The 57,671-nt window shown below is 70.9% G+C and carries 47 protein-coding genes and 2 pseudogenes (1 of these 49 cut by a window edge); 22 read left to right on the forward strand and 27 right to left on the reverse strand.

Annotated features, from left to right (window positions below):
- Positions 1-210: 210 nt before the first annotated feature.
- Entirely contained in the window at positions 211-1,068 is an 858-nt protein-coding gene (map, locus tag ABD224_RS04370; protein ID WP_344046939.1) for a type I methionyl aminopeptidase, read from the reverse strand.
- A gap of 57 nt (positions 1,069-1,125) precedes the next feature.
- Between map and ABD224_RS04375 the strand changes: the two genes are divergently transcribed.
- The gene (locus tag ABD224_RS04375; RefSeq protein WP_344046941.1) at positions 1,126-1,365 is read left to right on the forward strand and encodes a hypothetical protein; all 240 of its coding nucleotides are present in this window, start codon (positions 1,126-1,128) and stop codon (positions 1,363-1,365) included.
- 104 nt (positions 1,366-1,469) lie between these two features.
- Here the strand turns inward: ABD224_RS04375 and ABD224_RS04380 are convergent, their stop codons facing one another.
- On the reverse strand, positions 1,470-2,069 hold the full coding sequence (locus ABD224_RS04380) for a hypothetical protein (RefSeq protein WP_344046943.1): 600 nt from the start codon (positions 2,067-2,069) through the stop codon (positions 1,470-1,472).
- Between the two features lie 84 nt (positions 2,070-2,153).
- Between ABD224_RS04380 and npdG the strand changes: the two genes are divergently transcribed.
- A complete protein-coding gene (gene npdG / locus ABD224_RS04385) occupies positions 2,154-2,858 on the forward strand; it encodes an NADPH-dependent F420 reductase (protein WP_344046945.1) in 705 nt (234 codons plus the stop codon).
- A 98-nt stretch (positions 2,859-2,956) separates the two neighbouring features.
- Positions 2,957-3,142 (forward strand): hypothetical protein, encoded by a 186-nt coding sequence (locus ABD224_RS04390; RefSeq protein ID WP_344046947.1) that lies wholly within the window; start codon positions 2,957-2,959, stop codon positions 3,140-3,142.
- Here the strand turns inward: ABD224_RS04390 and ABD224_RS04395 are convergent.
- Positions 3,132-3,932, reverse strand: a complete 801-nt coding sequence (locus ABD224_RS04395; protein WP_344046949.1) for a site-2 protease family protein — start codon at positions 3,930-3,932, stop codon at positions 3,132-3,134. The genes ABD224_RS04390 and ABD224_RS04395 overlap by 11 nt on opposite strands.
- A gap of 131 nt (positions 3,933-4,063) precedes the next feature.
- Here ABD224_RS04395 and ABD224_RS04400 point away from each other — a divergent pair, with 131 nt between their 5' ends.
- Together ABD224_RS04400 and ABD224_RS04405 are read left to right on the forward strand one after the other, a co-directional pair.
- Positions 4,064-4,573 carry a DUF6578 domain-containing protein gene (locus ABD224_RS04400; RefSeq protein ID WP_344046951.1) on the forward strand — a complete coding sequence of 170 codons (510 nt, stop codon included), beginning with the start codon at positions 4,064-4,066 and terminating at the stop codon, positions 4,571-4,573.
- Positions 4,574-4,587: 14 nt separating this feature from the next.
- Entirely contained in the window at positions 4,588-8,094 is a 3,507-nt protein-coding gene (locus tag ABD224_RS04405) for an AfsR/SARP family transcriptional regulator (protein WP_344046953.1), read from the forward strand.
- Between the two features lie 22 nt (positions 8,095-8,116).
- On the opposite strand, the gene ABD224_RS04410 is transcribed toward ABD224_RS04405, so the two are convergent.
- The 3 genes from ABD224_RS04410 to panB all read right to left on the reverse strand — a co-directional run bounded on the left by ABD224_RS04410 (position 8,117) and on the right by panB (position 11,090).
- A complete protein-coding gene (locus ABD224_RS04410; RefSeq protein ID WP_344046955.1) occupies positions 8,117-8,992 on the reverse strand; it encodes an ABC transporter permease in 876 nt (291 codons plus the stop codon).
- On the reverse strand, positions 8,989-10,002 hold the full coding sequence (locus tag ABD224_RS04415; RefSeq protein WP_344046957.1) for an ATP-binding cassette domain-containing protein: 1,014 nt from the start codon (positions 10,000-10,002) through the stop codon (positions 8,989-8,991). The genes ABD224_RS04410 and ABD224_RS04415 overlap by 4 nt, the downstream gene beginning before the upstream one ends.
- Before the next feature lie 224 nt (positions 10,003-10,226).
- Positions 10,227-11,090, reverse strand: a complete 864-nt coding sequence (panB, locus tag ABD224_RS04420) for a 3-methyl-2-oxobutanoate hydroxymethyltransferase (protein ID WP_344046959.1) — start codon at positions 11,088-11,090, stop codon at positions 10,227-10,229.
- A 230-nt stretch (positions 11,091-11,320) separates the two neighbouring features.
- On the opposite strand from panB, the gene ABD224_RS04425 reads away from it, so the two are divergent.
- The 3 genes from ABD224_RS04425 to ABD224_RS04435 all read left to right on the forward strand — a co-directional run bounded on the left by ABD224_RS04425 (position 11,321) and on the right by ABD224_RS04435 (position 14,929).
- Complete coding sequence (locus tag ABD224_RS04425; RefSeq protein ID WP_344046961.1) at positions 11,321-12,916, forward strand: MFS transporter; 1,596 nt, start codon at positions 11,321-11,323, stop codon at positions 12,914-12,916.
- 103 nt (positions 12,917-13,019) lie between these two features.
- Complete coding sequence (locus ABD224_RS04430) at positions 13,020-13,643, forward strand: TetR/AcrR family transcriptional regulator (protein ID WP_344046963.1); 624 nt, start codon at positions 13,020-13,022, stop codon at positions 13,641-13,643.
- A 224-nt stretch (positions 13,644-13,867) separates the two neighbouring features.
- A complete protein-coding gene (locus tag ABD224_RS04435) occupies positions 13,868-14,929 on the forward strand; it encodes an endonuclease/exonuclease/phosphatase family protein (protein ID WP_344046965.1) in 1,062 nt (353 codons plus the stop codon).
- 39 nt (positions 14,930-14,968) lie between these two features.
- On the opposite strand, the gene ABD224_RS04440 is transcribed toward ABD224_RS04435, so the two are convergent.
- On the reverse strand, positions 14,969-16,723 hold the full coding sequence (locus tag ABD224_RS04440) for an NAD+ synthase (protein ID WP_344046967.1): 1,755 nt from the start codon (positions 16,721-16,723) through the stop codon (positions 14,969-14,971).
- Positions 16,724-17,206: 483 nt separating this feature from the next.
- Here ABD224_RS04440 and ABD224_RS04445 point away from each other — a divergent pair, with 483 nt between their 5' ends.
- Positions 17,207-17,701: an RrF2 family transcriptional regulator gene (locus ABD224_RS04445; protein WP_344046969.1), complete on the forward strand. Its 495-nt coding sequence runs from the start codon at positions 17,207-17,209 to the stop codon at positions 17,699-17,701.
- Between the two features lie 63 nt (positions 17,702-17,764).
- Here the strand turns inward: ABD224_RS04445 and ABD224_RS04450 are convergent, their stop codons facing one another.
- Positions 17,765-18,955: a globin domain-containing protein gene (locus ABD224_RS04450; protein WP_344046971.1), complete on the reverse strand. Its 1,191-nt coding sequence runs from the start codon at positions 18,953-18,955 to the stop codon at positions 17,765-17,767.
- 332 nt (positions 18,956-19,287) lie between these two features.
- Here ABD224_RS04450 and ABD224_RS04455 point away from each other — a divergent pair, with 332 nt between their 5' ends.
- From ABD224_RS04455 to ABD224_RS04470, 4 genes are all read left to right on the forward strand, one after another.
- Positions 19,288-20,649 carry a glutamine synthetase family protein gene (locus tag ABD224_RS04455; RefSeq protein WP_067391988.1) on the forward strand — a complete coding sequence of 454 codons (1,362 nt, stop codon included), beginning with the start codon at positions 19,288-19,290 and terminating at the stop codon, positions 20,647-20,649.
- Between the two features lie 108 nt (positions 20,650-20,757).
- A complete protein-coding gene (locus ABD224_RS04460) occupies positions 20,758-21,030 on the forward strand; it encodes a ribbon-helix-helix domain-containing protein (protein WP_344046977.1) in 273 nt (90 codons plus the stop codon).
- Positions 21,027-21,464: a type II toxin-antitoxin system VapC family toxin gene (locus ABD224_RS04465; RefSeq protein WP_344046979.1), complete on the forward strand. Its 438-nt coding sequence runs from the start codon at positions 21,027-21,029 to the stop codon at positions 21,462-21,464. Before ABD224_RS04460 ends, ABD224_RS04465 begins: the two co-directional genes overlap by 4 nt.
- Before the next feature lie 225 nt (positions 21,465-21,689).
- Positions 21,690-24,689: a bifunctional [glutamine synthetase] adenylyltransferase/[glutamine synthetase]-adenylyl-L-tyrosine phosphorylase gene (locus ABD224_RS04470; protein WP_344047132.1), complete on the forward strand. Its 3,000-nt coding sequence runs from the start codon at positions 21,690-21,692 to the stop codon at positions 24,687-24,689.
- Positions 24,690-24,858: 169 nt separating this feature from the next.
- Here the strand turns inward: ABD224_RS04470 and ABD224_RS04475 are convergent, their stop codons facing one another.
- Together ABD224_RS04475 and ABD224_RS04480 are read right to left on the reverse strand one after the other, a co-directional pair.
- A complete protein-coding gene (locus tag ABD224_RS04475; RefSeq protein ID WP_344046981.1) occupies positions 24,859-25,698 on the reverse strand; it encodes a phosphatase PAP2 family protein in 840 nt (279 codons plus the stop codon).
- Positions 25,699-25,773: 75 nt separating this feature from the next.
- Positions 25,774-26,808: a LacI family DNA-binding transcriptional regulator gene (locus tag ABD224_RS04480; RefSeq protein WP_344046983.1), complete on the reverse strand. Its 1,035-nt coding sequence runs from the start codon at positions 26,806-26,808 to the stop codon at positions 25,774-25,776.
- A gap of 434 nt (positions 26,809-27,242) precedes the next feature.
- Here ABD224_RS04480 and ABD224_RS04485 point away from each other — a divergent pair, with 434 nt between their 5' ends.
- The 6 genes from ABD224_RS04485 to pulA all read left to right on the forward strand — a co-directional run bounded on the left by ABD224_RS04485 (position 27,243) and on the right by pulA (position 39,554).
- On the forward strand, positions 27,243-28,517 hold the full coding sequence (locus ABD224_RS04485) for an extracellular solute-binding protein (RefSeq protein ID WP_344046986.1): 1,275 nt from the start codon (positions 27,243-27,245) through the stop codon (positions 28,515-28,517).
- Positions 28,518-28,608: 91 nt separating this feature from the next.
- Entirely contained in the window at positions 28,609-29,613 is a 1,005-nt protein-coding gene (locus tag ABD224_RS04490; RefSeq protein ID WP_344046989.1) for a carbohydrate ABC transporter permease, read from the forward strand.
- A gap of 15 nt (positions 29,614-29,628) precedes the next feature.
- Positions 29,629-30,540 (forward strand): sugar ABC transporter permease, encoded by a 912-nt coding sequence (locus ABD224_RS04495; RefSeq protein ID WP_344046991.1) that lies wholly within the window; start codon positions 29,629-29,631, stop codon positions 30,538-30,540.
- Between the two features lie 155 nt (positions 30,541-30,695).
- A complete protein-coding gene (locus ABD224_RS04500) occupies positions 30,696-32,384 on the forward strand; it encodes a glycoside hydrolase family 13 protein (RefSeq protein ID WP_344046993.1) in 1,689 nt (562 codons plus the stop codon).
- A 193-nt stretch (positions 32,385-32,577) separates the two neighbouring features.
- Entirely contained in the window at positions 32,578-33,954 is a 1,377-nt protein-coding gene (locus ABD224_RS04505) for an alpha-amylase (protein WP_344046995.1), read from the forward strand.
- 191 nt (positions 33,955-34,145) lie between these two features.
- The gene (gene pulA / locus ABD224_RS04510; RefSeq protein WP_344046997.1) at positions 34,146-39,554 is read left to right on the forward strand and encodes a pullulanase-type alpha-1,6-glucosidase; all 5,409 of its coding nucleotides are present in this window, start codon (positions 34,146-34,148) and stop codon (positions 39,552-39,554) included.
- A gap of 144 nt (positions 39,555-39,698) precedes the next feature.
- On the opposite strand, the gene ABD224_RS04515 is transcribed toward pulA, so the two are convergent.
- The gene (locus ABD224_RS04515) at positions 39,699-40,391 is read right to left on the reverse strand and encodes a TetR/AcrR family transcriptional regulator (RefSeq protein WP_344046999.1); all 693 of its coding nucleotides are present in this window, start codon (positions 40,389-40,391) and stop codon (positions 39,699-39,701) included.
- A gap of 55 nt (positions 40,392-40,446) precedes the next feature.
- Positions 40,447-42,372, reverse strand: a complete 1,926-nt coding sequence (locus ABD224_RS04520; protein WP_344047001.1) for a hypothetical protein — start codon at positions 42,370-42,372, stop codon at positions 40,447-40,449.
- Positions 42,373-42,586: 214 nt separating this feature from the next.
- Between ABD224_RS04520 and ABD224_RS04525 the strand changes: the two genes are divergently transcribed.
- A complete protein-coding gene (locus ABD224_RS04525) occupies positions 42,587-43,069 on the forward strand; it encodes a hypothetical protein (RefSeq protein WP_344047003.1) in 483 nt (160 codons plus the stop codon).
- Positions 43,070-43,249: 180 nt separating this feature from the next.
- On the opposite strand, the gene ABD224_RS04530 is transcribed toward ABD224_RS04525, so the two are convergent.
- The 6 genes and pseudogenes from ABD224_RS04530 to ABD224_RS04555 all read right to left on the reverse strand — a co-directional run bounded on the left by ABD224_RS04530 (position 43,250) and on the right by ABD224_RS04555 (position 48,003).
- The gene (locus tag ABD224_RS04530; protein ID WP_344047005.1) at positions 43,250-44,773 is read right to left on the reverse strand and encodes a DUF1996 domain-containing protein; all 1,524 of its coding nucleotides are present in this window, start codon (positions 44,771-44,773) and stop codon (positions 43,250-43,252) included.
- A 307-nt stretch (positions 44,774-45,080) separates the two neighbouring features.
- Positions 45,081-45,215, reverse strand: a pseudogene (locus tag ABD224_RS04535) (reductase); the annotation flags it as partial.
- Between the two features lie 86 nt (positions 45,216-45,301).
- The gene (locus ABD224_RS04540) at positions 45,302-45,889 is read right to left on the reverse strand and encodes a winged helix-turn-helix domain-containing protein (RefSeq protein WP_344047007.1); all 588 of its coding nucleotides are present in this window, start codon (positions 45,887-45,889) and stop codon (positions 45,302-45,304) included.
- A 328-nt stretch (positions 45,890-46,217) separates the two neighbouring features.
- Positions 46,218-46,532 (reverse strand): DUF6891 domain-containing protein, encoded by a 315-nt coding sequence (locus ABD224_RS04545; protein ID WP_344047009.1) that lies wholly within the window; start codon positions 46,530-46,532, stop codon positions 46,218-46,220.
- 251 nt (positions 46,533-46,783) lie between these two features.
- Positions 46,784-47,518: a hypothetical protein gene (locus ABD224_RS04550; protein WP_344047011.1), complete on the reverse strand. Its 735-nt coding sequence runs from the start codon at positions 47,516-47,518 to the stop codon at positions 46,784-46,786.
- Positions 47,519-47,640: 122 nt separating this feature from the next.
- On the reverse strand, positions 47,641-48,003 hold the full coding sequence (locus ABD224_RS04555; protein ID WP_344047013.1) for an arsenate reductase family protein: 363 nt from the start codon (positions 48,001-48,003) through the stop codon (positions 47,641-47,643).
- 255 nt (positions 48,004-48,258) lie between these two features.
- Between ABD224_RS04555 and ABD224_RS04560 the strand changes: the two genes are divergently transcribed.
- Positions 48,259-48,567 (forward strand): hypothetical protein, encoded by a 309-nt coding sequence (locus ABD224_RS04560; RefSeq protein ID WP_086794359.1) that lies wholly within the window; start codon positions 48,259-48,261, stop codon positions 48,565-48,567.
- A 51-nt stretch (positions 48,568-48,618) separates the two neighbouring features.
- Here the strand turns inward: ABD224_RS04560 and ABD224_RS04565 are convergent, their stop codons facing one another.
- From ABD224_RS04565 to ABD224_RS04570, 3 genes and pseudogenes are all read right to left on the reverse strand, one after another.
- Positions 48,619-49,803 carry a winged helix DNA-binding domain-containing protein gene (locus tag ABD224_RS04565; protein ID WP_344047017.1) on the reverse strand — a complete coding sequence of 395 codons (1,185 nt, stop codon included), beginning with the start codon at positions 49,801-49,803 and terminating at the stop codon, positions 48,619-48,621.
- 116 nt (positions 49,804-49,919) lie between these two features.
- Positions 49,920-50,072 (reverse strand): annotated as a pseudogene (gene pspAB, locus ABD224_RS29420) (PspA-associated protein PspAB); the annotation flags it as partial.
- 219 nt (positions 50,073-50,291) lie between these two features.
- Positions 50,292-50,771, reverse strand: coding sequence for a thiopeptide-type bacteriocin biosynthesis protein (locus ABD224_RS04570; RefSeq protein ID WP_344047134.1), 480 nt, complete (start codon positions 50,769-50,771; stop codon positions 50,292-50,294).
- Positions 50,772-50,880: 109 nt separating this feature from the next.
- Between ABD224_RS04570 and ABD224_RS04575 the strand changes: the two genes are divergently transcribed.
- Entirely contained in the window at positions 50,881-51,024 is a 144-nt protein-coding gene (locus ABD224_RS04575) for a hypothetical protein (protein WP_344047138.1), read from the forward strand.
- A 111-nt stretch (positions 51,025-51,135) separates the two neighbouring features.
- Here ABD224_RS04575 and ABD224_RS04580 read toward each other — a convergent pair whose 3' ends face one another.
- The 6 genes from ABD224_RS04580 to ABD224_RS04605 all read right to left on the reverse strand — a co-directional run.
- A complete protein-coding gene (locus tag ABD224_RS04580; protein WP_344047019.1) occupies positions 51,136-52,446 on the reverse strand; it encodes a hypothetical protein in 1,311 nt (436 codons plus the stop codon).
- 95 nt (positions 52,447-52,541) lie between these two features.
- Positions 52,542-53,057: a nucleoside 2-deoxyribosyltransferase gene (locus ABD224_RS04585; RefSeq protein ID WP_344047021.1), complete on the reverse strand. Its 516-nt coding sequence runs from the start codon at positions 53,055-53,057 to the stop codon at positions 52,542-52,544.
- A 49-nt stretch (positions 53,058-53,106) separates the two neighbouring features.
- Positions 53,107-53,766, reverse strand: a complete 660-nt coding sequence (locus tag ABD224_RS04590; protein WP_344047024.1) for a class I SAM-dependent methyltransferase — start codon at positions 53,764-53,766, stop codon at positions 53,107-53,109.
- A complete protein-coding gene (locus ABD224_RS04595; RefSeq protein ID WP_344047026.1) occupies positions 53,763-55,622 on the reverse strand; it encodes a hypothetical protein in 1,860 nt (619 codons plus the stop codon). Before ABD224_RS04595 ends, ABD224_RS04590 begins: the two co-directional genes overlap by 4 nt.
- A 124-nt stretch (positions 55,623-55,746) precedes the next feature.
- Positions 55,747-56,973: an MFS transporter gene (locus ABD224_RS04600; protein ID WP_344047028.1), complete on the reverse strand. Its 1,227-nt coding sequence runs from the start codon at positions 56,971-56,973 to the stop codon at positions 55,747-55,749.
- A 91-nt stretch (positions 56,974-57,064) separates the two neighbouring features.
- A protein-coding gene (locus ABD224_RS04605) for an ATP-grasp domain-containing protein (RefSeq protein WP_344047030.1) crosses the window boundary here: on the reverse strand, positions 57,065-57,671 show its 3' portion. Its footprint extends 599 nt past the window's final position; only the last 607 of its 1,206 coding nucleotides appear in the window; its start codon lies off the right edge, out of view; it ends in the stop codon at positions 57,065-57,067.

Raw genomic sequence — 57,671 nt, forward strand, 5'->3', positions numbered from 1 at the left:
CGGTCAGGTGAGGCCGGCGGTGGCGTTGTCCTCCTATAGCCGTCGACCCATAGCCGTCGGCGCGCTGGAAGCAGCCGTTCACAGAGCGGGAGTGCCGGGCCTGTCCGCCCTGGTCGGCGAGCGCCACGGCGTCCTTGCCCCGCTTGCTGACGGTGGTGGCCAGACCGGTACGGCCGGTACGGAGGGAGTGGCCGGCCCGGGCGCGCAGCGCTACGGCAGGGTCAGGATCTCCGCGCCCGTGTTCGTCACCACCAGGGTGTGCTCGAACTGGGCGGTGCGCTTGCGGTCCTTGGTGACGACCGTCCAGCCGTCGTCCCAGATGTCGTACTCGTGGGTGCCCAGCGTCAGCATCGGCTCGATCGTGAAGGTCATCCCCGGCTGCATGACTGTCGTCGCGTGCGGGTTGTCGTAGTGCGGGATGATCAGCCCGGAGTGGAACGACGTGTTGATGCCGTGGCCGGTGAAGTCGCGGACCACGCCGTAGCCGAAGCGCTTCGCGTACGACTCGATGACCCGGCCGATGACGTTGATCTGCCGGCCCGGGCGGACCGCCTTGATCGCGCGGTTCAGCGCCTCGCGGGTGCGTTCCACCAGCAGGCGGCTCTCCTCGTCCACGTCGCCGACCAGATAGGTCGCGTTGGTGTCGCCGTGGACCCCGCCGATGTACGCCGTCACGTCCAGGTTGACGATGTCGCCGTCCCGCAGCACCGTCGAGTCCGGGATGCCGTGGCAGATCACCTCGTTGATCGAGGTGCACAGCGACTTGGGAAAGCCCCGGTAGCCCAGCGTCGAGGGGTAGGCGCCGTGGTCGCACAGGAACTCGTGCGCCACCCGGTCCAGCTCGTCCGTGGTCACGCCCGGCGCGATGTGCTTGGCCGTCTCCTCCATCGCCTGCGCGGCGATCCGCCCGGCGATCCGCATCGCCTCGATCGTCTCCGGCGTCTGCACCTCCGACCCGGTGTACGGCTTCGGCGCGGGCTTGCCGACGTACTCCGGACGGCGGATGTGCCCGGGGACGGAACGGGGCGGGGACAGCTTCCCGGGGACAAGCAGCGACTGGCCAGACATGTTCGCGAGTCTAACGGGGGCGATGGGGGAACATGTCCCTGGCGAGAGGAGCTGGTCATGGCCCTGTTCAAGAAGCGGACCGCGGGAAAGCCGGGCGAGTGGTTCTACTGCCTGGAGCACAAGAAGGTCGAGGAGGGGCCCGAGTGCCCCGCCAAGGACCGGTTCGGCCCGTACGCCTCCCGGGAGGAGGCCGGCAACGCGATGGAGACCGCCCGCCGGCGCAACCTCCAGTGGGAGAACGACCCCCGCTGGCACGACGCCCCCGGGGGCGGCACGGACGGCGACGAGGAGGGCTGACCGGGCCGGAGACCCGGAGACCGGGGAGGGCGGACGCCGCCCGTACCGGGCGGGCGGTTCTCCACGCGGCGCCGGACACCGGCCGGCGGCGCCGGGCACCGGCCCTACCAGTGCGGGGGCGGCGGTGCCGTCAAGCGGTCCGTCAGCCGTGACAGGCGGTCCCGGAAGCGGCCGCGTCTCCGTGGGGCCGGCATCGAGTTCTCCCCGGCCGCCGCGCTCACCAGGTGCTGGACGGTGTCCAGGTCCAGCTCGGAGCCCTCCGGCACCGCCAGCGTCTCGTGCGCCATCGACTCCAGCTCGCCCCCGCCGGCCCCGAGGGCCAGCACCGTCGCCCCGGCCCGCCGTGCATCGTGCACCCGCTCCAGGAGCGTCACGGGCTCCTCGGGAGCCACGACGAGCAGCGTCTCACCCCGCCGGGCCGCCTCCAGCCGGCCGAGCCCGACGGAGAGGTGGGCCGGGCCGGAGGGACGGACGGTGTGCCGTACGAGCGTCGGGGCCAGCTCCGGGGTGCCCGACCAGGCGGCCTCGTCCACCAGGTGGGCCGCCAGGTGCCAGGGCTCGTACTGCGGTGTGCCCACGAGCAGCAGCCCGCCCCCGTACGACACCACCGACCCCCGCAGCACCCCCGCGAACCGCCGTGTGGCCCCCAGCCACTCGGTCCCGGCGAGCACTTCGCGCAGCAACGCGACCCGTACGGCGTCCATGGGCGCGCATCCTGCCCCCAAGCGGGAACCGGCGACCGGGACTTCGGCCGAATTCACCCGCACCGGGGACGTAGAGTCGACAGCATGACCTCCAGCAACAGCGCACACAAGGCGCCCGCCAAGGATCCCTGGGACCTTCCCGACGTCTCCGGCCTGGTCGTCGGCGTGCTCGGCGGGACCGGGCCGCAGGGCAGGGGACTCGCCTGCCGGTTCGCCCGGGCCGGACAGAAAGTGATCATCGGCTCCCGGGCCGCCGAGCGGGCGCGGGCGGCGGCCGAGGAGATCGGGCACGGGGTCGAGGGCGCCGACAACGCCGAGACCGCCCGCCGCAGCGACGTCGTGATCGTCGCCGTGCCCTGGGAGGGCCACGCCCAGACCCTCCGGTCCCTGCGCGGGGAACTGGCCGGCAAGCTCGTCGTGGACTGCGTCAACCCGCTCGGCTTCGACAAGAAGGGCGCCTACGCCCTCAAGCCCGAGGAGGGCAGCGCCGCCGAGCAGGCCGCCGCCCTGCTGCCCGACTCACGGGTGACCGCCGCCTTCCACCACCTGTCCGCGGTGCTGCTGCAGGACCCGGAGATCGAGCGGATCGACACCGACGTCATGGTCCTCGGCGAGGAGCGCGCCGACGTGGAGACGGTCCAGGCGCTGGCCGGCCGCATCCCCGGCATGCGCGGCATCTACGCGGGACGGCTGCGCAACGCCCACCAGGTGGAGGCGCTGGTCGCGAATCTGATCTCGGTCAACCGGCGCTACAAGGCGCACGCGGGACTCCGGGTCACGGACGTATGAGCCGGTGGGGGACACTGGTACCGGAAGCACCGGACCTCGGTACCGGAAGCACCGGGCCGTTCCGTGTCCCCCGCAGTACCCGACAGGAGTCGACCGTCATGCCCCGCATCGCCCTCTTCACCCTGATCGTCTGCCTGCTGGCCGTGGCCGCGGCCGTCGTCTCCTTCGTCAAGGGCAGCTGGCTGGGGATCGTGTGGGTGCTGCTGGCGGGTCTGTCGTCCAACATGACCTGGTACTACGCCCGCCGCGAGCGGATGCGGCAGAGCCGGTCCGTCAGCGGCTGACCGAGCACAGCTCATGGGTGTCCTGCCAGAACCGGTACAGGTCGTAACCGCAGTACTGGTCGAGGGCGCTGATGCCGAGATGGCGCAGAATGAAGTCGATCATGCCGAAGAACGCGCCGTTGAGCGCCGGCACCCACAGCAGCGCGAAGACGAACAGCAGGCCGAACGGGGCGAACGGCTCCACCTGGCGCTTGATCCCGGGTGACAGCCAGGGCTCGAGCACGCCGTAGCCGTCCAGGCCCGGCACCGGCAGGAAGTTCAGGATCGCGGCCGTCACCTGGAGCAGCGCGAGGAAGGCCAGCGCGAACCGGAAGTCGGCGGGCACGCCGTCCAGCGCGTGCAGCCAGAACGGGGCCGTGCACACGAGCGCGAACAGGACGTTCGTCAGCGGCCCCGCCGCCGAGATCAGGCTGTGCCGCCAGCGGCCCTGGATCCGGCCGCGCTCGATGAACACAGCACCGCCCGGCAGACCGATCCCGCCCATGATCACGAACAGGACCGGGAGCACGATGCTCAGCAGGGCGTGCGTGTACTTCAGGGGGTTCAGCGTCAGGTAGCCCTTGGCGCCGACCGTGAGGTCACCGCTGTGCAGCGCGGTGCGCGCGTGCGCGTACTCGTGCAGGCACAGCGAGACGACCCAGGCCGAGGTCACGAACAGGAACACCGCCACGCCCGGCTGCTGGGCGTATCCGGTCCAGGTGGCCCAGCCCGTGACCGCGGCGACGGCCAGGATCCCGAGGAAGACGGGACTGATCCGTCGGTCGCTGTGACGGGTGGTGGCGGTGGTCATGGCAGAAGGCTCCTGAAACATGTCGGGTGGGCGGGCTCGACCGTACCGGGCGCACGGAGAACGCACCACGGAGAACGCACCACGGAGAAAACGTCTCGCGCCCGGGCGCCGGTTCCATGGAGGGTGGGGGCATGGCAGTGCGCTGGGTGTTCTACGAGAACTGGCAGATGGAGTGCTGCGGCACGCCGTTCTCGGTGGGGGAGAAGGTGAGCCGGCCGGTGCGGCCCGTGGACCCGGAGGACGTGCTGGGCGAGGGCTGCGACAAGGACAGCAAGAGGAACGACAGCAAGAGGAACGACAGCAAGAAGAACGACAGCAAGAAGAACGAAGAGAGCAAGGAGAAGTACGACGGGATGCTGCTGGTCGAGCAGCACGGCGACGCGGAGTCCGAGATCACGGGCCGGGTCCGTGCGATCCGGCTGGTGCACCGGATGTACGAGGAGACCGAGCCGGGCTCGCGCACCTTCGCTCCCACACCCGACGAGGCGTCCCTGGAGGCCGTCGACAGCTGCCCGGAGTGGTTCAGCCGCGAGGAGCTGCCGACGGGGCCGGGGAGCCGCCGGCACCGCAGCACGACCGGAGTCCTCGTCGCCCTGGACGTGCCGGACGCCGCGCCGGTCGCGTTCCCCGGCCGGCTGTGAGACCGACGGAGACAATGGACCTCGTGCGTTACCGCATCCTCGGCACCACCCAGGCGCTCCGCCCCGACGGCACCCCCGTTCCGGTCGGCGGGGCGCGGCTGCGTGCCCTGCTGACCGTGCTCGCCCTGCGGCCCGGCCGGACCGTGCCGGTGAGCGTCCTGGTCGACGAAGTGTGGAACGGCGACCCGCCCACCGACGCCACGGGCGCGCTCCAGGCACTGGTGGGACGGCTGCGCCGGACGCTGGGCGCCGACGCGGTGGCCTCCGCGGCGGGCGGCTACCGGCTCACCGCCGCCGCGGACGACATCGACCTGCACCGCTTCGAACGGCTGGCGGGCGAGGGCCTGCGCGCGCTGGCCGACGGCGACCCCGCCAAGGCCGCCGCCGTCCTCGACGACGCCCTCGCCCTGTGGCGCGGCCCCGTCCTCGCCGACCTGCCCGACCGCACCGCCGAGGCGGCCCGCTGGAACACCCGCCACCTGGACGTACGCCGGGCCCGGCTCACCGCCGCCCTCGCCCTCGGCCACGCCGAGCAGGCCCTGCCCGAGCTGACCGCCCTGTGCGACACCCACCCCCTGGACGAATCCCTCCAGGCCCTCCGCCTGCGTGCCCTGCGCGACACGGGCCGCACCGCTCAGGCCCTGGCCGCCTACGAGGACGTACGGCGCCTGCTGGCCGACCGGCTGGGCTCGGACCCCGGTCCCGAACTGCGCGCGCTGCACGAGGAGCTGCTGCGGCCGGACGGACCGGACGGAGGAGACGCCCACAAAGGCTCCGGCGCCACCGCGCATCACCCCGACGGGACACACGGCTTCAACGGCACACCCGGGACACCTGCCGTCGGCGGCCCCAGAGCCCCGGCGGCCCTCTCCGGCCTTCCCGCGGCTCCTGCCGTGGCCCCTTCCGCGCAGGCACCCGCGGCCGGTCCTTCCGCACCGGCCCGCACCGCCGCCGGGGGCGAGCGGGAGCACTCCGCCGCGCCCACCGGGGCCCTCGCCTCCCGGTCCCCCGGCAACCTCCGCGCCCGGCTCACCTCCTTCGTCGGCCGTGAGAACGACATCGAGGCGATCCACGCCGCCCTCAGGGCCGCGCGGCTGGTGACGCTGCTGGGGCCCGGCGGGTCCGGGAAGACCCGGCTGTCGCAGGAGGCCGCGGAGACCCTGCGGCCGGCGATGCCGGACGGGGTGTGGCTGGCCGAGCTCGCTCCCGTCGACGACGGGAACGCCGTCCCGGAGGCCGTGCTCACCGCCGTGGGGGCCCGCGAGACCGTGCTGTACGGCGCCGGGGCCGAGGAGATGCGGGCCGCGGTCGCCGACCGGCACGACGACCCGGTCGAGCGGCTGGTCGAGCACTGCGCACGGCGCCGCATGCTGCTTCTGCTCGACAACTGCGAGCACGTCGTCGACGCGGCGGCCCGGCTGGCCGAGGAACTGCTCGCACGCTGCCCGCACCTCACCGTGCTGGCCACCAGCCGGGAACCGCTCGGCATACCGGGCGAGGTGCTGCGGCCGGTCGAGCCGCTGCCCGAGCCGGCCGCGCTGCAGCTGCTCGCCGACCGGGGGGCCGCCGTACGGCCCGGTTTCCGCGTCGACGCCGACGAGGACACCGCCGCCGCCTGTGCCGAGATCTGCCGGCGCCTGGACGGTCTGCCGCTGGCCATCGAACTCGCCGCCGCCCGGCTGCGGATGCTCACCCCGCGCCAGATCGCCGACCGGCTCGACGACCGCTTCCGCCTGCTCACCTCCGGCAGCCGTACCGTCCTGCCCCGCCAGCAGACCCTGCGGGCCGTCGTCGACTGGTCCTGGGAGCTGCTGGACGAGGACGAGCGGGACGTGCTGAGCCGGCTGTCCGTCTTCGCCGGCGGCTGCGACCTCGCCGCCGCCGAGGCCGTGTGCGGGCCCGCCGCCTTCGACGCCCTCGCCTCCCTCGTCGACAAGTCCCTCGTGGTGGCCGCCCCCACCGCCGACGGCGAGATGCGCTACCGGCTGCTGGAGACCGTCGCCGAGTACGCCGCCGAACGGCTCGACGAGGCCGGAGTCCGTACGGAGACCGAGCGCGCCCATCTGACGTACTACCGCGAACTCGCCCGCACCACCGAGCCGTTGCTGCGCGGCCCCCGTCAGCGCGCCGCCGTCGAGACGTTCGAGCGGGAGTACGAGAACCTGCGCACCGCTCTGCGCCACGCCGTCGGCGCGCACGACGAGCAGGAGGGGCTGTGCCTGATCCTGTCGCTCGCCACGTACTGGTACATGCGCGATGTGCGCATCGAGGCCCGCACCTGGTGCGAGGAGGTCATGGCGCTCGGCCCCGACCCCTTCGCCGAGCCGGTCCGGCGTGCCGCCCCGGTCTGGCTGCGATGCACGGACTCCCCGCCGCCGATGACCGGTGAGGTCCTCGCCGAGGCCCGCCGAGGCCTGCACCTCATCCACCTCGCCTGCATGGACACCGAGCTGGAGGCCTGGCAGTCACCGGAGGCGCAGCGCAAACTGCGCATCATCGCCGAGGTCTACGAGCCCGGTATGCCGCAGACCTGCCGCAGCCCGGGGATGCTCTGGCTCTTCGCGGTGATGATGACCGGTGACATGCGGCGCCTGCACGAGATCGGTGACGCCGCCGTACGCACCTGCCGCAGCACCCCGGGATTCGAGTGGGAGCTCGCCCACTGCCTGCGGTGGCGCGCCGACCTGCTGGCCAACCGCGCCGACAGGGCCGAGGACGCGCGCCGGGACGCCGACGAGTCCCTGGAGATCTTCCGCCGCCTCGGGGACGCCTGGGGCACCGCCGAGGCGCTCTCCGCGCGCGCGGAGGCCCACGAGCGCACCGGTGCCCACCGGGAGGCCGCCGCCGACTACCGGGAGGCCGTCGAGTACGCCGAACGCCTCGGCGCCCACGCCCAGATCACCCTCCTCAACGTCCGCCTCGGCGGCGCCCTGCTGGAGGCGGGCGAGGCCGAACAGGGCGAGCGGCTGCTGCGCGAGGTCATCGAGCAGAGCGAGGGCGGCCACAACGAGGCCATGCCCGCCGCCCGTGTCGTCCTCGCCTGCTGGCTCGGCATGACCGGCCGCATCCCCGAAGGACGCGAGCAACTGCGGCTGCTGCGCGAGGAGTTCAACATCGCGCACTTCGTCTTCTTCGAGGCCTTCATCCTCGGTGCGGAGGCCTGGCTGGAGGTGGCCGACGGCCGCTGCGAGGACGCCCTGGACAAGGCCCGCCGGGCACTGGAGCGGTCCCAGAACCCGCTTGCCCAGGCCATCACGCCTCATATGTGCTCGGTGTACCTGACCCTCGGCGCCCTGGCCGTCGTCGGCATGGACGGCGGGCGCCGGGCCCGGGACGCCGCCCGCTGCCTCGGCGCCGCCGACGCCCTGCTGCCGCCCGGGCACGTCCGCAACGCCCTGGAACGCCACATTCACGAGCGGGCGGTCGCCCGCGTCCGGTCCGCGCTCGGCGAGGAGGCGTACGAGGCCGCGTACGCGGAGGGCGGCGGCCTCACCCCGCAGGAGGCCGCCGCCCTGCTCTGACCCCGCGGCCGGAGACGTGCGGTCAGGCCGTCTTGGTGCGGAACGTGCGGATCGCGACCGGTGCCATCACCGCGGTGATCCCCACCGACCAGGCCAGCGTCACCCACAGGTCGTGCGCGACCGGGCCGTGCGTCATCAGCCCGCGAGCGGCGTCCGCGAGGGCGGACAGCGGGTTGTACTCGGTGAAGGTCCGCAGCCAGTCCGGCATCGTCCCGGGCGGCGCGAAGATGGACGAGCCGAACTGCAGCGGCATCAGCACCAAAAAGCCCATCGCCTGCACGGACTGCGCGTTCTTCATCACCACACCGAGCGTGAGGAACACCCACATCAGCGCCGAGCCGAACACCGCGGACAGCCCCACGGCGGCGAACAGACCGGGCCAGTTCTCGATGTCGAAACCGACGAGGACACCGACGACCAGGAGAATCGCCGTCGCGAGCAGCATCCGCAGCAGCTCCACGGAGATCTTGGCGAACAGCACCGAGCCGCGCCCGATCGGCAGGGACCGGAAACGGTCCATCACACCGGAGTTGAAGTCCTGGTTGAAGCCGGTGCCCACGCCCTGCGCCAGGTTCATCCCCATCATGGCCAGCAGACCCGGCACGATGTACTGCACGTACTGCTGCTGCCCTCCGCCCAGCGACTGTCCGATCGAGCCGCCGAAGACGTACACGAACAGCAGCGTGAAGATCACCGGGAACAGGATCGCGTCGGCCATCGACTCGGGGTCCTGGCGGATCCACAGCAGATTGCGGCGGACCAGCGCGCCGGTGTGCCGCAGATGGGCGCGCAGCGGGATCCGGGCGTCGGCCTTTGATCCGGCGGCGGTCGCGGCGACCCCGGAAGGGACGGTGCGCGGCGCCTTGTTCAGAGGGGCGGGCGACGTGCGGGTGCTCATACGGCGACCTCCTCGCGGGAGTCGGCGGGCCGGGCGTCCTGCGGGGCACTGGCGCGGTGGCCGGTGAGGGACAGGAACACCTCGTCCAGGCTGGGCAGTTCGGTGGTGAGGGAGGAGAGCGTGACGCCGTGCGCGGTGACCGCGCCGACCACGGCGGTCAGCTGCTCGTCGCTGAGGACCGGCACCAGCAGGGAGCCGGTCTCGGTGTCCACGGTCACCGGGGCGAGCCCGGTGATGCCCAGCTCGTCGAGCTTCCCGGCCAGCGGGCGCAGCTGCAGCGGATCGGCCGGCCGCACCCGCAGGGTGCGTCCGCCGACCTTCGCCTTGAGCTCCTCGATGGCACCGCCGGCGACCACCTTGCCGCGGTCGATGACGGTCAGCTCGGAGGCCAGCTGCTCGGCCTCCTCCATGTACTGGGTGGTCAGCAGGACGGTGACCCCGTCCCCGACCATCGCCTTGACCTCGTCCCACACCTCGTTGCGGGTCCGGGGGTCGAGTCCCGTGGTCGGCTCGTCCAGGTAGAGGACGGCGGGGCGCCCGACCATCGAGGCGGCCAGGTCCAGCCGCCGCCGCATACCGCCGGAGTACGTCCGGGCCGGCCGCCGCGCGGCCTCGGTGAGCGAGAACCGCTCCAGCAGCTCGTCGGCGCGGGCGCGGGCCTGCTTGCGGGACAGGTCGAGCAGACGGCCGATCAGATACAGGTTCTCCCAGCCGGACAGCTTCTCGTCGACGGAGGCGTACTGCCCGGTGAGTCCGATCATCCGGCGCAGCTGCCGGGGCTGCCGTACGACGTCGCAGCCGGCGACGACGGCCTGGCCGGCGTCGGGGGGCAGCAGGGTGGACAGGATGCGGACGAGAGTGGTCTTGCCGGCCCCGTTCGGCCCGAGCACACCCATCACGGTGCCCTCGCGCACGTCCAGGTCCACACCGTCCAGCGCCCTGGTCTCGCCGAAGTGCTTGACCAGCCCCCGTACGGTCACGGCACTGGGTTTTGTGTCGTTCAGTGTCATGCCCGAAACGGTGTCAGGCGCCACCGACAGCCCACCGACAAACCACCGACAGCCCACCGGCGGCACCGACAGCTCCCCGACGGGCACCGCGACCGCCGGCCGGGCGGTCACGACGGCAGGGAAAACAGCGGAGAGAAACGGCAGGGAGAAACAGCAGAAAAAAGGGGGGGCGGCCCCGCCGGCGGGGGAGGACCGGCGGGGCCGCCCTCTGGTACCACGGTGGCTCAGTGGACCGAGTGCTCCTCCTGAGGGAACGTTCCTCCGATCACGTCCTCCGCGAACGCCCTGGCCGCGTCGCTCATGACCGTCCGCAGGTCGGCGTACTTCTTGACGAACCTCGGCACGCGCCCGGCCGTCAGCCCGAGCATGTCGGTCCACACCAGCACCTGCGCGTCCGTGTGCGGTCCGGCCCCGATGCCGACCGTCGGGATGTGCAGCACACGCGTCACCTCGGCGGCCAGCTCCGCCGGCACCAGCTCCAGCACGACCGCGAACGCTCCCGCGTCCTGCACGGCCTTCGCGTCCCGCAGCAGCTGGGCCGCCGCCTCCTCGCCACGCCCCTGGACGCGGTAGCCCATGGCGTTGACGGACTGCGGGGTCAGACCGATGTGGGCCATGACCGGGATGCCGGCCTCCGTCAGAAGCCGGATCTGCGCGTGCGACCGCTCGCCGCCCTCCAGCTTCACGGCGCCGACGCCCGCCTCCTTGATCAGCCGGGTCGCCGAGCGCAGCGCCTGCGCCGGGCCCTCCTGGTAGGAACCGAAGGGGAGGTCGCCGATGATCAGGGCGCGGCGCGTGCCCCGTACGACGGCGGCGGACAGCATGGTCATCTCGTCGAGGGTGACGGGTACGGTCGTGTCGTACCCGAGGTGGCAGTTGCCCGCGGAGTCGCCCACCAGGATCACCGGGATGCCGGCCTCGTCGAAGACGGAGGCGGTCATGGCGTCGTAGGCGGTGAGCATGGGCCACTTCTCGCCACGTTCCTTGGCGGAAGCGATGTCGCGGACGGTGATGCGGCGGGTGCCCTTGCCTCCGTACAGCGTCCTGCCGTCGGAGGGCTTCGTCTGGGCAGCCGAAAGCTGCGTCATGGCAACGGCTCCTTCGTCATCTCGAGGCGCCCTGACGGCGTCCCCGGACTCCCTCCCATGGTGGCATCTCGTGCCAGTTCGAGCCATAGGGCGCTCGTGTGCGCAACGTCTCGGCGGGGGACGGGGGAAGACGGAGGAATCGGGCAAGGGAAGGGCGGGAACCGGTAAGAACTGGGCAAAGAATTTCGATACGAGACGGTCTCGTATCGGAAGTGTCCTAGGCTCGCGATATGACTGTTTCTGCCGACAACGCCGCGGTCGGCTCCCGGATTCCGGAGGCGGTGCACCGCCGCCGCTGGGCGATCCTCGGCGTGCTGATACTGAGCCTGCTGATCGTGGTGCTCGACAACTCGATCCTGAACGTCGCCATCAAGACGATCTCCACCCCGGCCCCGACCGGACTGGGCGCCACGCAGAGCGAGCTGGAGTGGGCGATCAACTCCTACACCCTCGTCTTCGCGGGCCTGCTGTTCACCGCCGGGCTCATCGGCGACCGCATCGGCCGCAAGAAGGTCCTCCTCGGCGGCCTTGTGGTGTTCGGCCTCGGCTCCGCGCTGGCCGCCGAGTCCGGCTCGCCGGGTGAACTGATCGCCTACCGCGCCGTGATGGCCCTCGGCGCCGCCTTCGTCATGCCGGCCACCCTCGCCGTCCTCATGAACGTCTTCGAGCGCGAGGAACAGCCCAAGGCCATCGGGATCTGGGCCGGCGGCGTGGGCCTGGCCATCGCCATCGGCCCGATCACCGGCGGCCTGCTGCTCGAGCACTTCTGGTGGGGATCGGTGTTCCTCGTCAACGTGCCCATCGTGATCGTCGCGGTGGCGCTGATGGTGTGGCTGGTGCCCGACTCCCGCGACCCGCGGCCCGGCCGCATCGACCCGGTCGGTGTGGTGCTGTCCGTGGTCGGCCTGGTCCTGCTCGTCTACGGCATCATCAAGGGCGGCGAGCTCGCCGACTTCACCGATCCCACCGTGCTGTCGACGATCGTGGCGGGCCTGGCCGTCCTCGCGGTCTTCGTGTGGTTCGAGAAGCGCAGCGACCACCCGTCCCTGGATGTCACCTACTTCAGGAACAAGGTCTTCTCGGCCGCCATGGCCGCCATCGCGCTGGTGTTCTTCGCGCTGATGGGCGTGACGTTCTTCTCAGTGTTCTATCTGCAGAGCGTGCGCGGCTACACGCCGCTTCAGTCCGGCCTGCTCCTGCTGCCGCTGGCCGTCGCGCAGATGATCTTCGCGCCGCGGGCCCGGCTGGCCGTCGACCGCTTCGGCAACAAGGCCACCACCACGGCCGGTCTGCTGCTGCTCGCCGCCATGCTGGCCGCCTTCGCCGGCTTCGACGCCGGCACGCCGATCTGGGTGCTGGAGGCCGTCTTCTTCCTCATGGGCACCGCCATGGCGCACATCATGACGCCGACCAGCGTCGTCATCATGCAGGCCCTGCCCCGCGAGAAGGCCGGCTCGGCCTCCGCGCTGAGCAACACCTTCCGCCAGGTCGGCGGCGCGCTCGGCATCGCCGTGCTCGGCTCGGTGCTCTCCACGGCGTACCGCGGCGGCATCGAGGACAAGCTCGCCCCGCTCCCGGCCGGACTGCGCGAGAAGGCCGGCGAGTCCATCGAGGCCACCCTCGGCATCGCCGCGAGGCTCGGCCCGCGCGGTGACGCCCTGGTGGGCCCGGCCCACGACGCGTTCCTGCACGCCATGCATGTCACCGCGGTGTGCGGCAGTATGGTCGCGGTCATCGGCGCGGTCGTGGTGGCCGTGTTCCTGCCGGGCCGGCCGTCCGCACCCCGACAGGGAGAGAAGGAACAGGAGTTGGTGGCAGCGGAGTAACCGGAAGCCGGCCCGGGCGGGGGGCGGTCCGACGGGGGCGGTCCGAACAAAGAGACGGGGGAACGGGGGACAATCGTCCGGTCACGACGAAAGGACGGCCCACGTGAGCCTTGCCGACAGCCGCACCGCCTCCGACGCCCCCGTCCGGGGCCGGCCCAGGAGCGAGGCGCTGGAACGCACCATCGTCGAGTGCGTGATGAAGCTCCTGGAGGACGGCGTGCCGCTCGCCGAACTCTCCGTGGAACGCATCGCCCGTACCGCGGGCGTCGGCAAGGCCACCATCTACCGCCGCTGGAGCGGCAAGGAGGAGCTGTTCGTCGACGTCGTACGCGCCGCCGAGCCCCCCGACCCGGAACTGCCCGGAACCTCCATGCGCGACGACCTCGTGGCGCTCTGCGAACAGCTGCGCAGACGCGGACTGGTCAGCCGCTCCTCCGCCATCCTGCACAACGTCTACGCCCAGATGAAGAGCAGTCCGAAGATCTGGGCCGCCTACCACGCGACCGTCGTCGAGCCGCGGCGCAGGCTCCAGGCCGAGGTCCTGCGCCGCGGGCAGCGCGACGGGGAGCTGCGCACGGACATCGACGTCGACGTGCTCGGCGACATCATCGTCGGACCCATGCTGGTGCGCGCCGTGATGCGCCCCGACGCCGAACTGCCCGAGGGACTGTCCGAACAGATCGTGGACGCGGTACTGGAAGGGCTACGGCCCGTCAAGTCCCCGTAGAAACACCGCAGTTCCTCGTGTTTTCCCGTGGTTTCCCGTCCCCGTGTACGGGTTTTGTCACAGATCGGCCCGCGAGGGCCGTCACAGGAACCTGATGCGGCGGCTTGTTCGTCCCCCGTGCGCGGAACGGCCGTTCGAGGACGGCGGGAACGACTCCGATCATGCCCTAGGGTCGTAGGACGCGGGGGATGAACGGTGTGCACGGCAGGCAGTGAGGCGATGGAATGGCGCAACAGGCGTACGTGACGGAAACGGCGGACGGCGGCTCGCGGGACGAGCACCGAGGAGACCGGCTCCGGCGCACGGCGCACCGCCTCCTGGACGGCTGGCGCGGTGACCCGCGCATCTGGCGCCGGGGCGTCGTCCTCGCCGTGTTCGCGGTCGTCCTGTCCCTGGGGATGGCACTGCACGCGCACATCCCCAACCGGATCGGCAACCTCGGCAGTCTCACCGAGACCTTCCTGCCCTGGGCGGGCCTGTTCGTCCCGGTGCTGCTGATCCTCGCGCTGCTGCGCAGGTCGGCGATCGCGCTGATCGCGGTGCTGCTGCCCGCCGCCGCCTGGCTGCACCTGTTCGGCGGGCTGCTCACCGACAAGGGCGGCACCGGCGGCGATCTGACGGTCGTCACGCACAACGTCAACGCCGACAACCCCGACCCGACCGGCACCGCCCGGGACGTGGCCGCCGCCGGCGCCGATGTGCTCGCCCTGGAGGAGCTGAAGGCGTCCGCGGTCCCGGTCTACCAACGGGTGCTCGCCCCGACGTACAAGTACCACGCGGTGAAGGGCACCGTCGGGCTGTGGAGCAAGTATCCGATCAGCAGCGTCCAGTCCGTCGACATCAGGCTCGGCTGGACCCGCGCGCTGCGGGCCACGGTGATCACGCCCGAGGCGCCCGTGGCGGTGTACGTCGCGCACATGCCGTCGGTCCGGGTGAAGCTGAACGCCGGCTTCACCGCCCAGCAGCGCGACCAGAGCGCCGACGCGCTGGGCGAGGCGATCGCCGACGAGCGGCTGCCCCGGGTGGTGCTGCTCGGCGACCTGAACGGCACGATGAACGACCGCTCGCTCAACGCCGTCACCTCCCAGATGCGCTCCACGCAGGGCGCGGTGGGCAACGGGTTCGGGTTCAGCTGGCCGGCGTCCTTCCCGCTCGCCCGCATCGACCAGATCATGGTCAGGGGAGTGGAGCCGGTGAGCTCCTGGACGCTGCCGCGCACGGACAGCGACCACCTGCCCGTGGCGGCACGCGTGAATCTGTCCGCCTCGGCGGACGACGACTCCTGAGGCGACGCCCGGGAGACCGCCTGACCGGTCCCCGGCCGGTCAGGCGGTCTCCCGCCAGCCGTTGGTGATCGGCAGCCTGCGGTCCTTGCCGAAGACCTTCGCCGAGATCTTGGTGCCCGGCGGGTACTGGCGGCGCTTGTACTCGGCCCGGTCGACCATCCGCAGCGTCGTGGTGACCAGCTCCCGGTCGTAGCCGGCCGCGACGATCGCGTCCGCGCCCTTGTCCTGGTCGACATAGAGCTCGAGGATCGCGTCCAGCACCGGGTAGTCCGGGAGGGAGTCGGTGTCGACCTGGCCGGGGCGCAGCTCCGCGCTCGGCGGCTTGGTGAGGGAGTTCTCCGGGATCGGCGGGGTCTCCCCCCGCTCGGCGGCGACCCGGTTGCGCCACCTCGCCAGCCGGAAGACCGACGTCTTGTACACGTCCTTGATCGGGCCGTACGCGCCCACCGCGTCGCCGTACAGCGTCGAATAGCCCACCGCCAGCTCCGACTTGTTGCCGGGCGCCAGCACGATGTGACCCTCCTGGTTGGAGATCGCCATCAGCAGCGTGCCGCGCAGCCGGGCCTGGAGGTTCTCCTCCGCGAGACCGGTCAGACCGAGGGAGCCCATGTACGCGTCGAACATCGGCTCGATCGAGACCGTGCGGAAGTGCAGACCGGTGCGCCGGGCCAGCTCGGCCGCGTCCGCCTTGGAGTGCTCCGAGGAGTACCGGGACGGCATGGAGACGCCGTGGACGTTCTCGGCGCCCACCGCGTCGCAGGCGATCGCCGCGACGAGCGCGGAGTCGATCCCGCCGGACAGCCCGATCAGGACCGACCGGAAACCGTTCTTGCGCACATACGCGCGCAGGCCCACGACCAGCGCCGTGTAGACCTCCTCGTCGTCGTCCATGCGCTCGGCGTGCTCGGCGACCGGCTCGGGCTCATAGGCCGGCACCGGGTCCTCGGACAGCACCACACGGTCGATGCGCAGACCGTCGTCCACCACGCCCCCGGGCGCGTCCGCCGCGGCGGCCGGCAGCTCCAGGTCCACCACCATCAGGTGCTCCGCGAACTGCGGCGCCCGCGCGATCACCTCGCCGTCCGGGGCGACCACGATCGAGTCGCCGTCGAAGACCAGCTCGTCCTGCCCGCCGGTCAGGGCGAGGTAGGCGGTGGTGCAGCCGGCCTCCTGGGCCCGCTTGCGGACCAGCTCCAGGCGGGTGTCGTCCTTCAGCCGCTCGTACGGCGATGCGTTGACGGAGACCAGCAGCCCGGCACCCGCGCTGCGCGCGGCCGGCACCCGGCCGCCGTCCTGCCACAGGTCCTCGCAGATGGCGAGCGCGATGTCGACACCGTGCAGCCGCAGCACCGGCATGGTGTCACCGGGCACGAAGTAGCGGTACTCGTCGAAGACGCCGTAGTTCGGCAGGTGGTGCTTGGCGAAGGTCAGCACCGCCTCGCCGCGGTACAGCACCGCCGCCGCGTTCTGCGGGGCGCCGGCCGGCATGCCGTACTTCGGCTGGGCGGTGTCGCAGCGGTCGAGGTAGCCGACGAGCACCGGCAGCTCCCCGAGGCCCTCCTCGGCGAGCCGGGCGGCCAGGGCGCGCAGCGCGGCGCGGGACGCCTCCACGAAGGACGACCTCAGGGCCAGGTCCTCCACGGGGTATCCGGTCAGCGCCATCTCCGGGAACACCGCGAGATGCGCTCCCCGCTCGGCGGATTCCCGGGTCCAGCGGACGATCGTGTCGGCGTTCCCGGCGAGGTCGCCCACGCGTGCGTCGATCTGATTCAGGGCGAGACGTAGTTGAGGCACGCCGCCAGTCTAATCGTCAAAGCGACGCGATGGGGTGGGCGGCCGGGGAGCGCTCGCACGCACGTACGGGCACGCACGAGCGGATCATGGCACCTCGCGGAGGCGGAGGAGCCGGCCCGCGTGTCCTTCACCGGACGCGGCGGTGCCGCTCGCCGTGCCGTGTGCCGTGTGGCCGCCGGCGAGGACGCCGGCGGCGGACCGCTCCGCGTACTCGGCCCCGGCGGGTGTGCGGCCCCGGCGGACACGCGCGCGGGGGCGCTGAGGTCGGCTGACCCGGCGTCACCGGTGACGACGGCCGGGACAGGGGAGGGGGCTGCGGCGAACACAGAAGCCGCGCAGGGACGTTGATGGTGTGTCAGGTGAACGGTCCGGTGAATGTCGGTGCCGCGTGGATTTCGCGCATGGTGCGCGGGGGACGAGGGCCCGACGGAGGGGGACAACCAGTATGTTGAATGGCGAATACATATTATCTACGCTGGCGCCATGCGGCTGCTGCGCTCCACGGACATGGCGTTGCGCGTCCTGATGCGGCTCGCTGTCGCAGGCGAGTCCACCCCCACGACCAGGGAGGTCGCGGCGGACATGGGCGTGCCGTACACGCATGCCGCGAAGGTCGTCGCCGAGCTTCAGCACCGCGGGCTGCTCGCGGCCCGTCGCGGTCGCGGTGGCGGTCTGAGTCTCACCGAAGCCGGCCGGAACGCCTCGGTCGGCGCACTTCTGCGGTCTCTGGAAGGCGAGGGTGACGTCGCCGACTGCAACGGCTCCACACCCTGCCCCCTCACCGCCGACTGCCGTCTGCGCGGCGCACTGCGCCGGGCCCAGGAAGCCTTCTACGCCACACTCGACCCCCTCACGATCGCCGACATGGTCGAGGCCCCGACGGGCCCGCTGCTGCTGGGGCTGCCCGGCGTCCGGACGGCGTCCCAGGACGCGGTGCCCCGGGCAGCAACGGACACGCCCCGTGAAACCGTGACGTGACAAGGTCTGCCGGGGCGGTGCGCACCGCCCCGGCAGACCTGTCGCGCACGTCGGCCGGTCGGGTCAGGCCGCCGGCTGGGCCAGCCACAGGTCCGGGCCGAAGATCTCGTAGTGGATGTTGGCCGGGGACACGCCCTTGGCGAGAAGCTGCTCGCGCACCGACCGCATGAAGGGGAGCGGGCCGCACAGGTACGCGTGCGTACCGGCCGGGACGTCGATGCCGGTGAGGTCGGCCAGGCCGGGCCGGCCGGCGCCTTCGGCGTCCTTCTCGTAGAAGAAGACCGTCCGCGCGTCCGGCAGCTTGGCCGCGTACGCCTCGTGGTCGGAGCGGAACGCGTGCGCGGCGGGGGAGCGGTCGGCGTGGAGCACGGTCACCGGGGCGCTGTGACCGGTGAGGGCGAGCTGCTCCAGCATGGCGATCATCGGGGTGACGCCGATCCCGGCGGAGGCGAGCAGCAGCGGTGCGTCGTCGTCCTCGAGGACGAGGTCGCCGTACGGGGCGGACAGCTCCACGACGTCGCCCACGCGCACGTGCTGGTGCAGGTGGGTGGAGACCTCGCCGTCGGGGGCCGTGTCGTCGCCGAGCACCCGCTTGACGGCGAACTGCCGTTCCGGCGAGCCGGGCGCCGCGGTCAGGCTGTACTGGCGGGCCTGCCGGGCGCCGTCCGGGAGCTGGACACGGACCGAGACGTACTGTCCGGCGCGGTATCCGGGCACCGGCCCGTCGTCGGCCGGGCGGAGCTTGAAGACGGCCACGTCCGGGGTCTCCTCGATCCGCTCGACGACCTTCCAGTCGCGCCAGCCGGTCTGCTGGGTCTCCTCGTACAACCGCCTCTCGAGGTCTATGAGGGCGTTGGCCATCAGCCAGTAGACCTCGTCCCAGGCGGCGGCGACCTCGGGGGTGATCGCGTCGCCGAGGACGTCGACGATGGCGGCGAACAGGTGCTCGCGGACGATCGGGTACTGCTCGGGGAGGACCCCCAGCGAGGCGTGCTTGTGGGCGATGCGCCGCAGCATCAGGTCGGGCCGCTGGTCGGGGTGCTCCACCAGGTACGTCGCGAAGGTGGCGATGGAGCCGGCCAGTGCCTGCTTCTGCGTGCCGGCGGCCTGGTTGCCGCGGTTGAACAGGTCGCGCAGCAGTTCGGGGTGGGCCGCGAACATCCGGGGGTAGAAGCGCTCGGTGATCTCGTTGATGGCTCCACCGACGGCGGGGAGGGTGGCGCGGACGATGGCGGCTGACTTCTCGGACAGCATGGGGGAACTCCTCGAAGGCTCGGCCGAACTGCTCGATCGTTCGACTTGGGTCGAACGCTATTGAAACTTGCATTTGAGATGCAAATTAACCGGACGTGGTCTCGGTCACGGGGAAACCGGCCCCGGTCATGACGAGGACGGTGTCCGGGAGGCAGGATGGACAGCAGGGCGGTCCCCTGCCGTTCCCGGGCCCACGGGCTCACGACGGGCAGGTGGAAGGGGGCCGCAACGCGCGCGAAACACCTCTGTGGTGGGATGCTGCTCAGGTGCCCGACCGCCTCCGCGGTATATGAGCGCAGGCGGCCTGACCGGCGAGGATGGGGAAGCGGAAGATGGACAAGCAGCAGGAGTTCGTGCTCCGGACGCTGGAGGAGCGCGACATCCGGTTCGTACGCCTGTGGTTCACCGATGTGCTCGGCTTCCTCAAGTCCGTGGCCGTGGCCCCGGCCGAGCTGGAGCAGGCCTTCGACGAGGGCATCGGCTTCGACGGGTCCGCCATCGAGGGCTTCGCCCGGGTCTACGAGTCCGACATGATCGCCAAGCCCGACCCGTCCACGTTCCAGATCCTGCCCTGGCGCGCCGAGGCCCCCGGCACCGCCCGCATGTTCTGCGACATCCTCATGCCGGACGGCTCCCCGTCCTTCGCCGACCCGAGGTATGTGCTGAAGCGGGCCCTGGCCCGCGCCTCCGACCTGGGCTTCACCTTCTACACCCACCCCGAGATCGAGTTCTTCCTGCTCAAGGACCGTCCGCTGGACGGCTCCCGCCCCACCCCCGCCGACTACTCCGGCTACTTCGACCACACCCCGCAGGCCGTCGGGATGGACTTCCGCCGTCAGGCGATCACCATGCTGGAGTCGATGGGCATCTCGGTGGAGTTCTCCCACCACGAGGGCGCGCCGGGACAGCAGGAGATCGACCTGCGGTACGCCGACGCGCTGTCCACCGCGGACAACATCATGACCTTCCGTCTGGTCATGAAGCAGGTCGCGCTGGAGCAGGGACTGCAGGCGACCTTCATGCCGAAGCCGTTCTCGGAGTACCCCGGCTCGGGGATGCACTCGCACCTCTCCCTCTTCGAGGGCGACCGGAACGCGTTCTACGAGTCCGGCGCCGAGTACCAGCTCTCCAAGGTCGGCCGCTCCTTCATCGCCGGCCTGCTCCGGCACGCCGCCGAGATCACCGCGGTCACCAACCAGTGGGTCAACTCCTACAAGCGCATCTGGGGCGGCACCGAGCGCACCGCGGGCGCCGGCGGCGAGGCCCCCTCGTACATCTGCTGGGGCCACAACAACCGCTCGGCCCTGGTCCGCGTCCCGATGTACAAGCCCGGCAAGATGGGCTCCGTACGTGTGGAGTTCCGCTCCCTGGACTCCGGCGCCAACCCGTACCTGGCCTACGCCGTCCTCCTGGCCGCCGGCCTGAAGGGCATCGAGGAGGGCTACACGCTGCCCCCGGGCGCCGAGGACGACGTCTGGGCCCTGTCGGACGCCGAACGCCGCGCGATGGGCATCGAACCCCTCCCGCAGAACCTGGGCGAGGCGCTGGCCCTGATGGAGGGCAGCGACCTCGTCGCCGAGACCCTGGGCGAGCACGTCTTCGACTTCTTCCTGCGCAACAAGCGGCAGGAGTGGGAGGAGTACCGCTCGGAGGTCACCGCCTTCGAACTGCGGAAGAACCTGCCGGTGCTGTGATGCTCCGAGACTCCTCCGGCCTCCGGGCCGACCAGCCCGACACGGGGTGCGGCGAGCCTCGATGCGCTCACCCAGACTCGGCAGGTACATAACCTGTACCATGTCGACATGGCTCTGAAGCGCACCAACGTCTACGCCGAGGACAGTGACCTTCTGCTGATCAAGCAGGCTGCGGCGCGGTTGGGTGTGTCGGAGGCGGAGATAATCCGCGAGGGCATTCACCGGATCGCGCTGGCACACCGCGTCTGGGACGAGCCGTTCGTGTCCGACGAGGAGACCTTCGACCTCGGCGGCCCCGTGGGGAAGGACGAGATCAGTGCCACGGTGACGCGAGGGTATGACGAACGGGAGCGGCGGAACCGGCGGGATGACGCCGCGTGATTGCTGTCGCCGACACATCCGGCATCCTCACCCTCTTCAACCGGTCCGATCCCGCCCATCACGCGGCCAGGAAGGCAGCGGACCAATGCGGCTTTCTCGTCACCACGCCGCTCGCGCTCACCGAGGTGCATCAGGTGGCGACCAGCCGCGCTGGCCGGGCCGCGGCTGACGGAATCCTCCGCTCGCTCACCGCACGCGTCCGGCAGATGCGACTGGTCCTGGCCCCGACGACGCCGGAGATCCTCGAGGCAGCGCTGGTCGTGCGGGCCCGATACGCGTCGCTCGACCTGGATCTGGTGGACGCGGTGAATGTCGTTCTCGCCGCCGAGTACGACACTGACGCGGTCCTTACCAGGGACCTACGGGACTTCCGGACCGTACGCCCGGTGGGCGGCCGGTACTCCTGCTTCCGGGTCCTCCCGGACGATCTCTGAGCGGTTACGTGAGGTCAGTTCTTGCCCGCGGCGAACCACCTCGCCATGCACGGCCATCCGCACTCCTCCGCTCCGCGCATCCGGTCGCGTCGCGCCGCGCCAAGGCCGGAAGAACCGTGCCCGGTGTCTCCGGAATGCCGGAAGAGGGGGACCGTTGCCCGGGCTCGAGCCTCGTACTCCGGTTAGGCTCTGGCCAGGATGAGCTCGATCCGACGGGAGGCCGGGATGACGGCGCCGGGGCGCAGGAGCAGTACCTTCACACGGCTGCTGCGGCACGGTTTCATCGATGCCTCGGGGGCCGAGCGGCTGCTGGAGAGTCCTGAGCTGGCCCCGCTCCGGAACGATCCGGTACTGCTGGAGGCACTGGGCGCCACCGCCGATCCGGACCTCGCGCTGCGGGGGCTGGTGCGGCTGCTCGAGGCGCAGCCCACACCGACGGAGCGGCGGGAGCTGCTCGACACGCTGATAGCGGCCAAGCCGCTGCGCGACCGGCTGCTCGGTGTGCTCGGCTGTTCCGCCGCGCTCGGCGATCATCTCGCCCGGCACGCCGGCGACTGGCGGGCGCTCGTCACCTACGAACCGCGCGATCTGCACCGCGGGGTGGAGGAGTTCGAGCGGGAGCTCGCGCGGGCGGACGACCCCGTCGCGCTGCGCGTCGCCTACCGGCGCTGTCTGCTGTCCATCGCCGCCCGCGACGTGTGCGGCACCATCGACGTGGTCGAGACCGCCGCCGAGCTCGCCGACCTCGCCACCGCCACCCTGCGCGCCGCCTACCGGATCGCCCGCGCCGCCGCCCCCGAGGACGACGCGCTGTGCCGGCTCGCGGTGATCGCCCTGGGCAAGTGCGGCGGCCATGAGCTGAACTATGTCTCCGACGTCGATGTGATCTTCGTCGGCGAGGCCGCGGAGGGCGCGGACGAGGCGCGGGCGCTCAAGGCCGCCACCCGGCTCGCCTCGCGCCTGATGCGGATCTGTTCCGAGACCACCGTCGAGGGGACGATCTGGCCCGTCGACGCCAATCTGCGGCCCGAGGGGCGCAACGGGCCGCTGGTGCGGTCCCTGAGCAGCCATGTCGCCTACTACCAGCGGTGGGCCAAGACCTGGGAGTTCCAGGCACTGCTCAAGGCCCGGCCGGTCGCCGGCGACCTCGAGCTCGGCGAGCAGTACATCGCCGCGCTCTCCCCGCTGGTCTGGCAGGCCGCCGCGCGCGAGAACTTCGTCGCCGATGTGCAGAAGATGCGCCGCCGCGTGGTCGAGAACATCCCCGCGTCCGAGGTCGAGCGCGAGCTGAAGCTCGGGCCGGGCGGGCTCAGGGACGTCGAATTCGCCGTGCAGCTGCTGCAGTTGGTGCACGGGCGGACCGACGCGTCCTTGCGCAGCGGAAAGACCCTGGACGCGTTGCAGGCGCTGGCCGCGGGCGGTTACGTCGGCCGTGCGGACGCCGCACAGCTCGACGACGCCTACCGGTTCCTGCGCTCCATGGAGCACCACATCCAGCTGTACCGGCTGCGGCGTACCCACCTCGTGCCCGAGGACGAGGCCGATCTGCGCCGGCTCGGGCGGTCGCTCGGCCTGCGCAGCGATCCGGTCGCCGAGCTCACCCGCGAGTGGAAACGGCACACCAGCGTCGTACGGCGGCTGCACGAGAAGCTGTTCTACCGGCCGCTGCTCGACGCGGTCGCCCAACTTGCGCCCGGTGAGGCCCGGTTGAGCCCCGAGGCGGCCCGGGAGCGGCTGGTCGCGCTCGGGTACGCCGATCCCGCCGCGGCACTGCGGCATCTGGAGGCCCTCGCATCGGGGGTGACGCGGAAGGCCGCGATCCAGCGGACGCTGCTGCCGGTGCTGCTCGGATGGTTCGCGGACTCCGCCGACCCGGACGCCGGGCTGCTCAACTTCCGCAAGGTGTCCGACGCGCTGGGGAAGACACCGTGGTACCTGCGGCTGCTGCGGGACGAGGGGGCCGCCGCCGAGAACCTCGCGCGGGTGCTGTCCGCCGGGCGGCTCGCGCCCGATCTGCTGCTGCGGGCGCCGGAGGCCGTCGCCCTGCTCGGGAACGGTGACGGCGGCGGGCTCGAACCGCGCGGGCGGGCCCAGCTGGAGCAGGAGATCCTGGCCGCGGTGGGGCGCGCGGAGAGCGCCGAGCAGGGAGTCGCGGCGGCCCGCGGGGTGCGCCGGCGGGAGCTGTTCCGTACGGCCGCCGCCGACATCATCGGTTCCTACGGCACCGAGGCGCAGCCCGCCGAGGCCGACCAGGGCGCGCTCGTGGACCGGGTGGGCGGCGCGGTGTCGGAGCTGACGGCGGCGACCCTGGCCGGCACGCTGCGGGCGGTGGTGCGCGAGGGCTGGGGGGACACCCTGCCGATCCGGTTCGCGATCATCGGGATGGGGCGGTTCGGAGGGCATGAGCTGGGCTACGGGTCGGACGCGGACGTGCTGTTCGTGCACGAGCCCCGGGACGGTGTGGACGAGCGGGAGGCGGCCGAGGTCGCGGGGCGGGTCGTCGCCGAGATGCGGCGGCTGCTCCAGGCGCCCAGCTCGGACCCGGCGCTGCTGATCGACGCGGATCTGCGGCCCGAGGGGCGCAATGGGCCGCTGGTGCGGACGCCGGCGTCGTACGAGACGTACTACCGGCGGTGGGCGCAGGTGTGGGAGTCGCAGGCGCTGCTGCGGGCTGAGCCGGTGGCGGGGGACGAGGAGCTGGGGCGGCGGTTCATGGAGCTGATCGACCCGGTGCGGTACCCGCAGGGCGGGCTGAAGGACGACGCGGTGCGGGAGATCCGGCGGCTGAAGGCGCGGATGGAGACCGAGCGGCTGCCGCGGGGAGCGGACCCGAAGCTGCACACCAAGCTGGGGCCGGGCGGGCTGTCGGACGTGGAGTGGACCGTGCAGCTGATGCAGCTGCGCCACGGGGCGGTGGAGGCGTCGCTGCGGACCACGCGGACCCGGGAGGCGCTGGCGGCGGCGCGGGAGCTGGGGCTGGTCTCCGAGAAGGACGCTGCGACGCTGGACGAGGCGTGGGTGCTGGCCACACGGGTGCGGAACGCGGTGATGCTGGTGCGGGGGCGGGCCGGGGACACCTTCCCCACGGAGCCGCGGGAGCTGGCCGCGGTGGGGCGGTATCTCGGCTACGGGCCGGGGCGTGTGGGAGACATGCTGGACGCGTACCGGCGGACCGCCCGGCGGGCCCGGGGGGTCGTGGAGTCGCTGTTCTACGGCGCGCAGTGACGCCGCGCAGCGCTCCGCGTACGCTGCGGGGCCGGTGGCCGCACCGCACCCGGCTGCGGGCAGCCGCGCCGCGCCCCGGGCTCCGCGCACGGGGACTTCCAGGGCGGCAGGGGAGTTCCGGGAGCGGCACGCGGCACCCTGCCGGGCGCGGGGAGCGCCGCGCGCGGGGCTATGCCTTCACCGGTTGCAGAGCCACCGCTCTCGGCAGCGCGTGCGGCAGCGCTCCGTACCAGGCGCGGGCCACCAGGAAACCGAAGCCGAGGCACAGGACGCCGCCGACCGCGTCGAGCCAGAAGTGGTTGGCGGTGGCGACGATGACGATCAGGGTGGCCACGGGGTAGATCAGGCCGAGGACGCGGACCCAGGGGATCGTGCACAGGGCGAAGAGGATCAGGCCGCACCACAGGGACCAGCCGATGTGCATGGACGGCATCGCGGCGTACTGATTGGACATGTTCTTCAGGTCGCCGGAGGCCATCGAGCCCCAGGTGTTGTGGACTTCGACCGTGTCGATGAAGAGGCCGCCGCTCATCAGGCGCGGGGGCGCCAGGGGATACAGGTAGTAGCCGAGCAGGGCCGTGCCCGTGGTGATGAAGAGGGTGGAACGAGCCGCCGAGTAACGGCCGGGGTGTCTGCGGTAGAGCCACACCAGGACGCCGATGGTGACCACGAAGTGCAGGGTCGCGTAGTAGTAGTTCATGCCGACGATCAGCCAAGTCACGGAGTTCACGGCATGGTTGATCGAGTGCTCGACGGCGATGCCCAGCTGGTGCTCGACGTGCCAGATCCAGTCGGCGTTGCGCAGGGCCTTGGCCTTCTGCTCGGGGACCGCGTTGCGGATCAGTGAGTACGTCCAGTAACTCACCGCGATCAGCAGGATCTCGAACCACAGCCGGGGAGGCCGGGGGGTGCGCAGGCGCCGTACGGCCGGGAGGCGGCTTTCGTCCGTGACGGGAGGCGGAGCGGCTTCCTCCCGGCCTTCCAGTGGCCTCACGGTCGTGTCACCCATGGGCACAGAGTCTGCCAGACAAACCCTGCCGGGACGATCATCCTCCAGTCGGGTTCCGGCCGTACGTTCTCCGCCTCACGAACGACTCCGGTCCCCAGGGGCCGAGGCGGTCGAACCGCGGACCACCAGCTCCGGCATGAACACGAACTCGCTGTGCGGCGCGGGCGTGCCCCCGATCTCCTCCAGCAGGGTGCGCACCGCCGCCTGGCCCATGGCGGGCACCGGCTTGCGGATCGTGGTCAGGGGCGGATCGGTGAAGGCGATCAGGGTGGAGTCGTCGAAGCCCACGACCGAGATGTCCCGGGGGACCTCCAGCCCGCGCTGCCGGGCCGCGCGGATCGCGCCGAGCGCCATCATGTCGCTGGCGCAGACGATCGCCGTGCAGTTCCGCTCGATGAGCGCGGTGGCGGCCGCCTGCCCGCCCTCCAGGGAGTAGAGGGAGTGCTGGATCAGCTCGGACTCGACGGCGTCCGAGGACAGGCCCAGCTGGTCCTGCATCGCGCGGACGAAGCCCTCGATCTTGCGCTGGACCGGGACGAAGCGCTTGGGGCCCAGGGCCAGGCCGATGCGGGTGTGGCCCAGGGAGACCAGATGGGTGACGGCCAGGGTCATCGCCGCGCGGTCGTCGGGGGAGATGAAGGGCGCCTGGACCTTCGGGGAGAAGCCGTCCACGAGGACGAAGGGCACGCCCCGGGCGCGCAGGCGCTCGTAGCGCTCCATGTCCGCCGTGGTGTCCGCGTGCAGGCCGGAGACGTAGATGATGCCCGCGACCCCGCGGTCCACCAGCATCTCGGTCAGCTCGTCCTCCGTGGAGCCGCCGGGGGTCTGGGTGGCGAGCACCGGGGTGTAGCCCTGCCGGGTCAGCGCCTGGCCGATGACCTGGGCCAGTGCCGGGAAGATCGGGTTCTCCAGCTCGGGGGTGATCAGGCCCACCAGCCCCGCGCTGCGCTGCCGCAGCCGTACCGGGCGTTCGTAGCCCAGGACGTCGAGGGCGGCCAGTACGGCCTGGCGGGTGGTGGCGGCGACGCCCGGCTTCCCGTTGAGGACGCGGCTGACGGTCGCCTCGCTCACCCCCGCCTGGGCGGCGATGTCGGCAAGCCGTGTGGTCACATGAGTGGACTGTACCGGCCGCCTTCCGCCCTGCCCACCGGGCGACCGCCCGGGGCGTGTCCTTGAACGGCCCGCTACGGGCTGCTGCGTCATCGCGATCCTTTGTGTTCGGTCGGCGTCCGGTCGACGGCCGGGTCTCGGCATACGGTCCGCAACGGGATGATTCCTCTCTCCTCACCGTATGGCAAGAGCTTGCAGAGCCTTGCACAAGGGTCCAAGAGCCCTCTCGGCCACATGAAAACGGGGTTGCGGGGCGGGTGCGGGAGGGTCACGAAGGGGTAACCTTCGCGATTTCTTGCACTTTTTTTCTGCAAGGTCTTTCGTCGAGGTTGCAACGCTGTTAACTTCACCGTCGCCCGGCGACGGCAATGACGCGGCGGGGGCGGCGGACGGGACCGCTTCCCGCTCCCGGGCTTTCACCTCAAGGAGAACTCATGCGGCGTGGCATAGCGGCCACCGCACTGGTGGCATCCCTTGCCCTCACGGCGACGGCGTGCGGGGGGAGCGACAGCGGCAGCGACAAGTCGGGCGGTCCGGTGACCATCACCTGGTGGGACACCTCCAACGCCACCAACGAGGCACCGACGTACCAGGAACTGGTCAAGCAGTTCGAGGCGGCCCACAAGGACATCAAGGTCAAGTACGTCAACGTGCCCTTCGACCAGGCACAGAACAAGTTCGACACCGCCGCCGGCTCCAAGGGTGCCCCGGACGTGCTGCGCGCCGAGGTCGGCTGGACCCCGGCCTTCGCCAAGAAGAGCTATCTGCTGCCGCTGGACGGCACCGAGGCCCTTGCCGAGCAGGACAAGTTCCAGCCCAGCCTGATCAAGCAGGCCCAGTACGAGGGCAAGACCTACGGCGTTCCGTTCGTCACCGACACCCTGGCCCTGGTCTACAACAAGGCCCTGTTCAAGAAGGCCGGCATCACCGAGGTGCCCAGGACCTGGGACGAGCTGAAGTCGGCCGCGGCCAGGATCAAGGACAAGACCGGTGCCGACGGCTACTGGGGCTCCACCCAGGCCTACTACGCCCAGACCTTCCTGTACGGCGAGGGCACCGACACCGTCGACGCCGAGGCCAAGAAGATCACCATGAACTCGGCCGCCGCGAAGAAGGCGTACGGCACCTGGCTGAGCATGTTCGACGGCAAGGGCCTGCACAAGGCCGACACCACCGCCGACGCCTACGCCCACATCCAGGACGCGTTCGTGAACGGCAAGGTCGCCGCGATCATCCAGGGCCCCTGGGAGATCACGAACTTCTACAAGGGCAGCGCCTTCAAGGACAAGTCCAACCTGGGCATCGCTCCCGTCCCGGGCGGCTCCTCCGGCAAGGCGGGCGCCCCCACCGGCGGTCACAACCTCTCCGTCTACGCCGGCTCCAGCAAGGAGAAGCAGGAGGCCGCGCTGAAGTTCGTGAGGTTCATGACCTCGGCGAAGGCCCAGGAGACCATCGCCCTGAAGAACTCCACGCTGCCCACCCGCGACGACGCCTACACCGACCAGGTCAAGGCCGACCCCGGCATCGCCGGCTACCAGGGCGTCCTCTCCATCGCCCAGCCGCGCCCGGCGCTGCCCGAGTACAGCTCCCTGTGGGGGCCGCTCGACACCGAACTGGTCAAGATCGCCGGTGGCAAGGTGTCCCTGGACAAGGGCCTGAAGGACGCCGAGACCGCGATCGCCAAGCTGGTCCCGGACTTCAGCAAGTGAGTCGCCGTGGCCGCCGGTCCTCCCGGTGCGGGAGGCCCGGCGGCCACCGGCCTGTGTGCCCCGCCCCCGAACTTCCAGAAGGTGTCGAACCATGACAGTCGCCCTCGAGAGCGCGGCCGCCCGGCCCGGCGGCGGGCACGGACGCGGTCCCGGCCTGCTGCAGCGCCTGAAGCACGGCTACCAGAAGTATTGGTACGCCTATGCGATGATCGCCCCGGTGGTCGTCGTGCTCGGCGTCCTGGTGGGATACCCGCTGGCGCGGGGCTTCTACCTGACGCTGACCGACGCCAACAGCCTGAACTCGGCCCGCACGATCGGTGTCAACCACATCGAGGCCACCTATGAGTTCATCGGCCTCGACAACTACCAGGACATCCTGTTCGGGCCGACCGCCTACGACCGGTTCTGGTCCCACTTCCTGTGGACGGTGGTCTGGACCGCGCTGTGCGTCCTCCTGCACTACACCATCGGCCTCGGCCTGGCCCTGCTGCTGAACCGGAGGATGCGCGGCCGCACCTTCTACCGGCTGCTGCTCATCCTGCCCTGGGCGGTGCCCACCTTCGTCACCGTCTTCTCCTGGCGGATCATGCTCGCCGACTCCGGCGTGCTCAACCAGATGCTCGGCGCCCTGCACCTGCCCCAGCCGCAGTGGCTGGAGGACAGCTTCTGGCAGCGGGCCGCCGCCATCCTGGTCAACACCTGGTGCGGCGTGCCGTTCATGATGGTCTCGCTCCTCGGCGGTCTGCAGTCCATCGACTCCTCCCTGTACGAGGCCGCCGAGATGGACGGGGCGAGCCCCTGGCAGCGCTTCAAGTACGTCACCCTGCCGGGCCTGAGGTCGGTCAGCTCCACCGTGGTCCTGCTCGGCATCATCTGGACGTTCAACCAGTTCGCCATCATCTTCCTGCTGTTCGGCCGTACCAGCGCCCCCGACGCGCAGATCCTCGTCACCTGGGCCTACTACCTCGGTTTCGGCCAGCAGCCGCGCGAATACGCCCAGGCCGCCACCTACGGCGTCCTGCTGCTGTCGATCCTGACCGTCTTCACCTCGGTCTACTACCGCTGGCTGAAGCGCAATGACCAGCTCGCCCTCTGACGCAGGAGCCCCACGATGAGCACCACGACCCTCGACACCGCCGCGTCCCCGGCCGCGTCCCGGACCGTGGCCGAGGCACCCCGGCGCGTGCGGCGGCGCGGGGAGAGCAGCCCGCTGGTCCGCGCCGTCGCCCACGGCCTGCTCGTGCTGGCGAGCCTGATCGCCACGGCCCCGGTCGCCTGGCTGATCTACCTCTCGCTCGGCCCGGACAAGGACGACTATCTGCACCCGGGCGCGATCGCGGAGAAGATGACGTTCTCGAACTACGCGTTCGTGCTCCAGCACACGAACTTCTTCAAGTGGTTCGAGTCCACGATGATCGTCGCCCTGGGCACCACCCTGCTCGGCGTGGTCTTCGCCGCCACCACCGGCTACGCGGTCTCCCGCATGCGCTTTCCGGGGTACCGGTCGCTGATGTGGGTGCTGCTGCTCACCCAGGCGTTCCCGATCGCCGTGCTCATCGTCCCGATGTACGAGATCTTCTCCGAGCTCGGCCTGATCGACACCTACGGCGCGGTCATCCTCGTCAACTGTTCGACGATCGTGCCGTACTGCGCCTGGCTGATGAAGGGCTACTTCGACACCATCCCCGTCGAGATCGACGAGGCCGGGCGCGTCGACGGCCTCACCCCGTTCGGCACCTTCCTGCGGCTCATCCTGCCGCTGGCCCGGCCGGGCCTCGCGGTCGCCGGGTTCTACAGCTTCATCACGGCCTTCGGCGAGGTCGCCTTCGCCTCCACGTTCCTGCTGGACGACCAGAAGTACACCTTCGCCGTCGGACTGCAGAGCTTCGTCAGCGAGCACGACGCCCAGTGGAACTACATGGCCGCGACCGCAGTGTTGATCGCTGTTCCGGTGGCCGCTTTCTTCTACCTTGTGCAGAAAAACCTGGTCACCGGCCTCACCGCGGGAGGTACCAAGGGCTGACCCCCCACCGGCCGGCAACCGGCTCCCGCGCGCCAGGGCCGCGTGGGTGGCGGCCGCGGTGTCCCCCGACCCCGCCGACACCGCGGCCGCCTCGTCATCCGGACGTCGCCGCCGCCCGCACCCGACCCCATTACTCCGCACACACCGAGGACGCCATGAGCCAGCAGCACAACCCGGCCCGATCCGCTCGCCTTGAAGCGGCCGTCGCCACGGTCGCCCCGCGCCGCGACTGGTGGCGCGAGGCAGTGATCTACCAGGTGTATCCGCGCAGCTTCGCCGACAGCAACGGTGACGGCATGGGCGATCTGGAGGGCATCCGCTCCCGCCTGCCCTATCTGCGCGACCTCGGTGTGGACGCCGTGTGGCTCAGCCCCTTCTACGCCTCGCCGCAGGCCGACGCCGGCTACGACGTCTCCGACTACCGGGCCGTCGATCCCATGTTCGGCACCCTTCTGGACGCCGACGCGCTGATCCGCGACGCCCATGAGCTGGGCCTGCGGGTCATCGTCGACATCGTGCCCAACCACTCCTCCGACCAGCACGAGTGGTTCAAACGCGCGGTCGCCGAGGGCCCCGGCTCCCCCCTGAGGGAGCGCTACCACTTCCGCCCCGGCAAGGGGAAGAACGGCGAGCTGCCGCCCAACGACTGGGAGTCCATCTTCGGCGGCCCCGCCTGGACCCGGGTCACCGAACCGGACGGCACCCCCGGCGAGTGGTACCTGCATCTGTTCGCGCCCGAGCAGCCCGACTTCAACTGGGACCACCCGGCCGTCGGCGACGAGTTCCGCTCCATCCTGCGGTTCTGGCTCGACATGGGCGTCGACGGCTTCCGCATCGACGTGGCCCACGGCCTGGTCAAGGCCGACGGCCTGCCCGACCTCGGCACCCGTGACCAGGTGAAGCTGCTGGGCAACGACGTCATGCCGTTCTTCGACCAGGACGGGGTGCACGAGATCTACCGGCAGTGGCGGCGGATCCTCGACGAGTACCCGGGCGAACGGATCTTCGTCGCCGAGGCATGGACGCCGACCGTCGAGCGCACCGCGAACTACGTGCGCCCCGACGAGCTCCACCAGGCGTTCAACTTCCAGTACCTGAGCACCTACTGGGACGCCGGCGAGCTGCGTGAGGTCATCGACCGGACCCTTCGGGCCATGCGCCCGGTCGGGGCCCCCGCCACCTGGGTGCTGTCCAACCACGACGTCACCCGGCACACCACCCGCTTCGCCAACCCGCCCGGCGCCGGCACGCAGATCCGCACCGCCGGCGACCGCGAGCTGGGCCTGCGCCGGGCACGCGCGGCCACGCTGCTGATGCTGGCACTGCCCGGCTCGGCGTACATCTACCAGGGCGAGGAGCTCGGCCTGCCGGACGTCGTGGACCTGCCCGACGAGGTGCGCCAGGACCCGGCGTACTTCCGCGGCGACGGCCAGGACGGTTACCGCGACGGCTGCCGGGTGCCGATCCCGTGGACCCGCGAGGGCTCCTCCTACGGCTTCGGCGACGGCGGCAGCTGGCTTCCGCAGCCGGCGGACTGGGGCGAGCTGAGCGTCGAGGCACAGCAGGGCGTGCCCGGCTCCACCCTGGAGATGTACCGCGCCGCGCTCGCCGTCCGCCGTGCCCACCCGGACCTGGGCGCGGGCGACGGCGTGGAGTGGCTGCGCGCCCCCGAGGGTGTTCTCGCCTTCCGGCGCGGCGATTTCGTCTGCGTGGCGAACACGACCGGCGAGTCGGTCACCGTCCCGGCGTACGGCCGGGTCCTGCTCACGAGCGGCGAGGTGACGGAGGCGGACGGCGAGGCGAAGGTCCCGGGCGACACGACGGTGTGGTGGACCACCGCCTGAGGCACGGGGTCTGAGGCACGGGGCCCGGCGTCCCGGGCCCGGGCCGCCCGGCCGGAGCTGCGCCTTCACGGCAACTTCACACAATCAACTCCGCATCGCCCACTGCCCGTTGGGGCAGTGGGCCTTTATTCTGCGCTCAACTACTTGCTGAATCTTTCAGCAAGAGCCTTCAACGGAGAAGGAAGCCCCACACATGAACATGCGCAGATCCGTTTCCTGCGTCGCGGCCCTCGCCGCAGCAGCCTCGATGGCCCTTGCCTCCCCTGCCGCGGCCTCCCCGCCCGGCAGCAAGGACGTCACCGCGGTCCTCTTCGAGTGGAACTACGCCTCCGTCGCCAAGGAGTGCACCACCACCCTGGGCCCCGCCGGTTACGGCTACGTCCAGGTCTCCCCGCCCGCCGAGCACGTCCGGGGCCCGCAGTGGTGGACGTCGTACCAGCCGGTGAGCTACCGGATCGCCGGCCGGCTCGGCGACCGCACCGCGTTCCGGAACATGGTCGACACCTGCCACGCGGCGGGGGTGAAGGTCGTCGTCGACACGGTGATCAACCACATGTCGTCGGGCAGCGGCACCGGCACCGGCGGCTCGTCGTACACGAAGTACGACTACCCGGGCCTGTACTCGGTGTACGACTTCGACGACTGCACCGCCGAGATCACCGACTACCACAACCGCTGGAACGTCCAGCACTGCGAGCTGGTGGGCCTCGCCGACCTCGACACCGGCGAGGAGTACGTCCGCAGGACCATCGCGGGCTACATGAACGACCTGCTCTCCCTCGGCGTGGACGGCTTCCGCATCGATGCGGCCAAGCACATACCCGCGGCCGACCTCGCCAACATCAAGTCACGCCTGACGAACCCGGACGTGTACTGGAAGCAGGAGGTCATCTACGGCGCGGGCGAGGCGGTCCAGCCCACCGAGTACACGGGCAACGGCGACGTCCAGGAGTTCCGCTACGCCTACGACCTCAAGCGGGTCTTCCGCAACGAGAAGCTCGCCTACCTGAGGAACTACGGCGAGGGCTGGGGCTACATGAACAGCTCCGTGGCCGGTGTCTTCGTCGACAACCACGACACCGAGCGCAACGGCTCCACCCTCAGCTACAAGGACGGCGCCGACTACACCCTGGCCCATGTCTTCATGCTGGCCTGGCCGTACGGCGCCCCCGACATCAACTCCGCCTACGAGTGGTCCGACTTCGACGCCGGACCTCCCAACGGCGGCAGGGTCGACGCCTGCTGGCGGGACGGCTGGAAGTGCCAGCACGCCTGGCCGGAGATCAAGTCCATGGTCGCCTTCCGCAACGCCACCCGCGGCCAGGCGGTGACCGACTGGTGGGACAACGGCAACAACGCCATCGCCTTCGGCCGGGGCGGCAAGGGCTTCGTGGCCATCAACCACGAGCAGGGCACCCTGACCCGCACCTACCAGACGTCCCTGCCCGCGGGCACCTACTGCAACGTCCAGAACAACACACCGGTGACGGTCGACGGCGCCGGCCGGTTCACCGCCACTCTGGGCCCCAACACGGCGCTGGCGCTCCACACGGGCAAGCGCAGCTGCTGAACGGCGGCGCGCCCGCCGCATGGTGCGCCGGCCGACCGGGCGCACGGATGTGAAAACCCTTGCTAAAGGTTTCAAGAGTCTTGCTGTAAGCCTTGCGCAGAGGATACGGTCGCGCCCACGCCCGACGGCGGAGCTGCCGCCGGGGCGAGGGGTCGCAGTCAAGTGAGCCGCACCGTCAAGGAGTTCACCCCGTGATACCTAGATGGCCGGCGCCCTCGCGGCGCCGCACTCCGTCAGGCAGAGGCGTCGCCGCCCTCACCGCGGCCGCGCTCGCCGCAGTGCTCGCCCCACCGCTCACGGCGCGGGCGGCCACTCCGCCCGCGCCGCCCTCAAACGCCCGGCTCGCCGCCGAGCCGGCCCGGCACGACCTGACGCGCGAGCAGTTCTACTTCGTCCTGCCGGATCGTTTCGCCAATGGCGACCCCTCCAACGACCGGGGCCGGCTGACCGGTTCACGCCTCGTCACCGGCTACGACCCCACCGACAAGGGCTTCTACCAGGGCGGCGACCTCAAGGGCCTGATCAACCGGCTCGACTACATCAAGGGCCTGGGCACCACCGCCATCTGGCTCGCCCCGGTCTTCAAGAACCAGCCCGTGCAGGGCACCGGCAAGGACGCCTCCGCCGGTTACCACGGCTACTGGGTCACCGACTTCACCCGGGTCGACCCGCACTTCGGCACCAACGAGGACCTCAAGACCCTGGTCTCCAAGGCGCACGCCAAGGGCATGAAGGTCTTCTTCGACGTCATCACCAACCACACCGCCGACGTCGTCGACTACAAGGACGACTCCCGCGCGTACCTGTCCAAGGGCGCCTTCCCCTACCTGACCAAGGACGGCCGCCCCTTCGACGACGCCGACTACGCCGACGGCGGCAGGGGGTTCCCCGCCGTCGACGAAAGCTCGTTCCCGTACACCCCGGCCGTTCCCGCCGCCAAGAAGGACCTCAAGGTCCCGTCGTGGCTCAACGACCCGGCGATGTACCACAACCGCGGCGACTCCACCTTCGCCGGGGAGAGCTCCGGCCACGGCGACTTCGCCGGCCTCGACGACCTGTGGACCGAGCGCCCCGAGGTCGTCAGCGGCATGAAGAAGATCTACCAGCGCTGGGTCGAGGACTTCGGCATCGACGGTTTCCGCATCGACACCGTCAAGCACGTCAACATGGAGTTCTGGACCCAGTGGGCGACGGCGCTCGACACCTACGCCGCCCGGCACGGCCGCGAGAACTTCTTCATGTTCGGTGAGATCTTCTCCGCCGACACCTCCGTGACCGCCCCCTACGTCACCCAGGGCCGCCTGGACGCCACGCTGGACTTCCCCTTCCAGGAGGCGGCCCGCGCCTATGTCTCCCAGGGCGGCAGCGCGAAGAAGCTGGCGAGCGTCTTCGCCGACGACTACAGGTACACGACCGACAAGGCCAACGCCTACGAGCAGGTCACCTTCCTCGGCAACCATGACATGGGCCGGATCGGGTACTTCCTCCAGCAGGACAACCCGAAGGCCACCGACGCCGAGCTGGTGCGAAAGAGCAGGTTCGCCCACGAGCTGATGTTCCTCAGCCGCGGCAACCCCGTCGTCTACTACGGCGACGAGCAGGGCTTCACCGGCTCCGGCGGCGACAAGGACGCCCGCCAGACCATGTTCGCCTCCAAGGTCGCCGACTACCTCGACGACGACCGCATCGGCACCGACCGCACCCACGCCCACGACGCCTACGACACCACCGCGCCGCTCTACCGGCACATCGCCGCCCTGGCCAAGCTCCGCAAGGACCACCCGGCCCTGGCGGACGGCGTCCAGACGGAGCGGTACGCCGCGGACGGGCCGGGCGTCTACGCCGTCACCCGCACCGACGCGAGGACCGGCGCCGAGTACATCGTCGCCTTCAACAACGCCGACGGCGCCAGGACCGCGACCTTTGCCACCGGCTCGGCGAGGATGACCTACCGCGGCATCCACGGCACCGGGGCGACCGTGACCTCCGGCGCCGACCGCAAGGTCACCGTCACCGTCCCGGCCGGCTCCGCCGTCGTCCTCAAGGCGGCCGGCACCCTCGACAAGCCCGCCGTCAAGCCGTCCCTCACCCTGACGGCCCCCGCCGCCGGAGCCACCGGCACCGTCGAGGTCGGCGCCGACGTCACCGGCGGACAGCTCAACCGGGTCGTCTTCGCCGCCCAGGTCGGCAACGGCCCGTGGAAGGTGCTCGGCTCCGCCGACCACGCCCCCTACAAGGTCACCCACACCCTGGCGAAGACCGTCCCGGCCGGCACCCCCCTGCGCTACAAGGCGGTCGTGGTCGACTCGGCCGGCCGTACGGCGAGCGCCACCGCGACCTCCGTCACCGGCACTCCGCCGCCGCCCGAGACCCCCACCGCCTCCCTGCGCGACTACGCGATCGTGCACTACAAGCGCACCGACGGCGACTACGCGAACTGGCGTCTGCACGTCCGGGGCGACGTGGCCGACGGCGAGGCCGGGGGTGACGGCCACCCGTTCACCGGCCGGGACGCCTACGGCGCCTTCGCCTACGTCAGGCTGAAGCCGGGCGCCTCGGCCCTCACCTTCCAGGTGACCGACACGAACGGCACCGAGGACGGCGCCGAGCGGTCCGTCGACCTCACGAAGACCGGCGAGGTCTGGATCGAGCAGGGCGACGAGACCGTGCGGACCACCCGGCCCGCGGACGCGTACCCGGAACCGGACAGGACCAAGGCGGTCCTCCACTACCACCGCGCGGACGGAAACTACGACGGCTGGGGCCTGCACGTCTGGACGGGCGCCGCGCACCCCACCGACTGGTCCAAGCCCCTCCAGCCGGTCAGGACCGACTCCTACGGCGCGGTCTTCGAGGTGCCGCTCGCCGACGGTGCCACCAGCCTCAGCTACATCGTCCACAAGGGCGACGAGAAGGACCTCCCCGCCGACCAGTCCCTGGACCTGAAGACCTACGGACACGAGGTGTGGCTGCTGAGCGGCCAGGAGAAGTACCTGCTGCCGCAGCCCGCGGGCGGGGGCAGCGCCCTGAACCTGTCCGCCTCCAAGGCGATCTGGATCGACCGGAACACGGTGGTCCTCAACGGCGCGGACAACGCCGCCTCCACCCAGCTGCTCTACTCCCGCAACGGCTCCATCACCGTCCGGAACGGGACGCTGACCAGTGACGACGAGCGCTGGCTGCGGCTGGTCAGAACGACGCTGACCGACGCGCAGAAGGCGAAGTTCCCGCATCTGAAGGACTACACGGCCTACTTTGTCGACCCGCGCGACCGCGCCCGCGTCCGCGAGGCGCTGCGCGGCCAGGTCGTCGCCTCCCAGCGGGCCGCGAACGGAGCGGTGCTCCTGGCGACGGGCGTCCAGCTCGCCGGCGTGCTCGACGACGTGTACGGCAAGGCGGCGAAGAACGCCCGGCTCGGCCCGGTCTTCCACGGCGGACGGCCCACCCTGAGCGTCTGGGCGCCGACCGCGCAGAACGTGGCCCTGGAACTGGACGGCACGACGGTCGCCATGCACCGCGACGACACCACCGGCGTCTGGTCGGTCACCGGCCCGGCGTCGTGGAGGAACAAGCCCTACCGGTACATCGTGAAGGTGTGGGCGCCCACCGCCGGTGAGATCGTCACCAACAAGGTCACCGACCCGTACTCGGTCGCCCTCACCGCGGACTCCCGGCGCAGCCTCGTCGTCGACCTGGGCGACAGGGCCCTGGCCCCGAGCGGCTGGTCGTCCCTGGCCAAGCCCAAGGCCGTACCGCTCAGGGACGCCCAGATCCAGGAGCTGCACATCCGCGACTTCTCCGTCGAGGACCGCACGGTCCCGGCGCAGCACCGGGGCACCTACCTGGCCTTCACCGACAAGAGCAGCGACGGATCGAAGCACCTGCGGAAGCTGGCCCGGGCGGGCACGACCCATGTCCACCTGCTGCCGGCCTTCGACATCGCCACCATCCCCGAGCGGAAGGCCGACCAGGCCACCCCCGACTGCGACCTGGCCTCCTACCCGGCCGACTCCGACCGGCAGCAGGCGTGCGTGGCCAGGGCCGCCGCGAAGGACGCCTACAACTGGGGCTACGACCCGTACCACTACACGGTCCCCGAGGGCTCGTACGCCACCGACCCGGACGGCACGGCCCGCACGGTGCAGTTCCGCCGGATGGTGCAGGCGCTGAACCAGGACGGCCTGCGGGTCGTGATGGACGTGGTCTACAACCACACGGCGGCCAGCGGTCAGGAGAAGACCTCCGTGCTGGACCGGATCGTGCCGGGCTACTACCAGCGCCTCCTCGCCGACGGCTCGGTGGCCACCAGCACCTGCTGCGCCAACACCGCGCCCGAGAACATCATGATGGGCAAGCTGGTCGTCGACTCGATCGTCACCTGGGCCAAGGAGTACAAGGTCGACGGCTTCCGCTTCGACCTCATGGGCCACCACCCCAAGGCCAACATCCTCGAGGTCAGGAAGGCCCTCGACGCGCTCACACCGCAGAAGGACGGCGTGGACGGCAAGAACATCATCCTGTACGGGGAGGGCTGGAACTTCGGCGAGGTCGCCGACGACGCCCGGTTCGTGCAGGCCACCCAGAAGAACATGGCCGGCACCGGGATCGCGACCTTCTCCGACCGGGCGCGTGACGCGGTGCGCGGCGGCGGCCCCTTCGACGACGACCCCGGCGTCCAGGGCTTCGCCTCGGGCCTCTACCACGAGCCCAACTCCTCGGCCGCCAACGGCACCAGGGCCGAGCAGAAGGCCCGTCTGCTGCACTACCAGGACCTGATCAAGGTCGGTCTGAGCGGCAACCTGGCCGCGTACCGGTTCACGGACACCAGCGGCAGGCAGGTCACGGGCGCGGAGGTCGACTACAACGGCGCGCCCGCCGGATACGCGGACGCCCCCGGCGACGCCCTCGCCTACGCCGACGCGCACGACAACGAGTCCCTGTTCGACGCGCTGGCCTTCAAACTGCCGAAGGACACCTCGGCGGCCGACCGGGCCCGGATGCAGGTCCTGGCCATGGCGACGGCCACGCTCTCCCAGGGCCCGGCGCTCTCCCAGGCCGGCACCGACCTGCTGCGCTCGAAGTCCCTGGACCGCAACTCCTACGACAGCGGCGACTGGTTCAACGCCATCCACTGGAACTGCGCCGACGGCAACGGCTTCGGACGGGGGCTGCCCATGGCGGCCGACAACAAGGCCAAGTGGCCGTACGCCAAGCCGCTGCTGACCTCCGTCACGGTGGGCTGCCCGCAGATCCAGGCAGCCTCGGCGGCCTACCGGGACCTGCTGAGGATCCGTACGACGGAGAAGGTGTTCTCCCTCGCCACGGCGGCGCAGGTGCAGAAGCAGCTCTCCTTCCCGCTGTCCGGGAGGAACGAGACACCCGGCGTGATCACCATGAAGCTCGGTGATCTGGTCGTGGTGTTCAACGCGACGCCCGAGCGGCAGCAGCAGCGGATCGCCGCGCTCGCAGGGACGCACTACCGGCTGCATCCGGTGCAGGCGGCGGGCGCGGACCCGGTGGTGAAGACCTCCTCCTACCGGGCGGCGACGGGCACGTTCACCGTTCCGGCCCGTACGGTCGCGGTCTTCACGACTCGCTAGGCCGATCGCACCGGCGCGGCCAGGGCACGCCCTGGCCGCGTCCCGCCGGACGTTCCACGGCTGCGTCTTCCGGACGTTCCACGGCTGCGTCTTCCGGACGTTCCACGGCTGCGTCTTCCGGACGTTCCACGTCCGGGAAACGTTTCAGGAAGCAAGGCTGACGAGCCGGGTGACCAGGGTCCCGAAGGGACCGCCGTCGCCCGGCTCGTCCTTGAAGACACGGCGCATCAGGGCGCCCAACTCCTCGTCCTGGGCGGCACTGACGGCCACGAGGGCACCGAAGTCGTGCACGAGCTGCACCTCCAGCTCGGCGCGCGGCACACGGCGGCCGTCCAGCCAGAGCAGCGCCGTCGACTCGACCAGCGAGATCCACGAGCGGATGACCAGTTCCAGGCGCGCGGGCGGGTCCTCGATCCCCAGATGCGCGAGGATCTGGTCGTACGCGGCCTGCCGCACGGAGTCGATGAGCGCGTTGGTCGTGGAGGAGCCCACCGCCGGGCCGCCGCGCATCAGGGCCGAGAAACCGGGCCCGTGTTCGTCCACGAAGTCGAAGAAGCGACGCATCACCCGCAGCAGCCGGGACCCCAGCGGGCCTTCGTGCGGTTCCGTGAAACGGCTCGCCAGATCGTCCGAGGCACGCTTCAACGCCGCTTCGTACAAGCTGAGTTTGCCGGGGAAGTAGTGGTAGACCAGCGGACGGGAGATGCCTGCCGCGGACGCTATCTCATCGATGGAGACCTCGTCAGGTGAACGGCGGCTGAACAGTTCGAGGGCGACGCCGATCAGCTGCTGCCGCCGCTCCTCGACTCCCATCCTGCGACGAACCCCGGTAGTCATACGAACACCTTACCGATCGAATCCGGCCTCGAAAGAACCCGATCGATCAGGGCGTTCATCTCTGACGCAGCACGCCGATGGACGTGCCGTCGTCCAGCGTCCCGGCGAGATCCACCTCGGCACCCTGCCGGGTCCGTACGGCGAGCAGAGGGCCCTCGGCGGTCGCGTGGACGTCGCCCGTCGCGCTGATCGATGCGGTGTCCTCGGTGCCGGCCGCGAGCAGGTACCAGAGGCCGGCCTCCGACTTCCACAGCACCCCGGCCAGCACATGCGGATCGCGGGCGCCGCAGGCGGACACGTCCTCCGCCCTGGCCACGGCCGTGCCGTGCTGTCCGCCGGGGGTGCGGAACTGGGCCATGACCCGGGGACCGATGCCGCGCCAGGTCTCGGCGCGGGTGCACACCCACTCGGCCGTGCCGCTGCCGTCGGGCAGCGGCTGCCGGGCGTACGGCCAGAGGTTGACCGACCGTACGCCCTGGGTGCGCACGGCGGACAGTGAGCAGACGAACGGTGCCCAGGCACCGCGCCCCGACGCCTCCGACGTCTCCTGCGGGTCCTGCGGGGCGGCGGGGTCGCCGGCGGTGAGGCGGGCGGGGACCAGTTCGCCCAGGTCGCCCAGCAGATGCGTACCGGACTCCTCGGTCAGCTGCAGCGCGTTCCACGAGGTGCAGGGGCCGGTCTTCTGGACCGGGCTGGCCAGGGGCCGGGTGACGCCGTCCTTCGGACCGAGACCGACGGCCTCGGAGCCGGGGTCGAGCAGGTCCCGCTGGGCCGCCGCGGTCACCCAGGGCGCCGTCAGATAGCGGACGTTGCCGTCGGAGCGGCTGAGCACCACCGCGGCGGCCTCCGCCCCGGTGGCACCGTCGACACGGGCGAAGTCCAGGGCGACCTCGGACGTGGAGTCCTTCGATTCGGCGTAGCGGGCGATGCGCAGACCGTCGTGGAAGATCACCACGCGTGCGCCGTCGACCTCGCCGGCGTAGAGCAGCTGCGGCGGTCCGGCGGGGCCGCCGGTGGGGGTGCCGGGCGTCGCGGAGACCCGGACGGACTCGCCGGGGCGGGCCCAGACGGCGAGGGCACGGCGCAGCAGGGACATGTCGCCGGTGAGATTGCCGCGCGCGGGCCACACGGAGAAGCCCGGACGCGAGGAGGCCCGCCAGGCGGTGGGGGAGACCTTCGTCAGCTCGGCCGGGTCGAGCGCGGCCTCGGCGGAGGGGTTCTTGGCGTACACCGGGGCGGCGGCACCGTCGGGACCCCAGCCGCCGCGGGGCAGGGCGACCAGGGTGCCGCACACGGCGAGGGCCGCGACGCCGGCGAGCGCGGCCCTGCTGTGCTGTCTGCGCCGCATCAGATCGGTGGGGCGGGCCTGCAGCGAGCAGGCGTCGAACTCGGGGGACTCCAGCAGCGCGTAGTGGCCGGGCACACGGTCGGCCTGGCGCAGCGCGGCACCGGGGTCGGCCACCCCCGCGGCCGTCAGCAGTTCGTGCACGACGGGGTCCGGGAGCCGTTCCAGACCGCGCAGCACATAGGCGGCGCGGGCCGGCCCGGACAGGGAGGCCAGCCGCTGGTCCAGGGCGAGTTCGTCGGCGCCGCCCGAGCGCGGGAACAGCCGCAGCCCCCACACCATGGGCAGCATCGGCGGCAGCTGGGCGCGTTTGGGCCACACCGTGCGCCTCAGCGGCCGGCCCGCCTCCAGCGCCGTGCGCAGCACCTGGAGCCGGACGAAGGCGTACCCCGGGTCGGCCTCACGGCCGCCCTCCCGGACCGGGACCCCGGTCGCCGACCGCCCGCGCGGCAGCGCCCGCTGCACGAGCGCGTGCGCGCTCAGCACCCGCCGCTTGCGCCCGAGTCCCGGTGGCAGCACCAGGTATGCGAGCCGGACCAGCCGCGGATAGTGCTCGACGAGCGCGGCCTCGGCCCGCTCGACGTCGACGACCGGCGCGGAGGACGAGTGGTGCGGAGCGACATCCTGTGACTGCACACCCAGCCAAACGAGCGACGCGTCCGTTGGTCACCGCCGCCCCGCGGCCCCGGTCCTCGGCCCGTTTCCGCGCGCAGCCGCCCCCGCGGACCGCCGGATTGAATGATGCGGTCCCTTCGGCCGTATCGGTGAGTGGGCCCCGCACAGGGCCGTGACGGCATGCGTGCCTGGCGTGCCGGTGGGAACCGAGAGCCGGAAGCGACCGGAGGAACAGATGAGGGTGACCCGACCGATGCTCGCGGTGGCCGGGGCCGCGGCGGTGCTGGCGCTGGCGGGGTGCGGGTCCGGGAGCGGCGGGGAAGCGAAGGTGCCGCCGACGGCGACCGGCAGCCTGGAGAGCCTGGCCGCCGAGGTGAAGTGCAAGCCGAACATGCAGACCGACGCCGACACGATCCGCCAGGCCATCTGCAAGAAGGGCGAGGAGAAGTACATCCTCGCCACCTTCGCCACCGACCGGGGCCAGCGCGAGTGGATCGAGGCGGCCAAGGACTACGGCGGTTTCTACCTGGTCGGCCGCAAGTGGGTCGCCGTCGGCGAGCAGAAGGTGCTCGAGGACCTGCGCGGCCGGCTCGGCGGCGACCTGGAGAAGGGCGTCGACCACAGCGGCATGAACCACGGCGGCACGCAGCACGGCGGCACGGACCACGGCGGCGGTGCGCATGGCTCCGGGGCCGGGCACACCGGTCACGGGGGCTGAAGGCGCACACCGGACGCCCGGAGGACCGAGCGCCGAAGAGCCGGGCAACAAGACAGGGCACAGAGAAGGCGCAGGCCAGGCACAGACAAGGCGCAAGCAAACGCAAGCAGAGAGGGCCGGTGGCGGGGTTTCCGCCACCGGCCCTCCTTCAGTGGTCAGTCCTCAGCGGACGGCCGGGGATCAGGTGCACTGCCTGCCCTGGTTGATGCACTTGACCACCCTGTTCATCAGCCGCTCGTCCATGACGTTGACGAAGTCGTTGTGGTCGGTGATCGGCTTGTGCAGCTGCTCCGGGAAGCTGTCCACGGCGTACGGGTTCTTGATCTGACCGTTCTCGATGATCGGCATGGGAACGTCGTACACCAGGCGGACCTGGAGCTGCGGGATGGCCTTGAAGCCCTCCGGGCAGCTGCCGTCCGGCCGGACGAACGCCACGTGGTCACGGTGGTTGGCGCTGTCGGCGTTCTTGCCGTCCCAGCAGCTCTGGAAGTTGGCCGTGCGCACGAGCTTGCTGCCCTCGGGGCACAGCACGTACTTGTCCGTGGACTGCCGGTCCTCGAAGCCGGTGCAGCTGTACGAGGTGTTGGCGTTCTTCAGGCCGTTGGTGAAGGACTTGGCGTCGCCGGTGATGATGCGCATCAGCTTCGGCATCGGGACGACCTTGCTCTTCTTGTTGCCGACGAACCGGATCTGGGCCTCCTCGACCTGGATGATCCGGCCGACGTTGCCCTCGGCGCCACCGCCGTCGGCGTCGGCGTCGACCTCCCTGGTGCCGTCCTGCACGCGCAGCACCGGCCAGAAGTACGAGGACTTGTCGCCCTTGTTCTGGCAGCTGGTCTCGGCGGCGAGCAGGTCCTCGTCGCTGGAGAACGCGTTGTTGCTCTGGTTGCCGACGTAGTCGTGCATGTGGTGCGCGCCGTTCGCGACACCGGGGGCCACGATGATGTTGTCGCTGTTGCGCAGCTTGTTCTCGTTGACACCACACTTCGTGGTGAAGGAGCCGGTGGACCCGGTGTTGCCGTTGGCGGCCAGACCGTTCGGCAGGTTGCGCGAGTTCGGCGGGACGTCCTTGATGTCGATGAAGTCCTCGGCGAACGGACCCGCGGCGCCGTTGCCGTTGTCGTTCGGGAGCTGGCCCTGGTCCTGGCCGCCGCCGTTCTGACCGCCACCGTTCTGGTTGCCGCCGTTCTGGCCGCCGCCGTTCTGGCCGTCGGTCGGCAGCGGCTGCTCGGCGGGGCGGCCGGTGCAGGGGGCGAACCGGTCCAGGTCACCGGGGGCCCTGCCGCCGGCCCGGTTGATCTCCAGCCTGATCCGGTCGAGGATCACCTTCCGCCGGTCCTTCAGCGGGCCCAGGATGACGTTCTGGACGTACTTGGGGTCCCTGGCCTGGGCGTCCCGGGTGGTCGCCAGAGTCTGGTAGGCATCGGTGATCTGACGGTCGAGCGTGGCGAGCTCGCCGTCGACCTCACCACGTGCCTGCTCCGGCACGTTGGTGAGCTGCTGACCGACGTCCGGGCACGAGATCGTCGCGATCTGCGCGTTGACGGCCTTCGTCCGGCTGCCCAGTGCGTTGTTCTTCGACTCGCCCGCGGACGCGTAGTAGTTCGCCCAGACCAGCCCGCCCCCACCGAGCGCTAGGGCCGCCACCCCGGCAATGGCCTTGGTGGCCAGCGGCATACGGCGTTTTCGTGTGTTGCGTCCCATGGAACTCCTCTGAACTTCCTTGTGGGGCAGCATCGAGGCGCCCGACAGGAGTGAAGCGGCTCCTCTTCATACGGATGCGACCCCAGAGGTGTTCAGCCGACTCACGAATCAATCAGAGATTTTTTGGCCCGGCACGTTTCAACTGCCTTTTGCACACGGTCAGTTGCTTCGATCTCACCTGCAGTGGTCAGCGGCCGGCGGCTTCGGGCCCCTCGCCTCCGGCGCCGGGCCGAGCCCCTTGGGCGGTCGGCCGGCCCACCGGCCCCGTCTCCAGCGGGCGCGGGACATCCGCGCGGTGCGGGGCGTCGTACAACGACCGCACCCCGGCCGGAGGTCCGTGCCGTCCCCGGTGGAGGACGGTCACTTCCCAGCCGCGCCGGGGTGCCGGTTCGGCGCCGGCCCGTCCCACGAACCCCGTGCCGCCCGGCACCAGAGGTCTCATGCCGGTGACCGTGTCCTGCGCGGCCGTGGGACGGGACCGGATCCGCCGGGAACAGAGACAGAAGAGAGGGAGAGGAGCGAGAGGATTCAGTGTCCGGTCGGCGGGACGTACTTGTAGCCCACGCGGCGCACCGTCCGGATCGCCGTGCGGTACTCGGCGCCCAGCTTGCGGCGCAGGCGGGCGATGTGGACGTCGACGGTGCGGCCGTCGCCCACGTGGCCGTAGCCCCAGACCGTGGTGACCAGCTGGTCGCGGGTGTGGACCCGGTGCGGGTGCGCGACGAGGTGTGCGAGCAGCTCGAACTCCAGGTAGGTGAGGTCGAGTTCACGCCCGGCCACCTCGGCGGTGCGCCGTACGGGGTCGATGCGGATGAGCGGGTCGCCGCTCTCGTCGGCGGCCTTGCCGGTCTCGTCGGCCTCGCCGGTCTCCGGCTGGTCGGGCACGGCCACCGGCAGGAACGGCGGCTGCCGGTCGGCGGGCACCAGCACCAGGTAGCCGACCATCGGCGGCCGGCCCGGCAGCGCGGGCAGGATGTGCTGCGGAGCCGGCAGCCAGGTGGTGCCCGGCGGCAGCAGATCCGTGAGGTCGGGAGTCTCGTCCCGGTCCACGGCGCGCAGCCGGTGCCGGGCGGGAGCAGGGGAGGGGACGGTGGTCAGAGAACGAGGGGTCGCCATGAGGGGTCAGCTCTTTCGCGCGAGGGTCGTCGGAAGGATCGACGGCCGCGAGTTCGTGATCGGGCACGCCGAGGGACGTACGTCGTCTCGCGCCGGCCGAGGGCCAGGGGTGTGCGGCTTTACCGGGCCGACGCGCTGAACGCGCGACAACACACCCGGTCGAAGTCGTGATGCTGACGTGAGGGCCAGAAGGGCTCGAGGTCGTGACGACCCGTCAGGGTGCACTTCTGGAAACCGGCCATGCCCTCATTCAAACAGACTTCGCGCCGTCGCAGGAGTCCCTCTCACGCTTCGGACGCCTCCCGGCGTCAACCCGACGTTGCGCAGCTCACCCCGTCGGACGTTTGTGCCAGGTCAGAGGCTTGACCATGATCGCCTCGTCCGGGCTTCCGTCCCACAGCGTGGACAGCCCGGACGCGGTGAGGGCGGAGACGACCTCATGGCCGACGGCGGCCGTGGTGGCGGCGGAGCCGTCGAAGCCGCCGTGGAAGAGCATGAGCCCGTGCCCCCGGACCGCCCGGGTGAGCCGGTCGGGATCGGTGGGCCCTTCCCATGTCTCCTGCTCGGCCGGTCTCTCCAGCCGGAGCCGGTCCACCAGCCGCTGTGCCCGCGGGCGTGACACGGGCCGTTCGTCACCGTCCACCAGTACTCCCCGGCCGCCTCGACGAGCCGGGCCCGGGTGAGGTGCCCGCAGTGCAGCCAGAGCCGTACCCGCGCCTCGCGCACGTCATGGCACGCGTCACCGGCAACGCGGTCACGGCGAGGGGTGTCCGCGGCACTGCGGCCCCGACGCACAGGTCCCGCCGCTCCTGGCCGGAGCAGCGGGACCATGACCGGACGCACGGTGTGCCGGCCCGGGGCCGGCATCTCACCGGTCTCCCGTGGGCCCGGGCGTCAGCCCACCTTCTCGATCAGCGCACGGCGGATCAGGAACTTGCCGGGCTCGCGGACCTGCTCGAAGGCCGCGTTGTTGAGCAGGACGCAGCTGCCGGAGACGGACGTGACCTTCACCGTGATGGACTTGTTGTTGTCCAGGTTGGTGACCTTCAGCGTCGTGCCCGCCGGGAACTGGTTGCTGGACGCCGCCGGCGCGCCGCCCTCACCCGAGAGCGTCACCGTGGAGCCCTGGCAGACCTGCTGGCCGGAGGCCGCGGCGCCACCGCCCGCGTTCCCCGCGTCGCCGGCCTGCGCACCACCGCCGGCCTGCTCACCCGCCTGGCCGCCGCCCTGCTGACCCGCCTGCCCGTTCTGCTGGCCGTTCTGCTGGCCGTTCTGCTGTCCGGCCTGCTGCCCGGCCTGGGAGCCCTGAGCCGACTCCCCCACCGTGCACCCGGACGCGGCCTGCTTGCGCTTGATCTCCTCGATGACCGCCTGACGGTTGGCGATCCGTGCCTCGGACTGCGCGTCCGGGTTGGCCCGCTGGTCCTCGATGAACCGCTGGTTGTTGCCGAGGGCGGTGGCGAGCCCCTGGCAGACCGTCGAGTCCCCGGCGGACAGGGTGCGCGCGTTGTCCGGCTGCGAGGCGTTGGACGTGGCCGCCATGGTGATGGCTCCGCCTCCCGCCACCACCGCGGCACTGGCCAGCAGCGCGATCTTCTTCTTCGTGCTGAGAGTTCTCTTGCGCGACATGCGCGCCTCCTCCAATGGGGTAGGGGGGCGTACGCCGCTATGTACGAGACGCCGAACGAAGTTACTCAGCGGTTACAGGAGTCAGTCGCTGTGACCTGGGTCACGTGTGGGGGTGGTGTGGGCTATTTCCGTCCGAGTGCGTCCCGTACCGCCTCCTCCGTCCGGGCCACCACCGCGGTGCCGTCGTCGGCGGTGATGATCGGCCGCTGGATCAGCTTGGGGTGCTCGGCCAGCGCCGCGATCCAGCGGTCACGCGCCCCGGCGTCCCGCGGCCACTCCTTCATCCCGAGCTCCTTCGCGGCGGCCTCCTGCATCCGGGTGATGTCCCACGGCTCCAGTCCGAGGCGGTCGAGCACCTCCCGGATCTCGTCCTCGGTCGGCACGTCCTCCAGATAGCGGCGGACGGTGTAGTCGGCGCCCTCGGCGTCGAGCAGGGTGAGCGCGCTGCGGCACTTGGAACAGGCCGGGTTGATCCAGATCTCCATGCGCCCCACGGTATCGGCCGGGCGCCCCACGGGTGCCCGCGTACGCTCCGGCGGAGCCGCCTGTTCGATTTTCCGCCGCCTCGCAAGCCCCGTGCGCAGCAGCTGTGACAGGGCCGCAAAATGCCGTCTGACCTGCATATTCGCTGGCTTCGTGGCCCTGTCCGATGTCAGTGCCGAGCAGTAGACTGGAGGCAGTGTTCGAGAGCGTTGCGGGAAGTCTTTCCATGGCGCTCCCACTGCGACAGGAGGATGCCTGTGCCCGCTGCCGCACTGAAGCCGAAGCCGACCCAGTCCACCGCGAAGCGTCCCGTCCTGCTCGACCTGCCCTACGAACCCGTGCGGAAGCGACCGTTGCCGGCGGGGCGCCCGCGCGAGTGGTACATCACCCACAACCGCCGTCTGAAGGCGATGCGGCTCGCCATCGCCCTGCTCGACCTGGGCGTCTATCTGCCGCACCAGGCCCGCAACGAGACGATCCGCAGCACCGCGGAGCTCATCGGCGTCCACCCGCCGTCGGACACGACGTGCCGCATGGTGCGGGAGCTGATGCGCTGCTCGAGCTGAGCCGGGGCCACCGGGCGCCCTGCGTCCACGAGGCGCCCGGTGAGCACCGCGCTATGCCGCCAGTTCCTTCTCCAGCGGCGTCCGGAAGCGAGGCGTGACCCTCGTCGGACCCAGCAGGGCCCGCAGGCCCTCCGCCCGCCGGGCGATTGCCGCCTCCGCTTCCGCGCCGACCCCCTCCCGGTCCAGGATCCGCCAGACGATCTCGCCGTCGGGACGCTGGGCCCAGGCGCCGACGACCCGCCCGTTCCACCACACTGTCGGGCCCACATTGCCGCTGCGGTCGAACAGGCGGGGCCGCAGCGCCGACGGGAGGTACCAGTCCCGTTGCCGCCAGCCCATCGCCGTGGGGTCGAGGGCCGGCAGCAGCGCCGCCCACGGCTCGTCCGGCCCGGCGACCGGGGCGACGTCGTCCTCGGCGACGTACGCCGTGCCCTCGTCCACCCGCACCTCGTGCGCCCCCGCCGCGGCCAGCGCCCGCCGTACGTCCGTCACCCGCCACCCCGTCCACCACGTCAGATCGGCCTCGGTCGCCGGGCCGCAGGAGGCCAGCCAGCGGCGCAGCAGCACCGCCTGGGCCTCTGCCGGGTCGAGTCCGGGGTGCGCGGGGGCGAGAGCCCAGCGGAACTGTGAGGAGGTCCAGGACCCGAGCGGCCGGCCCCGGACGATCCTGCCCTCCGCTCCCAGGACGCGCAGCAGCCGCGAGGAGACGGTGTGCACGGCCTCGTAGCTCTTCCCGGCCGCGTACACGAACCGCTCCCGCAGCCGCGGCTCGTCCTGGGCGAGTTCGGCCGCCGTGGCCTGGCCGCGGCGGGCCAGCGCGGCCAGCGTCGACTCCTCGACCTCCTTCAGCCAGGCCTCGTCCGGCGCCCCCGCCTCCGCCATGTCCTTGATCAACGCGGCACGTGCCCGGGCGGCGACGGCGAGACCGGTCGAGGCATGCACCACGGCGGTCAGCTCGGCCGGGAAGACGAACACGGTGTTCCGCATCCCGTGCATCCGCACCAGCGTGCGGTCCTCGTACAGCGCGCGCTCCGTCCGCTCCACCGTCCCGCCCGGCTCCGCCAGCCGGGCGCCCACCCCCAGATACACCGTCGCCGGATCCGTCCCGTGCAGCGCCACCAGCGACTGGGCGACCTCCTCCGGTGTCGCCGCCTCCGCCCCGCCGGCCAGCCGGTGCCGCCATGCCAGTCTGGCCCGTCGCTCCGCCACCCCGATGTACCGCGGCTCCCTGCCCATCAGGCCTCCCGCCCGTGGTTGTCGCGCTTGTCGTGCCGTATCCGTCAGAACGGCATCCTGCCCCGTGCCACTGACACCGGCCCGCGCGGGACACGCCGCGGCGGCGGCCACGGCGGTCACAAGCCGGGGGCGCCCCAGACCGGGAACCAGCGGCCCAGGTCCTGCTCGATGCGCAGGTCGTTCTCGAGGGTGGCCTTGATGCGGCGGGCTTCGCAATGCGCTCCTCGGCCTTGATCTCGGCCGCCACGATCCAGATGCGGGCAAGGGGCCGTTCCAGCTCCTCGACGGTCGGCGGCGTTGGCTCTTCCAGGGGCGTTGAGAAGAGGTCCGCGAACGGCTCGAAGAAGAGCTGCCCGGTTCCGTCGAGAACCGGAGCCGGCACAGTCGCATTCCTCCCAGCGGCGATACATCGGATCGTGGCCGAGTGCTCACGCCGGCCTCGTTCAATGGACGGAGTCAGCGCGCCGGGCGTTACAGTCCACGGCCGGTCATGTCCGGTTGTCGTGGTGGAGGATGGCGGCCCTGGCTGCCCGGGCCAGGATGCTCTGTCCGCGGATGGACAGTCCGAGCCGGTTCCAGCGGAAGATCACGTGATAGCCGGGCACCTGTCTCAGCCCGCGGTTGAGTGTGCCTTCCTGAACGGCATCGCTGAGTGCCTGCCCCGCACTCTGGAAGGCGGCGGCCCACTCGGCGATGGGCTCCAGGAGCCCGTCGGGGCGGAGCATGGCGTCGCTGTCGGCAAGGAGCAGGGGGCGGATCTCCTTCGCACGCCTGGTGAGGAGGTCCGCAGGTGCGTCGTTGATGGCCGAGCGGTGTTCGTTCGTGATGACGCGGTCCCATACGTCGCCCTGCTCGTACCACTCCAGTCCGGCCGCGCGCATCATGAACGTGCGGAGGAGAACGGACAGTTCTCGCGGCCCGACGCCCAGGCCGTCACGGTGCCGCAGCCGCCCACCGGCTTCAGGCAGCCGACTGCGCGCCCCGTCTCGTCGTCGGAGACGGCCTGCGCGGGCACCAGGACGGCGCGGAGTACGACACCGTGATCGCCACGTGCGCTGTGCGTTCCATCCCTCCCTCGTGGCTCTGGCAGCTGAAGGACCGGGGGAGCATGTCACCACGATCAGCGGCTGGATGCCCGGCTCGGGCCTGATCCGGCTCGACCTGGACGAGGAAGGCGTGGCCCGCGGCCGACGCCGGGCAGGTGGGTCGTGGATCGGGTAAGGCGCCGGATCGGGGAGGGGCCGGCAAGGACGGGAAGCGGACGGGCGTGGCACGTTCTTTGCCGAGCCCACTCCTGCCCCCCTTCCCGGTCCGGTCCCGGTCCGTGGAGTGTCAGTCGGCGGCGGTGGAACTCGACGGGCCGGCGCCGGGATGCCGCTCAAGAGGCGTCTGGCTGATGTCGACCCTGCCCTCTGGCGACACGGTGACGACTTCCCGCCACAGGACGGCTTCGCCGGGCAGAGGCGTTCCGCGTGCGGCGGCGGTGTCACGCAGCTCGGCGAGGAACGCCTCGACCTGGTTCCGGGCAGCAGCGGCGTCGTATTGGCGGGAGAGCGCGGATGTAGTGCTGCCGAGGTGGGCCGGCGCGGGGTGGACGACGGTGCCGTCGGGTGAGCGCAGGGAGATCACCGTGGCGGGCCGGTAGGGGGCAGTGAACATGGGCAGGCTGGAGAAGGGGTAGACCCGGTCGCCCAGGATCAGCGACACGGCCGCACAGGCCGCCGCCACGGCGAGCGGGACAGCGGCCGACTCCGGTGCCAGGAGCCCGTGCCCGTCGTGGGGCAGGGGCAGGGCCGCGAGGGCGGCGAGCATGGCGTTCTCACGGAAGTCGACCATCAGCCACCACCGGCAGCACAGATGGAAGACCACCAGGGAGACAGCGATCACGAGCCGGGGACCGTAGCCGATCAGCATCACCGGCGTGCTGAACTCCAGGAGCAGCGCGGCCCAGAGCAGCAGCACACCCCATTGGGGATGGAGGGTCAGAGCACGGGCTGGGCCACGTTCCGGGAGCGGCTGTCCATCTCCGGCGCTGTAGCGGGCGAACAGCGTGAGGTAGAAGGGGAACAGCCTTCGGTCGGGCCACCGAAGGCCGCGCTTGCGGACCTTGGCGACGGCCGCCACGACATAGTGCGCCGCGATGGCTCCCCACAATGCCTGAGCCGCGTGTGAGGTGCCCGGGCCTGCGGCCCCTGCCGGGCCGAGGACGCCCACCGTGCACACCATGGCCAGCAGCGTCATTCCCAGCAGGTGCAGGTGGTGGTGGACGTGGAAGGTCTTGGTGCCGTCGTCCTCCTCGGTGGTGTACCCGGAGTGCTCCTGGGAGAGATACACCACTACCAGCAGATGAAAGCCGGCCGCCAGGAGCACGAGTGCCGCCCAGAGCGCCACGCCGGCGGTGAAGGCCCCGGCCGACACCGCCAGCAGCAGTCCCAGCGTGGTTCGGCCGGCCCGGCTGGAGAGCCGGTCACCGGCGCGTGCTCCGAGAGTGCCGGATCGCCACCCGCCGCCGGAGCCCAGTTCGCGGAGCGGTCCCCAGGCGGCCATGAGTGTGATCAGTGCGAACAGGCCGCGGAACAGCAGATCGCGTACGGCGTCCGAGTCGCCCCAGACGTCCAGCCAGCCGTGCTCGTACATGCTCACCGCTCGTCTCCTTCTCACCGGTCGCTTTCCAACGAGCAGTCGGCGCCCACCGCAGTGTTCGTGCGGTCGGCGCCGGTCGGGTGCGTCAGGGCTGGTCAGGCGGAGGCGGGGAGCCGGCTGACGGCCCGGCGAATGGCCGCGTCGATGTCCGCCAAGGCCGAGGCGATGTCGGTGACGTACACGAACTCGACGGTAGCCACCGAGCCGAGCCCGCGGACGAGATACCCGTACTCCTCCTCTCTCCCCTCCTCCATGAGCAGCACGATCGGCTTGCCGAGGACGCTGGCCCAGCCCATCTCGATGTGTGTGCCGGGCGAGGGCGGGATACCGGGGATGGCGACGAAGACATCCGCGTTCTCTATTTCCTTCTGATCGAGCGCGGTGCACTCGGCAGGGGCCAACACCTCCTCGCCCCAGGCCTCGCGGCGGTGCGCGTTGTAGACCTGGATGCCGTACTGTTCGAAGTGCTCGATCAGCACGGTGAACGGGCGGCAGGCCGCATCGGGCATTCGGCCCGTGGCCGAGTCGACCAGTCCCATGAAGGGGCCGGCGAGGAAGATGCTGTTGACGCCGGGCAGGGCGGGTCGAGGAGCGTTGGACGGAGCGGTCATCGTTCAGGCCTCCGGACGGACGGGCTCGGTCGGTACGGCAGGGCTTTGGTCAGTCCTTGATGAAGCACTGGATGTAGGCGTTGCCACTGGTGCCGTAGGTGTACTCGGTGGTGTCGTACGCCGTGTAGGTGTGCCGCTCGACGTGGATGCGGCGGAAGTGGTCCACGTATTGCCAGCGCAGTTCCGGCCTGGTGCTGAAGAAGGGGATGAAGACGCCGCCAGGGCGCAGTACACGCACCACCTGGGGCATGGTTCTTGCCCACAGCTCTTTGTCCTTCCACACCTCCATGTCGAGCGCCGGGTCGAAGAACATGCCGTCGATGCTCTCCGTGGGAAGGTCGTGGATGCGCTGGAAGAAGTCACCGCGCTCGATGGACAGAGTGGGGGGAAGCTCCGGGTGCCTGGCCCGGAACAACTCCTCCACTTCGTCGAAGATCTCGAGCACGGTGTGGCTGCGGGTGGCGGGGTTCGTGGCGATGCGCAGCGCGGACAGGCCGAGGCCCAGTCCGACCTCGTAGAAGTCGTGGCCGTACTGGCACAGTAAGTCCGCGCTGGCCCACATCAGGTCCCGTTCCCACTCCTGCATGGCCTGCTCGCCGCCGATGCTCAGGGTGACTTCGCCATCGGTCTCGATGAGCCGGATCTCGGGCTTGGCGCTGTTCTCCTCGGCGGCGGTGTCGTCGGTGTGGCCGGTGCCGGGTCGGGTCATGGCTGTCCTTTCGGGAGGGGGTTCGGCCGGTTCTGCCGCGGAACGACACCGAAGTGCCGCCGGGCGGTGGTGATCGCGAGGTCTTGCACGGCGAAGACGGTGAAGTAGTAGGCCTGGGGAGCGGTGCCGGGCGCCACATGCACGCGGAAGGACACCTCGCGGGCTTCCCGGTCCGATCCCTTGATCTTCGTGACGGCGGGTTCGACAACGGTGTCGTCGCGCAGATAGCTGGGGACGAACAGCCCCAGGCGTACGGGTCCCGGTCGAGCCGCGGTCAGGTGGGCGCGTACGTCGAGCACCTCGCCTGCGGCGACCTCGTCCGCGGCATACGCCTGGAGTTCGGGGGCGCCGGGGACGCGGAAGACGACGTCTCCGCACCGCAGGCACACCACGCAGACGGTGTCGAGGATGTGCGGCAGGAGGCCGCGCCGGGTGAAGCGCTGGGCCGGCCGGCCGCAGTGGCAGACGACCTCGTCGACGTGTTCGTCCAAGCGGCTGCGGTCACCGAAGTAGGCGGGGTAGTTCATCAGCTCGGTCTCCGGCGCGGCGGCAACCTGCTGAGCGATGACGTGGTCGAGGGACTGCAGATCGGCGGTGAGGGAAGCGCGGATCTCCCGTTCCGACTGGCTGGCCAGGCTGGTCGGCCGGGCCACCCACTGATCGACTTTGCGGGCCAGTTTCTCCAGCCTCGGCCGCAGCGGGTCCTGGGGCGGCAGTAGTTCACCGGTGAGCAGAGCGGTGAGCCGGGTGCCAGCGGTGAGCACCAAATCGTCGGGCCGGTGGTCGAAAGGCTGAGGAGCGGGCAGGTCCGCGCTCCGGACGGAGGGCAGCCCGAACCTCATGAAAGCCGGGTAGGGGTGCGAGCCGGCCAGGCTCGCGTTGAGGACGTCCACCGAGTCTGCGCCGGTGCCTGTTCCCCGCATCCAGGCGATGTTCTCCGGGCGGTCCGAGTCATGCACCGAGACGGCCGAGACCACCGTGCGCGCGGGGCCGTCCAGGGCGTTGAGCAGCAGCTGGTACCGGGGATCGTAGAGCGCCAGGTCGGACAGGGGACCGCTGTTGCAGGCGCTGAGGACGACCTCCGCCGCCCGCACCTGGTTGAGCGGCACCAGCTTGTCTTCGGGTTTGTAGCAGGGCAGCCCGTAGGCACAGCGGGGGCCCAGCGCGCCGAGGTCGCGGGGTGCGGTGGGGTTCAGACCGCAGATGGTGAACTCGCCGAGGTTGATGCTGTCGTCCTTGCCGTGTCCCTGGAAGACGACGGAACGCCAGCGGTGGTCGAGGATGGCGGCCTGGATGTCGGTGCGCTCGAAGTCGCGGTCGTCGTAGGTGTGCACGCCTGCCACGGGAGCCGGCCGATCGGTGTCGGTGAACAGACCGGACCGGGTCAGGGTGCCGTCGGTCCGGGCGTACTGTTTGGCGACGTTCCACAGCAGCGAACGCCAGTCCCGGCCGCTGAGGAAGGACAGGCCGACGTCCGGCGCGCGGTAGCTGCGGTGGAGCAGGGCGCGGAGCGGGTCCAGCCGCAGTCGGGGATAGGTTCCCACGACCAGGAGCGTGCCGTGCGTCTCGTGGCCGAAGCGGTCCAGGTCGGCGGGAGACAACCAGTTCCGGGCCAGGGGCCGGACGAGGTCGACGAGCCCGTCCGGCAGGTCGGCGGGCTCGTCCAGCAGGACGGCGTGGTCGACCGGGTCCGGGAGCAGGGTGCCGTCGTAGAGGTGCCGGGCGAGTTCCGTCGATGCGGTCAGATCGGGGCGCCCGGTGACCACCAGGGGGATCCGGCCGCCGGCGGGGTCCTTCAGAAACTCCTGTACCGCTTGAGGTAGTTCGGCTTGTTCCACGGGCTGGAATACAGACACGTGACAAGCGCCGGCCGTGCTGTCGTCCGGGTCGGAGGCAAGGGGGTTTCCGGTCCCGCCGAACTGCTTTGAGATCACTTCTCTTCTTCCTGTTTCCCTGAACGGCTTCCGGGTGCGGGGCCGCTCAGTTGGCGTGAACGTGGGGTGAGGTGGGGTGGGCAAACCGTCCGCGGAATGCGAAGGCCATGGCCATCGCGGCCAGGCACAGGCCCGCCGCGACCGGGAAGACCGTACGGGCTCCCAGCGGATCGACGAGGAGGCCGGCCGTCTGCTGGCCCACTGCGTCGCCGGTCACGGTGGCCAGGGCGACCCATGTGAACGTCTCGGCCTGCTGCTGCGGGTCGGCCAGTCGACTGACCAGCGTCATCTCGCATGCGGACACCAAGGCGATGGGGGCGCCGCCCACCGCCAGGGCCAGCCCGAGGGTCAGCTCGGACGTGGCCGCCACGGGCAGTGCGGCTCCCACGGCATACATCAGCAGCAGCCGGGGGAACCGCTCGTGCGCCGGCTGTGCGGACTGCATGCGGCCCAGTGACAGCGCCCCGACCGCGCTTCCGACGCCCCAACAGGCGTAGACCACCCCTGTGGCGTCGGGCGAGCCGAACTCCCCCACCAGTGCGGGGATGGCCAGCGTCATCAGGCCGATGGGCACGGATGCCACGCCGACCACGAGAATCACAGCCTGTACGTCCCGGTTCGCAAGCGGCCCCCACACCCGGCGGGGGGCCTGTCGTGATGCAGGGGAGGCGTCGTCGGAGCCCGCGCGGGTGAACGGCGTGAAGGCCAGCCCGATCGCGCCCGCACCGCCCACGGCGGCCACGACGGTGAGGGCCTCCGCGGCCGACCCGACGACCATGACACCGGCGAAGATCAGTGGTGCGCCGACAATGAGCAGCTCGGTGAGGGTCGCCTCCCAGAGGTAGGCGGTGTCCCGCTCTTCGTCGGTGAGCGGTAAGCGCGCCCACAACGTACGCATGAAGGCGTTGGCCGGAGGCAGGGCGATTCCGGCGAGGACGGCCAGTGCGAGTTGGGCCGGGCTTGCAGGGCCCGTCCCCCACACGAGGGCGGTGAGCGCCGCCGGATATGTCAGCCCCGTCGTGAGCAGAACGGCTCTCGGGCCTGTTCGGTCCATTCGCCGGGCGATGAGCGGGCTGCCCAACGCCATGCCCACCGTGTACAGAGCCGAAACCAGTCCGGCTTCCGGATAGCCGCCGCCTTGCTCGCGCACCACCAGAATGAGGGCGAGTGACACGAGATAGACCGGCAGACGGGACACCACGCTCCAGATCACTGGCCGGGCTGCCTGGGGGCGGGTGAAAAGCCGGAAGAACTGCCGGACTGTCCCGATCATCGTGGCTGGACTTCTTTCGTTTCGGGAATCTGATCTCAGGGAACTGACGGAGCTTGCGTTGAAGCGGCGGGCCGGGCTCAGGACAGTTGGCTTACTCGATGTCTATTGAGAACCGATCCAGCACGTATTGCATTCGTTTTTCGACCTCGACGGCGGTGGTGCCGGCGACATGGACATATCCGCAGGCGTTGTGCGAGGCGCGGCGCGCATGGACCCGGTCACCCGGTGCCACGCGCAGCTCGGCCTCGATGACGCCCGGCAGATCCAGCAGTTCCTGCCGCGAGGTGACGGCCCGGACGATCCCGGAACGCGGCATCGGCAGCAGCAGGTCGCCCACGCATCGGCGCGCGGTGTAGGCCAGGACCGGGCGGCGCCCCTGGTAGGCGTCCAGCACGGCGCCGAACACATCGAAGCCGTAGGCGTGCCCGTGATTGGCGGTGATCTCGCAGCCGGCCACCCGGACACCGACCTCACTGGCGTAGACCTCCCCGTCCGCCTCGAAGAACTCGAGGTGCACATAGCCGTGGTCGATCCCCATGCCGTGGACGATGCGCTCCACCAGGCCGTGCACATCCGAGCTGGGGCCCGGCCCGGCGCCGACGCTGATGTTGGCGTTCATGGCGCCGGCCACGATGTCGAGCGGCCGGCTGGGCATGGCGCTGGGCCAGACGTCCATGACCTCACCGTCGAAGACCAGA

It is taken from the genome of Streptomyces thermoalcalitolerans (assembly GCF_039525155.1).
Taxonomy (GTDB): Bacteria; Actinomycetota; Actinomycetes; order Streptomycetales; family Streptomycetaceae; genus Streptomyces; species Streptomyces thermovulgaris.

Coding starts and splice junctions, on each gene's coding strand:
- ABD224_RS04550 (WP_344047011.1), bottom strand. CDS start 47,518: ATGTCGCGCAAGAGAACTCTCAGCACGAAGAAGAAGATCGCGCTGCTG.
- ABD224_RS04400 (WP_344046951.1), top strand. CDS start 4,064: ATGGCAGTGCGCTGGGTGTTCTACGAGAACTGGCAGATGGAGTGCTGC.
- ABD224_RS04395 (WP_344046949.1), bottom strand. CDS start 3,932: ATGACCACCGCCACCACCCGTCACAGCGACCGACGGATCAGTCCCGTC.
- ABD224_RS04500 (WP_344046993.1), top strand. CDS start 30,696: ATGAGCCAGCAGCACAACCCGGCCCGATCCGCTCGCCTTGAAGCGGCC.
- ABD224_RS04525 (WP_344047003.1), top strand. CDS start 42,587: ATGAGGGTGACCCGACCGATGCTCGCGGTGGCCGGGGCCGCGGCGGTG.
- ABD224_RS04590 (WP_344047024.1), bottom strand. CDS start 53,766: ATGACCCGACCCGGCACCGGCCACACCGACGACACCGCCGCCGAGGAG.
- ABD224_RS04490 (WP_344046989.1), top strand. CDS start 28,609: ATGACAGTCGCCCTCGAGAGCGCGGCCGCCCGGCCCGGCGGCGGGCAC.
- ABD224_RS04425 (WP_344046961.1), top strand. CDS start 11,321: ATGACTGTTTCTGCCGACAACGCCGCGGTCGGCTCCCGGATTCCGGAG.
- ABD224_RS04390 (WP_344046947.1), top strand. CDS start 2,957: ATGCCCCGCATCGCCCTCTTCACCCTGATCGTCTGCCTGCTGGCCGTG.
- ABD224_RS04485 (WP_344046986.1), top strand. CDS start 27,243: ATGCGGCGTGGCATAGCGGCCACCGCACTGGTGGCATCCCTTGCCCTC.
- ABD224_RS04540 (WP_344047007.1), bottom strand. CDS start 45,889: ATGGCGACCCCTCGTTCTCTGACCACCGTCCCCTCCCCTGCTCCCGCC.
- ABD224_RS04455 (WP_067391988.1), top strand. CDS start 19,288: ATGGACAAGCAGCAGGAGTTCGTGCTCCGGACGCTGGAGGAGCGCGAC.
- ABD224_RS04515 (WP_344046999.1), bottom strand. CDS start 40,391: ATGACTACCGGGGTTCGTCGCAGGATGGGAGTCGAGGAGCGGCGGCAG.
- npdG (WP_344046945.1), top strand. CDS start 2,154: ATGACCTCCAGCAACAGCGCACACAAGGCGCCCGCCAAGGATCCCTGG.
- ABD224_RS04470 (WP_344047132.1), top strand. CDS start 21,690: ATGACGGCGCCGGGGCGCAGGAGCAGTACCTTCACACGGCTGCTGCGG.
- map (WP_344046939.1), bottom strand. CDS start 1,068: ATGTCTGGCCAGTCGCTGCTTGTCCCCGGGAAGCTGTCCCCGCCCCGT.
- ABD224_RS04585 (WP_344047021.1), bottom strand. CDS start 53,057: ATGACCGCTCCGTCCAACGCTCCTCGACCCGCCCTGCCCGGCGTCAAC.
- ABD224_RS04445 (WP_344046969.1), top strand. CDS start 17,207: ATGCGGCTGCTGCGCTCCACGGACATGGCGTTGCGCGTCCTGATGCGG.
- ABD224_RS04530 (WP_344047005.1), bottom strand. CDS start 44,773: ATGGGACGCAACACACGAAAACGCCGTATGCCGCTGGCCACCAAGGCC.
- ABD224_RS04565 (WP_344047017.1), bottom strand. CDS start 49,803: ATGGGCAGGGAGCCGCGGTACATCGGGGTGGCGGAGCGACGGGCCAGA.
- ABD224_RS04405 (WP_344046953.1), top strand. CDS start 4,588: ATGGACCTCGTGCGTTACCGCATCCTCGGCACCACCCAGGCGCTCCGC.
- ABD224_RS04600 (WP_344047028.1), bottom strand. CDS start 56,973: ATGATCGGGACAGTCCGGCAGTTCTTCCGGCTTTTCACCCGCCCCCAG.
- ABD224_RS04410 (WP_344046955.1), bottom strand. CDS start 8,992: ATGAGCACCCGCACGTCGCCCGCCCCTCTGAACAAGGCGCCGCGCACC.
- ABD224_RS04435 (WP_344046965.1), top strand. CDS start 13,868: ATGGCGCAACAGGCGTACGTGACGGAAACGGCGGACGGCGGCTCGCGG.
- ABD224_RS04450 (WP_344046971.1), bottom strand. CDS start 18,955: ATGCTGTCCGAGAAGTCAGCCGCCATCGTCCGCGCCACCCTCCCCGCC.
- ABD224_RS04555 (WP_344047013.1), bottom strand. CDS start 48,003: ATGGAGATCTGGATCAACCCGGCCTGTTCCAAGTGCCGCAGCGCGCTC.
- ABD224_RS04505 (WP_344046995.1), top strand. CDS start 32,578: ATGAACATGCGCAGATCCGTTTCCTGCGTCGCGGCCCTCGCCGCAGCA.
- ABD224_RS04495 (WP_344046991.1), top strand. CDS start 29,629: ATGAGCACCACGACCCTCGACACCGCCGCGTCCCCGGCCGCGTCCCGG.
- ABD224_RS04475 (WP_344046981.1), bottom strand. CDS start 25,698: ATGGGTGACACGACCGTGAGGCCACTGGAAGGCCGGGAGGAAGCCGCT.
- ABD224_RS04460 (WP_344046977.1), top strand. CDS start 20,758: ATGGCTCTGAAGCGCACCAACGTCTACGCCGAGGACAGTGACCTTCTG.
- ABD224_RS04375 (WP_344046941.1), top strand. CDS start 1,126: ATGGCCCTGTTCAAGAAGCGGACCGCGGGAAAGCCGGGCGAGTGGTTC.
- ABD224_RS04380 (WP_344046943.1), bottom strand. CDS start 2,069: ATGGACGCCGTACGGGTCGCGTTGCTGCGCGAAGTGCTCGCCGGGACC.
- panB (WP_344046959.1), bottom strand. CDS start 11,090: ATGACGCAGCTTTCGGCTGCCCAGACGAAGCCCTCCGACGGCAGGACG.
- ABD224_RS04415 (WP_344046957.1), bottom strand. CDS start 10,002: ATGACACTGAACGACACAAAACCCAGTGCCGTGACCGTACGGGGGCTG.